General features: G+C 57.7%; 52 protein-coding genes (1 of these 52 running past the window's edge). 21 read left to right on the top strand and 31 right to left on the bottom strand.

Going from position 1 to position 57,671, the window contains the following annotated elements; genetic code table 11:
- The 3 genes from IEX10_RS15615 to IEX10_RS15625 all read right to left on the bottom strand — a co-directional run.
- Positions 1-315, bottom strand: a 315-nt coding sequence (locus IEX10_RS15615; protein WP_444543231.1) for an Ig-like domain-containing protein, incomplete at its 3' end; no start/stop codon positions are given.
- Complete coding sequence (locus IEX10_RS15620) at positions 215-1,867, bottom strand: Ig-like domain-containing protein (protein WP_444543232.1); 1,653 nt, start codon at positions 1,865-1,867, stop codon at positions 215-217. The genes IEX10_RS15615 and IEX10_RS15620, both read right to left, overlap by 101 nt.
- Positions 1,868-1,971: 104 nt before the next feature.
- On the bottom strand, positions 1,972-3,153 hold the full coding sequence (locus tag IEX10_RS15625; RefSeq protein WP_188677427.1) for an FAD-dependent monooxygenase: 1,182 nt from the start codon (positions 3,151-3,153) through the stop codon (positions 1,972-1,974).
- Between the two features lie 197 nt (positions 3,154-3,350).
- On the opposite strand from IEX10_RS15625, the gene IEX10_RS15630 reads away from it, so the two are divergent.
- A complete protein-coding gene (locus tag IEX10_RS15630) occupies positions 3,351-4,988 on the top strand; it encodes a sulfatase-like hydrolase/transferase (RefSeq protein ID WP_188677429.1) in 1,638 nt (545 codons plus the stop codon).
- A gap of 52 nt (positions 4,989-5,040) precedes the next feature.
- On the opposite strand, the gene IEX10_RS15635 is transcribed toward IEX10_RS15630, so the two are convergent.
- The gene (locus tag IEX10_RS15635; protein ID WP_188677433.1) at positions 5,041-5,790 is read right to left on the bottom strand and encodes a sulfite exporter TauE/SafE family protein; all 750 of its coding nucleotides are present in this window, start codon (positions 5,788-5,790) and stop codon (positions 5,041-5,043) included.
- Between the two features lie 132 nt (positions 5,791-5,922).
- On the opposite strand from IEX10_RS15635, the gene xylB reads away from it, so the two are divergent.
- The 4 genes from xylB to IEX10_RS15655 are packed head-to-tail and all read left to right on the top strand — an operon-like array spanning position 5,923 to position 10,973.
- Positions 5,923-7,377: a xylulokinase gene (xylB, locus tag IEX10_RS15640; RefSeq protein WP_188677437.1), complete on the top strand. Its 1,455-nt coding sequence runs from the start codon at positions 5,923-5,925 to the stop codon at positions 7,375-7,377.
- A 1-nt stretch (position 7,378) separates the two neighbouring features.
- Positions 7,379-8,686: a xylose isomerase gene (gene xylA / locus IEX10_RS15645; protein ID WP_188677440.1), complete on the top strand. Its 1,308-nt coding sequence runs from the start codon at positions 7,379-7,381 to the stop codon at positions 8,684-8,686.
- Positions 8,687-8,691: 5 nt separating this feature from the next.
- Positions 8,692-9,663 (top strand): aldose epimerase family protein, encoded by a 972-nt coding sequence (locus IEX10_RS15650; RefSeq protein WP_188677442.1) that lies wholly within the window; start codon positions 8,692-8,694, stop codon positions 9,661-9,663.
- Positions 9,664-9,698: 35 nt separating this feature from the next.
- Positions 9,699-10,973 carry a cytochrome-c peroxidase gene (locus IEX10_RS15655; protein WP_188677849.1) on the top strand — a complete coding sequence of 425 codons (1,275 nt, stop codon included), beginning with the start codon at positions 9,699-9,701 and terminating at the stop codon, positions 10,971-10,973.
- Positions 10,974-10,978: 5 nt separating this feature from the next.
- On the opposite strand, the gene IEX10_RS15660 is transcribed toward IEX10_RS15655, so the two are convergent.
- Together IEX10_RS15660 and IEX10_RS15665 are read right to left on the bottom strand one after the other, a co-directional pair.
- Entirely contained in the window at positions 10,979-12,529 is a 1,551-nt protein-coding gene (locus IEX10_RS15660) for a CRTAC1 family protein (protein WP_229678588.1), read from the bottom strand.
- Positions 12,513-13,721, bottom strand: coding sequence for an ROK family transcriptional regulator (locus tag IEX10_RS15665; RefSeq protein ID WP_188677446.1), 1,209 nt, complete (start codon positions 13,719-13,721; stop codon positions 12,513-12,515). The genes IEX10_RS15660 and IEX10_RS15665 overlap by 17 nt, the downstream gene beginning before the upstream one ends.
- 176 nt (positions 13,722-13,897) lie before the next feature.
- Between IEX10_RS15665 and IEX10_RS15670 the strand changes: the two genes are divergently transcribed.
- The 5 genes from IEX10_RS15670 to IEX10_RS15690 all read left to right on the top strand — a co-directional run bounded on the left by IEX10_RS15670 (position 13,898) and on the right by IEX10_RS15690 (position 19,081).
- Positions 13,898-14,923: a substrate-binding domain-containing protein gene (locus tag IEX10_RS15670; RefSeq protein WP_188677448.1), complete on the top strand. Its 1,026-nt coding sequence runs from the start codon at positions 13,898-13,900 to the stop codon at positions 14,921-14,923.
- 177 nt (positions 14,924-15,100) lie between these two features.
- Complete coding sequence (locus tag IEX10_RS15675; RefSeq protein WP_188677450.1) at positions 15,101-16,429, top strand: sugar ABC transporter permease; 1,329 nt, start codon at positions 15,101-15,103, stop codon at positions 16,427-16,429.
- Positions 16,430-16,441: 12 nt separating this feature from the next.
- Entirely contained in the window at positions 16,442-17,206 is a 765-nt protein-coding gene (locus IEX10_RS15680; RefSeq protein ID WP_188677454.1) for an ATP-binding cassette domain-containing protein, read from the top strand.
- A gap of 1 nt (position 17,207) precedes the next feature.
- Complete coding sequence (locus tag IEX10_RS15685) at positions 17,208-18,152, top strand: glucokinase (RefSeq protein ID WP_188677456.1); 945 nt, start codon at positions 17,208-17,210, stop codon at positions 18,150-18,152.
- A 32-nt stretch (positions 18,153-18,184) separates the two neighbouring features.
- Positions 18,185-19,081, top strand: a complete 897-nt coding sequence (locus tag IEX10_RS15690; RefSeq protein WP_229678589.1) for an alpha/beta fold hydrolase — start codon at positions 18,185-18,187, stop codon at positions 19,079-19,081.
- 101 nt (positions 19,082-19,182) lie between these two features.
- On the opposite strand, the gene IEX10_RS15695 is transcribed toward IEX10_RS15690, so the two are convergent.
- From IEX10_RS15695 to IEX10_RS15710, 4 genes are read right to left on the bottom strand one after another with little or no spacing between them, the layout of a single operon-like run.
- Complete coding sequence (locus IEX10_RS15695) at positions 19,183-19,428, bottom strand: MoaD/ThiS family protein (RefSeq protein ID WP_188677459.1); 246 nt, start codon at positions 19,426-19,428, stop codon at positions 19,183-19,185.
- Positions 19,421-21,673: a xanthine dehydrogenase family protein molybdopterin-binding subunit gene (locus tag IEX10_RS15700; RefSeq protein WP_188677461.1), complete on the bottom strand. Its 2,253-nt coding sequence runs from the start codon at positions 21,671-21,673 to the stop codon at positions 19,421-19,423. The genes IEX10_RS15695 and IEX10_RS15700 overlap by 8 nt, the downstream gene beginning before the upstream one ends.
- 1 nt (position 21,674) lies before the next feature.
- Positions 21,675-22,148: a (2Fe-2S)-binding protein gene (locus IEX10_RS15705; protein ID WP_188677463.1), complete on the bottom strand. Its 474-nt coding sequence runs from the start codon at positions 22,146-22,148 to the stop codon at positions 21,675-21,677.
- A complete protein-coding gene (locus IEX10_RS15710; RefSeq protein ID WP_188677465.1) occupies positions 22,145-23,005 on the bottom strand; it encodes an FAD binding domain-containing protein in 861 nt (286 codons plus the stop codon). The genes IEX10_RS15705 and IEX10_RS15710 overlap by 4 nt, the downstream gene beginning before the upstream one ends.
- A gap of 432 nt (positions 23,006-23,437) precedes the next feature.
- Between IEX10_RS15710 and IEX10_RS15715 the strand changes: the two genes are divergently transcribed.
- Genes IEX10_RS15715 through IEX10_RS15740 form a run of 6 tightly spaced genes read left to right on the top strand, consistent with a single transcriptional unit; the run spans position 23,438 to position 30,090 of the window.
- Positions 23,438-25,129, top strand: a complete 1,692-nt coding sequence (locus IEX10_RS15715; protein WP_188677467.1) for a class I adenylate-forming enzyme family protein — start codon at positions 23,438-23,440, stop codon at positions 25,127-25,129.
- 5 nt (positions 25,130-25,134) lie between these two features.
- Positions 25,135-26,433, top strand: coding sequence for a 3-hydroxyacyl-CoA dehydrogenase (locus IEX10_RS15720; protein WP_188677470.1), 1,299 nt, complete (start codon positions 25,135-25,137; stop codon positions 26,431-26,433).
- Between the two features lies 1 nt (position 26,434).
- Positions 26,435-27,211, top strand: coding sequence for an enoyl-CoA hydratase-related protein (locus tag IEX10_RS15725; RefSeq protein ID WP_188677473.1), 777 nt, complete (start codon positions 26,435-26,437; stop codon positions 27,209-27,211).
- Positions 27,212-27,231: 20 nt separating this feature from the next.
- Positions 27,232-28,533 carry an acyl-CoA dehydrogenase family protein gene (locus IEX10_RS15730; RefSeq protein WP_229678590.1) on the top strand — a complete coding sequence of 434 codons (1,302 nt, stop codon included), beginning with the start codon at positions 27,232-27,234 and terminating at the stop codon, positions 28,531-28,533.
- A 3-nt stretch (positions 28,534-28,536) separates the two neighbouring features.
- Complete coding sequence (locus IEX10_RS15735; protein WP_188677475.1) at positions 28,537-29,310, top strand: SDR family NAD(P)-dependent oxidoreductase; 774 nt, start codon at positions 28,537-28,539, stop codon at positions 29,308-29,310.
- 9 nt (positions 29,311-29,319) lie between these two features.
- Entirely contained in the window at positions 29,320-30,090 is a 771-nt protein-coding gene (locus IEX10_RS15740) for an SDR family oxidoreductase (protein WP_188677479.1), read from the top strand.
- A gap of 84 nt (positions 30,091-30,174) precedes the next feature.
- On the opposite strand, the gene IEX10_RS15745 is transcribed toward IEX10_RS15740, so the two are convergent.
- The 4 genes from IEX10_RS15745 to IEX10_RS15760 all read right to left on the bottom strand — a co-directional run bounded on the left by IEX10_RS15745 (position 30,175) and on the right by IEX10_RS15760 (position 36,095).
- Positions 30,175-31,047 carry an acyl-CoA thioesterase gene (locus IEX10_RS15745; RefSeq protein ID WP_188677482.1) on the bottom strand — a complete coding sequence of 291 codons (873 nt, stop codon included), beginning with the start codon at positions 31,045-31,047 and terminating at the stop codon, positions 30,175-30,177.
- Positions 31,044-33,014, bottom strand: a complete 1,971-nt coding sequence (locus IEX10_RS15750) for an acetoacetate--CoA ligase (RefSeq protein ID WP_188677486.1) — start codon at positions 33,012-33,014, stop codon at positions 31,044-31,046. Before IEX10_RS15750 ends, IEX10_RS15745 begins: the two co-directional genes overlap by 4 nt.
- Positions 33,011-34,252: a serine hydrolase domain-containing protein gene (locus IEX10_RS15755; protein ID WP_229678591.1), complete on the bottom strand. Its 1,242-nt coding sequence runs from the start codon at positions 34,250-34,252 to the stop codon at positions 33,011-33,013. Before IEX10_RS15755 ends, IEX10_RS15750 begins: the two co-directional genes overlap by 4 nt.
- A 214-nt stretch (positions 34,253-34,466) precedes the next feature.
- On the bottom strand, positions 34,467-36,095 hold the full coding sequence (locus IEX10_RS15760; RefSeq protein ID WP_188677488.1) for a long-chain fatty acid--CoA ligase: 1,629 nt from the start codon (positions 36,093-36,095) through the stop codon (positions 34,467-34,469).
- Positions 36,096-36,295: 200 nt separating this feature from the next.
- Between IEX10_RS15760 and IEX10_RS15765 the strand changes: the two genes are divergently transcribed.
- A complete protein-coding gene (locus IEX10_RS15765; protein WP_188677490.1) occupies positions 36,296-36,898 on the top strand; it encodes a 2-hydroxychromene-2-carboxylate isomerase in 603 nt (200 codons plus the stop codon).
- Positions 36,899-36,960: 62 nt separating this feature from the next.
- On the opposite strand, the gene IEX10_RS15770 is transcribed toward IEX10_RS15765, so the two are convergent.
- The 5 genes from IEX10_RS15770 to IEX10_RS15790 all read right to left on the bottom strand — a co-directional run bounded on the left by IEX10_RS15770 (position 36,961) and on the right by IEX10_RS15790 (position 42,004).
- Positions 36,961-37,662, bottom strand: coding sequence for an ABC transporter ATP-binding protein (locus IEX10_RS15770; RefSeq protein ID WP_188677492.1), 702 nt, complete (start codon positions 37,660-37,662; stop codon positions 36,961-36,963).
- A 1-nt stretch (position 37,663) separates the two neighbouring features.
- Complete coding sequence (locus IEX10_RS15775; RefSeq protein WP_188677494.1) at positions 37,664-38,422, bottom strand: ABC transporter ATP-binding protein; 759 nt, start codon at positions 38,420-38,422, stop codon at positions 37,664-37,666.
- The gene (locus IEX10_RS15780) at positions 38,419-39,723 is read right to left on the bottom strand and encodes a branched-chain amino acid ABC transporter permease (RefSeq protein WP_188677495.1); all 1,305 of its coding nucleotides are present in this window, start codon (positions 39,721-39,723) and stop codon (positions 38,419-38,421) included. The genes IEX10_RS15775 and IEX10_RS15780 overlap by 4 nt, the downstream gene beginning before the upstream one ends.
- Positions 39,720-40,676 carry a branched-chain amino acid ABC transporter permease gene (locus tag IEX10_RS15785; RefSeq protein WP_188677496.1) on the bottom strand — a complete coding sequence of 319 codons (957 nt, stop codon included), beginning with the start codon at positions 40,674-40,676 and terminating at the stop codon, positions 39,720-39,722. The genes IEX10_RS15780 and IEX10_RS15785 overlap by 4 nt, the downstream gene beginning before the upstream one ends.
- A gap of 83 nt (positions 40,677-40,759) precedes the next feature.
- Positions 40,760-42,004 (bottom strand): branched-chain amino acid ABC transporter substrate-binding protein, encoded by a 1,245-nt coding sequence (locus IEX10_RS15790; RefSeq protein WP_188677497.1) that lies wholly within the window; start codon positions 42,002-42,004, stop codon positions 40,760-40,762.
- 228 nt (positions 42,005-42,232) lie between these two features.
- Between IEX10_RS15790 and IEX10_RS15795 the strand changes: the two genes are divergently transcribed.
- Positions 42,233-43,738: a class I adenylate-forming enzyme family protein gene (locus IEX10_RS15795; protein WP_188677499.1), complete on the top strand. Its 1,506-nt coding sequence runs from the start codon at positions 42,233-42,235 to the stop codon at positions 43,736-43,738.
- Here the strand turns inward: IEX10_RS15795 and IEX10_RS15800 are convergent.
- The 9 genes from IEX10_RS15800 to IEX10_RS15840 form a co-directional block, all read right to left on the bottom strand.
- A complete protein-coding gene (locus IEX10_RS15800; protein ID WP_188677501.1) occupies positions 43,735-44,139 on the bottom strand; it encodes a PaaI family thioesterase in 405 nt (134 codons plus the stop codon). The genes IEX10_RS15795 and IEX10_RS15800 overlap by 4 nt on opposite strands.
- A complete protein-coding gene (locus IEX10_RS15805; protein ID WP_188677503.1) occupies positions 44,136-44,933 on the bottom strand; it encodes an IclR family transcriptional regulator in 798 nt (265 codons plus the stop codon). The genes IEX10_RS15800 and IEX10_RS15805 overlap by 4 nt, the downstream gene beginning before the upstream one ends.
- 4 nt (positions 44,934-44,937) lie before the next feature.
- The gene (locus tag IEX10_RS15810; RefSeq protein ID WP_188677506.1) at positions 44,938-45,966 is read right to left on the bottom strand and encodes a phosphotransferase family protein; all 1,029 of its coding nucleotides are present in this window, start codon (positions 45,964-45,966) and stop codon (positions 44,938-44,940) included.
- 8 nt (positions 45,967-45,974) lie between these two features.
- A complete protein-coding gene (locus IEX10_RS15815) occupies positions 45,975-46,622 on the bottom strand; it encodes a histidine phosphatase family protein (RefSeq protein ID WP_188677508.1) in 648 nt (215 codons plus the stop codon).
- Between the two features lie 5 nt (positions 46,623-46,627).
- Entirely contained in the window at positions 46,628-47,638 is a 1,011-nt protein-coding gene (locus IEX10_RS15820; RefSeq protein WP_188677510.1) for an NAD(P)H-dependent flavin oxidoreductase, read from the bottom strand.
- Positions 47,639-47,725: 87 nt separating this feature from the next.
- Complete coding sequence (locus IEX10_RS15825; RefSeq protein ID WP_188677511.1) at positions 47,726-48,922, bottom strand: acetyl-CoA C-acyltransferase; 1,197 nt, start codon at positions 48,920-48,922, stop codon at positions 47,726-47,728.
- A 12-nt stretch (positions 48,923-48,934) separates the two neighbouring features.
- Entirely contained in the window at positions 48,935-49,858 is a 924-nt protein-coding gene (locus IEX10_RS15830; RefSeq protein ID WP_188677522.1) for an SDR family NAD(P)-dependent oxidoreductase, read from the bottom strand.
- Positions 49,859-49,860: 2 nt separating this feature from the next.
- The gene (locus tag IEX10_RS15835) at positions 49,861-50,988 is read right to left on the bottom strand and encodes an acyl-CoA dehydrogenase family protein (RefSeq protein ID WP_229678592.1); all 1,128 of its coding nucleotides are present in this window, start codon (positions 50,986-50,988) and stop codon (positions 49,861-49,863) included.
- A gap of 6 nt (positions 50,989-50,994) precedes the next feature.
- Positions 50,995-52,167 carry an acyl-CoA dehydrogenase family protein gene (locus IEX10_RS15840; RefSeq protein WP_229678593.1) on the bottom strand — a complete coding sequence of 391 codons (1,173 nt, stop codon included), beginning with the start codon at positions 52,165-52,167 and terminating at the stop codon, positions 50,995-50,997.
- Positions 52,168-52,295: 128 nt separating this feature from the next.
- On the opposite strand from IEX10_RS15840, the gene IEX10_RS15845 reads away from it, so the two are divergent.
- Positions 52,296-53,291 (top strand): NADPH:quinone oxidoreductase family protein, encoded by a 996-nt coding sequence (locus tag IEX10_RS15845; protein ID WP_188677534.1) that lies wholly within the window; start codon positions 52,296-52,298, stop codon positions 53,289-53,291.
- Between the two features lie 234 nt (positions 53,292-53,525).
- On the opposite strand, the gene IEX10_RS15850 is transcribed toward IEX10_RS15845, so the two are convergent.
- Positions 53,526-54,185 carry a histidine phosphatase family protein gene (locus tag IEX10_RS15850; protein ID WP_188677537.1) on the bottom strand — a complete coding sequence of 220 codons (660 nt, stop codon included), beginning with the start codon at positions 54,183-54,185 and terminating at the stop codon, positions 53,526-53,528.
- A gap of 128 nt (positions 54,186-54,313) precedes the next feature.
- Between IEX10_RS15850 and IEX10_RS15855 the strand changes: the two genes are divergently transcribed.
- Complete coding sequence (locus IEX10_RS15855) at positions 54,314-55,210, top strand: haloalkane dehalogenase (protein ID WP_188677540.1); 897 nt, start codon at positions 54,314-54,316, stop codon at positions 55,208-55,210.
- 39 nt (positions 55,211-55,249) lie between these two features.
- Positions 55,250-56,251 (top strand): NADP-dependent oxidoreductase, encoded by a 1,002-nt coding sequence (locus IEX10_RS15860; RefSeq protein WP_188677543.1) that lies wholly within the window; start codon positions 55,250-55,252, stop codon positions 56,249-56,251.
- A 78-nt stretch (positions 56,252-56,329) separates the two neighbouring features.
- Here the strand turns inward: IEX10_RS15860 and curA are convergent, their stop codons facing one another.
- Both curA and IEX10_RS15870 read right to left on the bottom strand, forming a co-directional pair.
- Entirely contained in the window at positions 56,330-57,367 is a 1,038-nt protein-coding gene (gene curA / locus IEX10_RS15865; protein WP_188677546.1) for an NADPH-dependent curcumin/dihydrocurcumin reductase, read from the bottom strand.
- A gap of 94 nt (positions 57,368-57,461) precedes the next feature.
- Positions 57,462-57,671, bottom strand: partial view of an amidase family protein gene (locus IEX10_RS15870; RefSeq protein ID WP_188677549.1) — the final stretch only. Its footprint extends 1,185 nt past the window's final position; the window shows 210 of its 1,395 coding nt (coding positions 1,186-1,395); its start codon lies off the right edge, out of view; its stop codon occupies positions 57,462-57,464.

The following is a 57,671-nucleotide window of genomic DNA, read 5'->3' on the forward strand; positions in this document are numbered from 1 at the left end:
ATTAACCGTTTGTGTATCTGTGCCGCCGTTCCCGTCACTTACGGTGTAGGTGAAGCTGTCAGAGCCGTTGAAATCCGCATTGGGCGTGTAAGAATAGCTGCCATCCGTTGCCATAGCGACGGATCCATTGGCACCATCTGTTGCAAGCGCGAAGCTCAGCGTATCCTCGTCCACGTCCAAAGCTGCGACAGTGCCCGAGATGACTGTGTCTTCGTCACCCGAAGCTGTACCCGCCTGCGCAACNATTGAAATCCGCATTGGGCGTGTAAGAATAGCTGCCATCGCTTGCCATAGCGACCGATCCATTGGCACCATCCGTTGCAAGCGCGAAGCTTAGCGTATCCTCGTCCACGTCCAAAGCTGCGACGGTGCCTGAGATCATTGTGTCTTCGTCACCCGAAGCTGTGCCCGCTTGCGCAACCGGCGCGTCATTTTCGCCGGTGACTGTGACTGCTACAGTTTGATGGGTGTACCCGCCATTGTTGTCAAAGAAAGTAAAGACAAGCTGCTCTACCTCGATTTCCCCGAAGGCCAATGACTCAAAACCGCCATTTGTGAAGAACGTAATATCGGTGACAACTTCCGTGTGGTTGCCATTTGTCGTAAGCCTTGACCCTGTGGTGGCATAATCACCAGGACCGCTATAGCTCACGCTAAAGAGCGATACCGCATCCTTGTCGAAATCCACTCCGGTCAAAGAGAAATCAACAGTGCCATTTTCGCTGACTGTAACATCGCGCGCTGTCACCACTGGCGCATTGTTGGAACCGCCCAGAAGGATCTCACCGTCGTTAAAGCGCAGCGCCTCAACCCGTTGCAGTTCATCCGTGCCGGAGTCACCATTTCGCGTGCTGTTGTCGATGACGGTAGTTGTGCCGCCAGAGGTGGACCAGGAATAGTCATAGATCGAACCGCCATAGACCGCGATATCATCGCCGTTGCCGCCAAACAGGGTATCATCCCCACCGCCGCCCGCGATGATGTCGTCACCGTCACCGCCCTTTATCGTGTCGCGACCCCGTCCGCCGCGAATTAAATCCGCGCCTGCGCCGCCAAGGATTTCATCCCCGCCATAACCGCCAGCAATCTTGTCATCCCCGTCGCCGCCCTGAATGCGGTCTTTGCCGTATCCGCCATAAATGTCGTCATTACCATCGCCGCCAAGAATGCGATCCTTGCCAGTGCCGCCGTGAATTTCGTCATCCCCTTCACCACCGGAAAGTCGGTCATCCCCGCGCCCGCCGCGCAATTCGTCATCACCCGAACCGCCCCTCAGAACATCGTCGCCGTTGCCGCCATAAATGACGTCATCATCGTCATCCCCGTCCAGAATGTCGTCGCCGTTCTGCCCCTTCAGCATGTCCGATCCGGTCCCGCCAAACACCACGTCGTCACCATCGTTGCCACGCAGGAAGTCACGGCCTTCACCACCAAAGATTGTATCGGCATCCTGACGCCCGTAAACGCGGTCATTGCCGCCATCCCCTGCCAGAATGTCCTCACCAGAGCCCCCGTAAAGGTTGTCGCGCAAGTCACCGCCGCTGATCTGATCATCTCCGTCGTTGCCCAAGATCGTGTCATACCCGTCAGATCCGGACAGGCTGTCGTCAAAGTCGCTCCCGAGGATGCTGTCGTCACCGCCAAGCCCGTCTACTAAAACAGAGCCGAGGGCAGTGCGTTCATCAATCAAGTCATCATTATCAGTGGGGGTCATCTTGCTATTCCTAACGGGCTGTCCGGCCGTGTTATTGTTCGATTTATCTAAAATTGACGCCTGGGCAGAGTTCCCGGCGGGTTGTAAAAACCCTCCACCCTTATATCGCGCGCCCAGATTGCGGCAACTCGGTCCTAAATTCAACTTAAACATAAAATTTACGGCGGTTTTTGTGGCCTGTCCAATGCGCTTACACCAGACCCCTTAGATCGGAAACAGCATCAAAGGCATAGGTGGTTCAACCAATAGTATGCAAGTTACTCTGGCAGTTGAGTAGCGTCATATCCGTAGATGCTGTCAAACGGGCGCAGGCCGAGCCTGTCCGGCAAATGTCCGGCAATGGAAAGTTTCAATCTGGGCACTGCCCCTTGAAACGGCCCGTCCAGATGGAACAATACGGCATTCCTACGGGCGCGGGCCTGAAGCTGCGTTGCGCGCGGTTTCCGCAAGCGGGTGTATTGTTCCAGCGCCGCCGCCACATCGCTTACCGACCGTGAAGCGCAGCCCGCCAGAACGCAAGCATCTTCAATCGCCAGCGCCGCCCCTTGCGCCATAAGAGGCAGCGTCGGGTGACAGGCATCGCCAAGCAATCCCGTGGTGCCATCAGACCAGTTCGGCAATTGGGGCCGATCAAACAGTGCCCAAAGGTAGGTCGCATCGACAGCTTCAAACAGGGTTTGCAGATCGCCATGCCACCCCGCAAAGCGGGCCAGCAGATCGGCAGGGTCTCCCCGCTCTCTCCAGCTTGGGTTTTGCCAGTCGTCCCGTTCCTCAACGGCGACGAAATTCACCAGACTGCCACCGCGTAGGTAGTAGGTCACCACATGCGCCCCCCGCCCGACCCAGACGGTTGCATCGGGGGGGATCAACCCATCGGGCAAATTGGCTGTCGGCACTGTGCCACGCCACGCCAGTTGACCGGTAAACCGCGGCGCAAACTTCGGGTGCATTTGCGCGGTGATCGCAGAACGAATGCCATCCGCGCCGATGTTAAGATCGGCTTGCTCCTCGTTTCCATCCACCCGCAAACCCGAAGTGGTATATCCTGTGACAGTCGATCCGGTTTTGATCTGCACCCCTAGCTGGCGGGCTGCATTTTCCAGAATTTCGTGAAGATCAGCACGATGTACATGCAGATAAGGCGCGCCGTAAACCGCTTCGCACTGGTCTTTTAGGGGCAAACGAACCAGATCGCGTCCGGTAATCCCGTCCTTAATGCGCGCCAGTTCCGGCGCGAAAGCCACCTGCTGCAACGGCTCACCCAATCCGAGATGCGTCAGCACCTTCATCGCATTGGGGCTTAGCTGCAAACCGGCACCAACCTCCCCCAAGGCGGGGGCCTGTTCGAACACGCAGACCTTGATACCCTGTTGCGCGAGCGCCAGAGCCGCTGTCAGCCCGCCGATCCCCGCACCGGCGATATTTGCGCGGCGGATCACCTGCGGCGCTCCCGTGAGGGGGTAAGGATCAATTGGGATGTGCGCGGATGTGTCATGGGCTCTGACTAGCAACTACGCCCGCACAATCCAACACGGATTTCACTGAAAGGCTCGGCCCCGCAGGTGGTCCTTAACATATTAACGGGTTGCGAGGTTTCCACAGCTTCAGTAAACACAGCCAACACCAAGGAGGCCCCATGAATATTCTGTTCATCATGTATGACCAATTGCGTTTCGATTACCTCAGCTGCGCCGGACACCCCCATTTGCATACGCCGAACTTTGATCGTGTTGCGGCACAAGGCGTGCGGTTCAGCAATGCTTATGTCCAGTCGCCGGTCTGCGGGTCATCGCGCATGTCTTATTACACGGGGCGCTATCCTTCGTCCCACGGGGCGCAATGGAACGGCTTTCCTCTGCGGGTTGGCGAAGTCACCATCGGGGATCATTTGCGCAAGCTGGGGATGAACAGCTGGATCATCGGCAAGACCCACATGAAGGCCGATGCCGAAGGTATGGCGCGGCTGGGGCTGTCTGCGGACAGCGAGATCGGCGCGCGTCAGGCGGAATGCGGTTTTGACAACTGGTGCCGCGATGACGGGTTGTGGGGGCAAGGGCCGGACGGGTTTTATGACGAAAAAAGATCACCTTACAATGAATACCTGAAGTCAAAAGGCTATCTGAGCGAGAACCCCTGGGCGGATTTTGCCAATGCCGGCATCACCGACGAGCAGATCGCAAGCGGCTGGATGTTCCGCAACGCCGACCAACCCGCCAACATCCGCGAGGAAGACTCCGAAACACCGTGGCTAACCTCTGAAACCATCCGTTTTGTGGATCAGACGGACGGCCCGTGGCTGGCCCATGTGTCGTTTATCAAACCCCACTGGCCCTATATCGTGCCCGCGCCCTATAACGACATGTACGGGCCGAACCACGTTCCAGCAGCACTGCGTCATGATGTGGAACGGGAAAATCCGCACCCCGTTTACGGCGCCTATATGAACAATAAAATCGCCAACGCCTTTCAGCGCGACGAGGTACGCCAGAAGGTGATCCCAGCCTATATGGGGCTGATTAAACAGTGTGATGACCAGTTGGGCCGGTTGCTCGACCATCTTGAAGCCACCGGCAAAATGGATGACACAATGATCGTGTTGACCTCGGATCACGGGGATTATCTCGGGGATCACTGGCTGGGCGAAAAGGATATGTTCCACGAACAATCCGTTAAGGTTCCGATGATCGTGTTTGATCCGCGCAAGGAAGCCGACCGCACGCGGGGCACGGTCTGCGATGCCTTGATCGAAAGCATCGACCTTGCCGCCACATTCGTAGAAACCGCAGGGGGCAGCGTGCCGGATCACATCATCGAAGGCCGTTCCCTTCTGCCTTGGTTGCACGGGGAAACGCCGGAATGGCGGGAATATGCGATTTCCGAGTATGATTTCTCCGCGACCCCGCAGGCCGTTGCGCTGGGGCTGGAACCCCGCGATGCGCGGCTGTTTATGGTATTTGACGGACGTTACAAGCTGATCCACACAGCCGCAGATTTCCGCCCCATGCTGTTTGATCTAAAAACCGATCCCGAAGAATTTTACGATCTGGGCGACAGCGCAGAACACGCCGCAGTGCGCGACAAGCTTTACGCCCATCTGCACGAATGGGGCCTGCGGATGAGCCAGCGGGTCACGCGCTCTGAAGAGGATATTCGCAACAGCCGTGGCAGATCGGGGCGCAAAGGCATTCTGCCCTTCCTATATGACGGAACCGAAGTGCCCGAGGAGCTGATCCAGTTCTACCGCGGCCCTGCACCGGCAAAATATACGGACTGATATACCCTGCAATACCAACTGATTAACCGCACCTCCTAGGGGTGCGGTTCGCTCAGGCTCCGAAGTAGGCGCGCCGGATCAGGTTAAGACCAAGGATCAGAAACACCAGCAAAATCGTGTTGCGGAAGTAAGCGGGCGAGAGACGATTGCGGACTTTCTCTCCAATCGCGTAACCTGCCAGCGCAGGGATCAGCATCAAAGCAGACGTCAGCGCAAGCGGGCCACCCAGAAACCCCAATTGCGCGTAGGACACCGCCAGCGGGACACTGCCAACCGCCACCAGAAATCCGGTAGCGCGAATGAACTCGTCCTTTTCCACCTGCCGCACGGACAGATACATCCCAAGCGGCGCGGCCCAAGCCGCCGTCAAACCACCGATCCCCCCTGCCAATGTCGCAAAGCCAAGTTGCGCCAGCGTGTCATGCTCTGCCCTGATCGGGGGCAACCAGCCCCGCCAGCTGACCGCGACAAAGATCAGGATCGCCACGCCCAGCGCTCCCGCAAGCCAGCGGTCATCCACATCGCGGGCCAGAACGCTCGTCACGACAACACCGATGCACAAAACAATCGCAAACACCTTGTAACGGCGGATCGTGCGCAAAACGTGCCCGCCCCGCAGCCATTGCCAGCCGTTGATGCCCAGCATTGGAAACAGGATCAGCGAAATCGCGATGCGAGGCTCAATCGCAAGCGTCATCGCCGCAATCGCAGCCGTGGGCAGACCGATGCCGGCAATGCCTTTTACACAGCCCGCAAACAGAAAGGCAGCCGCCGCAACAAGGGTAACGCTTGAAATATCCATGAACCCTCTTAGCGGCCACTGCCCGCCGTGGCGAGAAGGAAACAGCCCCTTCCCGAACATTCCAAACCGCCGCGATTTTTTAATTTGACAGAAAAATTAAATACGTGAATAACTACCCCAAAGGGAGAGAGCATGAAGACCTATCTGGGAATCGACCTCGGGACATCGGGGCTGCGGGCTTTGCTTGTGGCGGAAAACGGAACAGTCATTGGCGCGGCGCAAGCGGCCTATCCGGTGGAAAATCCCCATTCGGGTTGGTCCGAACAAGACCCCGCCGATTGGATCGCGGCCTGCAAGACAGCAATAGCCGAGCTGCATCAAACCCACCCCGAACAGATGGCGCGTCTGGCGGCGATTGGCACGGCGGGTCAGATGCACGGCGCGACTTTGCTTGATGACGCGGGCGATGTGCTACGCCCCTGCATTCTGTGGAACGACACCCGTTCCAGCGCGGAGGCCGCAAAGCTGGATGCCCTACCCGATTTCCATGCTTTGTCCGGCAATATTGTGTTTCCCGGCTTTACCGCGCCAAAGCTTCTTTGGGTTAAGAACAACGAACCCGACATTTTCGCCCGTGTCGCCACTGTACTGTTGCCAAAGGATTATCTGTCATTCTGGCTGACCGGAGCGCGGGTTTCCGACATGTCCGACAGCGCGGGAACAAGCTGGCTTGATGTGGGTGCGCGGGACTGGTCCGCTGCCCTGCTGGAACAATCCGGCATGGCGCAAGACCAGATGCCCCGCCTTGTGGAAGGATCAGAAGTCGCCGCCCCTGTCAGCACAGCACGCTGCGCCGAATTGGGCCTGCCGGATGGCGTGGTCGTGGTAGGCGGTGCGGGCGACAATGCCGCCGCAGCCTGTGGCATTGGCGCGCTGGATGAGGGTCAGGGATTTGTGTCCCTTGGTACCTCTGGCGTGCTGTTGGCAGGTAAATCCGGCTATGCGCCCCTGCCCGCTTCGGCCGTTCACACGTTCTGTCATGCGGTCCCGAATAGATGGTATCAGATGGGGGTGATCCTGTCGGCGACAGACAGCCTCAACTGGTTGGCGCGCACGTTGAAAACCCGTGCGGGCGAGTTGGCAGGGTTGCTGGATGGTCCGCTGAACGCGCCGGGTTCGGTGACGTTCCTGCCTTACCTGTCGGGTGAACGGACCCCCCATAACGACAGCGCCATTCGCGGTGCATTGCTGGGGCTGGATCACGCGACAGGCGACCGTGAACTGGTGCAGGCGGTGTTTGAAGGTGTGGCCTTTGCCCTGCGGGAAAACCTCGACGCGCTACATTCTACGGGGACCGAACTGTCATCCATTATGGCGATTGGCGGCGGGTCACGGTCAAACTATTGGCTTGAACTGATCGCGACCGTGCTGGATCTGCCCCTCGACCTGCCGGAAGACGGTGAAAACGGTGCGGCGATGGGGGCGGCCCGTCTAGCGATTTGCGGTGCAACCGGCGCAGCACCGGAAACCGTGATGACACCGCCCCGCATAAACCGCAGGATCTCCCCCAACTCAGATTTAACGAAGGCGTATGCACAGGCCTATCAAGCCTACCGCGCCGTTTACCCAGCAATAAAGGCATTATGATATGACAACAGGTTTCTTTAACGGCATTGCCCCCGCAAAATATGTCGGTGACGGTGAAGGCACAGAATTTGACTACCGCCACTACAATCCCGACGAAATGGTGATGGGCAAACGCATGGAAGACCACCTGCGCTTTGCCGTGGCCTATTGGCACTCTTTTGCATGGGAAGGTGGCGACCCTTTCGGCGGCGCCACCTTTGAACGCCCTTGGCACCCGCAAGACAACCAGTCCCGCGCCAAGCTGAAAGCGGATGTGGCCTTTGAAATGTTCGATATTATCGGCCAGCCTTACTATTGCTGGCACGATGCGGACGTGCGCCCTGAAGGCGATACATTTGCACAAAGCCTGCGGAATTTTGAGGAAATCATCGACTATTTCGGTGAAAAGATGTCATCCCGCAATATCAAGCTGCTTTGGGGCACGGCCAATATGTTCAGCCATCGTCGCTGGATGTCCGGTGCATCGACCAACCCCGATCCCGATGTTTTTGCCTATTCAGCGGCAACTGTGAAGACCTGCATGGATGCGACGCAGAAACTGGGCGGGGAGAATTACGTGCTTTGGGGCGGGCGTGAAGGCTATGAAACTTTGCTCAACACCGACATGGGCCGTGAGTTGGATCACATGGGCCGTTTCCTTAATATGGTGGTGGAGTACAAGCATAAGATTGGTTTTAAAGGCGCAATTCTTGTGGAGCCCAAGCCGCAGGAACCGTCCAAGCACCAGTATGATTATGACGCGGCCACCTGCTATGGCTTTTTGCAAAAATACGGGCTGGAAAATGAGGTGAAGCTGAACCTTGAACAGGGTCACGCGATCCTTGCGGGCCACAGCTTTGAACATGAAATCGCCACGGCGGCGGCGCTTGGAGTGTTTGGCTCTATTGATATGAACCGGAACGATTACCAGTCGGGCTGGGACACGGACCAGTTCCCCAACAATGTGCCCGAGGTCGCGCTGGCCTATTATCACATCCTGAAAGCTGGCGGATTTACCACGGGCGGCACCAACTTTGATGCCAAACTGCGCCGCCAGTCCCTTGATGCGGCTGATTTGATCGCTTCCCACACCGGAGCGATGGATATTTGCGCCCGCGGCCTGAAAGCCGCCGCCGCCATGATCGAGGACGGTGGCTTGGAGAACGCCCTGCAAGAGCGTTACAGCGGATGGGATGATCCTGCGGCCAAAGCAATGCTTGAAAGCGATTTTGACAGCATCTTTGACAAAGTAAACGCAGGCGAGATCGCACCCGCGCCCCGTTCAGGTAAGCAGGAGCGACTGGAAAACATCGTCAATCGGTTCGTCTGATCCTGATGCCCGCCGCCGCAGATATTCGCGCCTTTACCTTAACGGGTGCTGACTCTGCGGTGACGGTGCTGAACCTTGGCGCGGTGACGCAAAGCTGGCAAACAGATTTATGCGGACCGTCCCGCAGCATCGTGCTCGGCTACCGCGATCCGGCGTCCTATCTGGACAATCCGCAGTTTCTGGGCGGTATTGTCGGGCGGGTGGCAAACCGGATCACTGGCGCGCGGTTTGAACTGGAGGGTCAGGTTTATCAGCTGCCTGCGAACGAGCCACCCCACCTGCTGCACAGCGGGGCCGATGGTCTGCAGAAACGCCTGTGGCAGGCCGACGCGGACGGTACCCGCGCGGTTCGGCTGACCCTGCGTTCACCTGACGGGGATCAGGGATTTCCCGGCACGGTAGACTTTGAGACCACAATCAGCCTTGATGCAAATACCCTGACCTATCGCATGAATGCCACGGTGGACCGCCCGACCCCGATCAATCTGGCGCAGCATTCCTATTACAATCTTTCGGGCAGAGGCACGATCTGGGACCATCACCTGCGGATCAACGCAAATGCGCTGCTGCCCGCAGACCCTGAAGGTATTCCCCGTGGTCCCAAACTGTCACTCGACGGGAATACGCTGGATTTTCAGGGGGGTAAACTCGTGCGCTCGGCTGATCCTGATAAAGCTGGCATTGATCTGAATTATTGCGTGGATACAAGCCCCCCCCAAGCGCAACTGTCCCAAGGCGGTCTGACCCTTAACCTGACAACAGACCAGCTCGGAGTGCAACTTTATACAGGACGACACCTCAGCCCGCTGGCGCCGCCGCTTGATGGGCAGACCCATGCCCCTTACGGCGGACTGTGTCTGGAGCCACAGGGCTATCCAAACGCGCTGAACCAGCCGGAGTACCCCTCTATTGTGGTCACGCCGGATCGCCCCTACGCTCAGACCCTAACCCTTAGCCTGGCACCGGAGTCCCCTTGAACCTGCGCCGCTTCTCCCTGCTGATCGGCACCTTGATGGCCGCGGGTCTGCCCGCCGGCTCTGGCCCGTTGCCCAAAGCGGATGCGCAGTTTGCCGCGCCTGATATGGCGCAGGTGCGTCTGGGGCAATTGCTGTTTTATGATCCGATTCTAAGCGGCAATAGAACTGTTTCCTGCGCCACCTGCCACCACCCGCGTTTTGCTACATCTGACGGTGTGTCGCTGGGGCTTGGGGATGGTGGCACCGGACTGGGGCCAGAGCGGCGCAGCGATCCGCACAATCCCCCCGAACAACGCATTCCGCGCAATGCCCCTGCGCTGTTCAATCTGGGCGCATCCCAATTCCGGACCCTGTTTCACGACGGGCGGCTGGAGGTAGATGACGCGGATCCGATGGGATTTCGCACTCCTCTTGGCGCGGATATGGAGCAGGGATTTGAGGGCGTTCTATCCGCACAAACCATGTTCCCGGTGCTTTCGCCGGATGAAATGGCGGGGCATTATTCCGAAAACGATGTAGCCCAAGCAGTGCGGCAGGGCTTTTACACCGGACCGAACGGCGCTTGGGCGATCCTGTCAGCAAGGGTGGCCACCATACCGGAATACCAGCGCGGTTTCGCAGCACTGGACGGCACGCAAATACCACTGCATTTCTCAGACATATCCAACGCCATAGCCGCCTTCATGGCCTTTGAATGGCGTGCCGATGACAGCCCGTTTGATCGCTATTTGCGCGACGAGACGCCCCTTCCTGCACAAGCCGCAAAAGGACTGGAGCTGTTCTACGGTGCGGCGGGGTGTGGCACCTGCCATTCCGGACAGTTCCAGACCGATCAAAATTTTCACGCCATCGGCCTGCCCCAGATCGGTCCGGGCAAAGCGGCCCGCTTTGAGCGGCACAAGCGGGATGAAGGCCGGATGCGTGTGACCGGCGCGCCGCAGGATGCCTACCGCTTTCGCACCCCGTCGTTGCGGAATGTGGCACACACCGCACCCTACGGACACAACGGCGCCTATGGCGATTTGCGCGCGATGGTCCGCCATCACCTGACGCCGGAAACAGCATTACGTGGGTACACACCAGATCAGGCGATGCTGCCAGCGCTGGACGGGGCCGAAGATTTTTCGAACCTCTATGACGATGCTGAAACCGACCGTATTGCCGCCGCGATTGAACTTCCGCCTGTTTCCCTAACAGAGCCGGAACTCGACGCGATCCTTGCTTTCCTTAACAGCCTAAGCGATCCGGTCAGCCTGAAAGGGAGGCTCGGCGTGCCGGAACAAGTCCCGAGTGGTTTGCCGGTGGAGTAACCTTTTTAGTCGGGCGCTACCGCTAAACGTGTGCCGTCGGCGCGGATCACATAGGCTGCATCACTGGACAGCGTCGTCCAGTCACTTGTGGTCCCATCCGGCCAGATCACCCGCAGGGAAAACGCTGCCTCTGTTCCCAGACCGAAATGCTCTGGCACGCGCTGCCCGCCTGCATGTCCTCCGCCAACAGTAATCTCACGGCTGTGTAGCGCGCGGCCTGCTTTGACCTCTATCCAAGCGCCCACCGCGTCTTTATTCGCGCCGGCCTGCGAGAGCCGCAAGCTGGTCCAACGCCCCGCCTTCGCTGTTTCGTTCCGGTAGATTTCCAGCGGCACGCGCCGGTTGACCACCACCAGATCCAGCAACCCATCCCGATCAAGATCAACCAGCGCCCCGCCCCGCCCGCGATGAAGGCTGGCTACACCCGCCGCCTCTGCCGTTTCGGTGAAGGTTCCGTTCTCATCCTGCACCAACAGATTATTCGGGTCTTGCATTGCCAGACCCGGCATCTGTTCGACGTTGCCCTTGGCGATGAAAATATCGTCGCGCCCGTCATTTTGCACGTCGCCGAACTGCACATGCCAACCGGTTGAGGGCCGCCCGTCCCCCCCGATAAAGGGCCGATGCGCCGTGGTGCCAAGGTCATAGCGCGCATCCACAAAACGGGGCTGCGTGCCATCGCCGTCCTGTATCTGCAATCGCTGATCGCCCATAGAGGTCATCATCACATCAGGCAGGCCATCCCCCGTCAGGTCGCGGCTGGCAATGCCCATGCCCCAAAGCTTATGCGCCTGCCAACCGTCAGCTCCCGTGTAAAACCGAGGAATTTCAGCCATTTGCAGCAGTTGCTCCTGACCGTCTTTCACATAGTAATGACGGTCATTGCTGAACCGCAGATCGGCCCGCCCGCTGCGCGACCAGTCGCTGAACAGCATCGACAAGGGGCAAAGCCCCGGTGTCAGCGGGATCGGTGCGCCATAGCTGCCCCCTTCGGGCCGATAGAGATAATTGGTGTCGCAAGCCTCAAACGGGCCGCTCGGGTCTTGGCGATCCACGTAGTTACCAAAGGCGAGTGTTGGCAATTCCGCCCCGCTTTCCCATGTTGCAGAAAACGCGGTGGTCCATGCGGGGACATCCTGAAACGACAGGTCTTCAAACGGGGTAAAGGCGCAATCGGGTCCGCCCTGCAACAAGTAATTTTCACCAACGCGCAGCACGACCAGATCGTCCCAACCGTCACTGTTAATATCCAACGGATAGGCTCCCGTTACATCCGTCATCTCCGCCGCAATCAACGGCAACGGGACAAAGCCCAGCGTCCCTTGCACAGCGGTGGTATTGCGCAGCAGTCGCGCGGGGTTTTGTCCACCTGCAACATAGAGATCAGGGTACCCGTCCTGATCACAGTCAAGCACTGCCACGCCGCCGCCGACGAAATGCTCCCATCCGCCTGCATAGATGTGCGCAGGCACGGTCACGGGACGAAACACAGGGTCTGACGCCACCGGTGCTGCGACGAGCGCCAACAGGATCAGCAGCTCAGGCCTCACCGGCACGCAAAGCTGCAACTGCCGCTTCCTCCACCCCTTCCAACGCATAGGCCGCAGCCCCCTTGGCCCACATCAGATCGCCCCAGCGGTGGATCACCACTTCGGGCGGCGGCTGATCGACCTGCACGATGGAGTTCTTAATTCCTGCAATCACCTCTTCGGCGTAGAGGTGGTTGGATTGCATCCTCTCCCCTGCCAGTACAATCAACTGGGGGTCAAAAATGTTGACGATATTGGCCAGCCCCATCGCAAACATCCGGCCCGCCCGCAGCACGATGTTAGACGCCACCGGATCGCCGTCATGGGCGCGCTGCAACAGGGCCTCGATCTTTTGCTCGTCCGTTGTACCCTGCGCCAGCGCTTCACGGGACGAGGTGACGCTTGCTTCCCGCAGCAAAGCGTAATCCGCTACGTACGCCTCTAGGCAGCCCCGCTGGCCACACCGGCACAGCGCCCCGTCCAGATGGACCTTTGTATGGCCGAACTCTGCACCGCACCCCCGCGTGCCGCGATAAATCTCGTTGTTGATCACGATCCCCATGCCAACGCCGCTTTCGATTGTGACAACGATGAAATCCGTCGCCTCGCGCCCTAGGCCAAAGCGTTTCTCTGCCATCGCAACCAGGTTTGCGTCATTGTCCACAAAAGCCGGCACACCAAGGGCCGTTTCTATGGCGCTGCGCAGGTTGATATTGCGATCCGAAAGCGAAGGCGACCAATGCACCAGCCCCTGCTGCACGTCCACAATCCCAGCAATCCCGATACCCGCGCCTGACAGATCGGATACCGTCTTGCCCAGCGGTGAAAGCATATCGCCAAGGGCCTTGGCCAGTTCCCCCACAAGCGCATCGGTGCCAAGCGTTGTCTTGGACAGGACGTGATTATGCTCTGCCAGTTGGTTGCCCTCGAAATCCATCAGCACCAGCGACAGCGAACTATTGGCAATCTTTATGCCCGCTACCAGATGGGCCGCACCACGGATTTTCAGATCGACACGGGGACGACCGCGAGCCATCTCAGTTCCCTGTGCGGCAACCTCTTCCACCAGTCCGGCACGGATCAGTTCTGCTGTCACGGTCGTCACAGTGGCGCGGCTGATGCCGGTCTGTTGGGACAAATCAATCCGCGCGATCGGGCTGTTCTGGCGAATCGCGGCCAGAAGAACCCGCCTGCCATAGCTGCGTTGTTGTCCGATCATTGTTGCCGCTCCTTAAATGCTGCGGGTCTAAATCTAGGGGATTATTACAAAAAAACCATTGAAACCCGTTTTACCTGATTTAATTTGATTTTCAAATTAAAACTGCTATCACTTTTCCACACCCGACTGTTCGAGCTTCGGACATTTGCGGGTCGCATTATCCTTGGGAGGGAACCATGAAAAAATTTACTGTCGCGCTCGCGGCTGTGGCCACTGCTGCCATGACGACCATGTCACTTGCCGCTGATCTGACTGTTGGTGTCAGCTGGTCCAATTTTCAGGAAGAACGCTGGAAAACCGACGAAGCGGCCATCAAAAAAGCACTGGAAGCTGCCGGTGCCAAGTATATTTCCGCTGACGCGCAGGCTTCGGCTGCGAAACAACTGACCGATGTGGAAGCATTGATCGCACAGGGCGCAGATGCGCTGATTATTTTGGCGATGGATAAGGACGCAATCGGTCCTGCGGTCAGCAAAGCGGATGATGAGGGCATCCCCGTCGTGGGCTATGACCGTCTGATCGAAGACGACCGCACGTTTTATCTGACCTTTGACAACAAGGGTGTGGGCCGGATCATCGCGCAAACCGTGACTGCCGTGCAACCCGAAGGCAATTTCGCTATCATCAAAGGGGATAAAGGCGATCCGAACGCGGCTTTTCTGTTGGAAGGCATGATGGAAGTGATCGGCGACGATGTAGAGGCCGGAAAGATTAAAATCGTCGGGGAAGCCTTCTCGGACGGCTGGAAGCCTGACAATGCGCAAAAGAACATGGAGCAAATCCTGACCGCCAATGACAACAACGTTGACGCGGTTCTGGCCGAAAATGACGGCATGGCCGGTGGTGTGATTGCTGCGCTGGCAGCACAAGGCATGGACGTGCCGGTGGGCGGACAGGACGGCGATCACGCCGCTTTGAACCGTGTCGCGCGCGGCACCCAGACCGTTTCAGTCTGGAAAGACTCCCGCCAGCTTGGCACGGCTGCCGCTGAAATCGCGGTGGCACTGGCCGGTGGCACAGCGCTTGACGCGGTAGAGGGTGCGGTCAAATGGTCCGGTGGTTCCAAAGGTATTGAAATGAATGCGATCTTTCTGGAACCCACCCCGATCACCAAAGACAATATCAGCGCTGTGATCGACGCGGGCCATATCGCCAAGGACAAAGTCTGCGAAGGCGCAATGGACGGCGTTTCGGGTTGCTGATCTAAACGATTTGGGCATTGCCGGACCTTTTCGGCGGTGCCCGCTCCTAATTCAAAACACCCCAATTTTTATGGCTTCTGGCAAGCCGGATCTGCAGGCTTCGCGATTAGAGTACGAGGCTATAGGATACGGTACGCTTTAGCTGACTCTAACAGACACTGGTTCAGGACACCGCTCATGACCGATAACACCGCAGACACTCCGGCACCTGCCGCCCGCAACCGGCCTGACGGCCTGTTCAACCGCTTCATAAAGGCGACTGAAATGGACACCCGATTGCTTGGCATGATTGGTGCGCTGGCGCTGATCTGGGTTGGATTTCACCTTTATGGTCAGCTTGTGAACGGGTTCGGTGCCTTTCTGACTCCGCGCAACCTGTGGAACCTTTCGGTACAAACGGCATCTATCGGCATTATGGCAACAGGCATGGTGCTGGTCATCGTGACCCGCCATATCGACCTGTCGATCGGGTCGGTTCTTGGCTTTTGTGCGATGATCATGGGGGTGACACAGGTCTATATCCTGCCCCAGCTTATCGGTCTGGGGCATCCGTTGTTATGGATACTGGCGATATGTTCCGGCCTTCTGGTCGGCACGATGGTCGGCGCATTGCACGGGTTTTTGATCGCTTACGGCAAAATTCCCGCCTTCATCGTAACGCTCGGCGGGCTTCTGGTCTGGCGCGGCGCAGCGTTTCTGGTGGCGCGGGGCGAAACCATTTCCCCTGTTGATCCCACCTTCGCCCTGCTGGGTGGCGGGCCTTACGGTGCCATCGGCGCAACCGGAAGCTGGATTATCGGCGCGATCGGCTGTGCAGCGGTATTGGGCATGATGTGGCTGGGCCGGAAACGGCGGCGGGGGTTCGGCTTTGCCATGCGCCCTGTCTGGGCGGAAACCTTCCTTGCCATCGCAGGCTGCGGTGCGGTGATCGGCGCGGTGCTGCTGGTCAACGCCTATTACTGGCCCAAAGGTATCGTGAAACGTCATGTGGCTGAAACCGGCATCACAGTGCCAGAGGGCGGATTGTTCATATCGCACGGTTTTGCCATTCCCGTGCTGATCCTTGTGGCAGTTGCCATTTTGATGACCATCCTGATGTCACGGACACGTTTCGGGCGCTATGTCTATGCCATCGGCGGCAACCCCGAAGCGGCCGAACTCGCCGGGATCAACACCCGTTGGATGACGGTGAAGATCTTCGCCCTGACGGGGTTCCTGACCGGCCTCTCTGCTGTCGTGGCCTCTGCACGGCTTGGCTCTGCCACCAATTCGCTTGGAACCCTGGATGAGCTCTACGTGATCGCAGCCGCTGTAATCGGCGGCACATCACTGGCCGGAGGCATCGGCACGATTTATGGCGCTGTGTTAGGCGCTTTCGTGATGCAATCGCTGCAAACCGGCATGGTTCTGATCGGTTTTGATGCGGCCATCCAGCAGGTGGTCGTCGGCTCTGTTCTGGTCTTTGCCGTATTCCTTGACATTCTTTACCGTCGCAACTCCAAGTAAGGGCACCGATTTATGACACAGACACAAACACCACTTGTCGAATTGCGTGACATTTCAATCTCTTTTGGCGGCATCCGCGCCGTGGATCACGTGAGCCTTGATCTTTACCCTGGCGAAGTGGTCGGGTTGCTTGGCCATAACGGGGCGGGGAAATCCACGCTGATCAAGATCCTTTCGGGTGCCTATCAGCGGGACGGTGGCGAAATCCTGATCGACGGGGAAAAAGCGGAAATCGCAAGCCCGCGGGATGCGCGGGACTATAACATTGAAACCATCTACCAGACTCTGGCGCTGGCGGATAATCTGGATGCCCCATCAAATCTGTTTCTGGGGCGTGAACTGACCAACAGCATCGGCTTTGTCGATGATGCACGGATGGAAGCCGAAACCCGCAAGATCATGGCGCGGTTGAACCCGAATTTCAAAAAACTTAAAGAGCCGGTCTCGGCCCTTTCCGGTGGCCAGCGCCAGTCCGTTGCCATTGCCCGAGCGGTCTATTTTAATGCCCGCATCCTGATCATGGACGAACCGACAGCCGCACTTGGGGTGCATGAAACCAAGATGGTGGCGGACCTGATACAAGAGCTTAAGAAACAGGGGCTTGGCATCTTTCTGATCAGCCATGACACCCGCGAGATGATGGAACTCTGCGACCGTGTTTCAGTGATGAAAAACGGCCAGCTTGTGGGGACGGAACGTGTGGAAGACGTAACCGAGGATGACATTCTGTCGATGATTATCATGGGCAAGAAACCCGAACCGGCGGCGGCCCATTAACGTGAGCAGCGCCTGTTACCTTCTGGCCGATATTGGCGGCACCAATGCGCGTTTTGCCTATGGCAGTGATGCAGGGCTTCTGGCGGGTACGCAGCGAAGTTATCCAAACAGGGATTTCGGTCAATTCGACGATGTGCTGGCGGCTTTCCTGCGTGATTGTCCCCCACCCAAGAACATAACCGGCGGCTGCATTGCGGTGGCCGGTCCTGTCGCTGGAACAGTGGCAGAGCTGACAAACCGAAACTGGGTGATTGATGCAACTTCAACCGCCAGTGCAGCGGGCGCGCCCAAGATGCGTTTGATCAATGATCTGTCCGCACTGGCCCGCTCAACGGCCAGCCTGAAGCCGGATCAGGTAACGCAAATTCGGCAGGGCGACACCAAGGGCAGCAACGGTCAGACGGTGGTTCTTGGACTTGGCACGGGCGTGAACTGCGCCACAAGAATTACAATGGCAGGGCGCGACGGTGTGGTTGCCGCCGAGATCGGCCACAGCGCCCTGCCCCGCGATATGGCAGAGCTGCTGGCACATAGGCTTGGCACGGCACCCGAGCCGCTCACCACAGTCGAAGACATTCTCTCGGGCCGCGGGTTTGAACACCTGTACCAGCAGCTCTCGGGTAAGTCCTGCACCGGCGTAGACATCGCCAGCCGCGCGGCAAGCGGGGATGATCCACAAGCCGAACACGCCCGCGATCTTTATCGCAAACTGGTAGCGCTCTACCTGCCAGCCCTTGCGCTGCATTTCATGCCCAAAGACGGGATTTTCCTCGCCGGCAGTGTGGCGCGTAGTTTGCTTGGCACCAGTTGCGTGAACGATCTGACAGCCCCGTTGGACCGGGCCGGACCGATGGAGCAGGTCTTACGTGATATTCCGCTCGGTCTCATTGTGGATGACGCTGCGGCACTGTCAGGATGTCTGGAAACGGCGAAAAACCCTGCCTAGACTTGTACTGGAAGCGGACAGCGGAGAGCACAGTGCAAAACATCCAATTCGATCTGAACGGCAAGCCATTTCACGCCCTCACAGCTGGCACGCCCGGCAAACCGCTGTTGTTGTTCCTGCACGGTTTCCCCGAATACTGCGGCGCATGGGCCGACGTTATCCCCGAGTTCGCCGAAGGTTATTACTGTGTTGCACCGGACCAGCGGGGCTATGGCGGGTCATGGCGCGCGGGGGATGTTTCAGACTATGCCGCGAAACATCTGGCCGCCGATGTGCTGGCCATGATCGAACGCTTTGGCAAGGGCCGCTGCGCGGCACTGATCGGCCACGACTGGGGCGCCTCTGTCGCTTATGCCTGCGCCATGCGGGCGCCCGACGGCATGATCGAGCGTCTGATTATTGCGAACGGCGTCCACCCTGCCCCGTTCCAAAAAGAACTGGCGGCGGGGGGCGACCAGTCAGCTGCAAGCCAGTACATCGAATGGCTGCGCGCACCCGGATCGGAAACGGCGCTGGCTGAAAACGATTTTGAACGCATGTTCGCGCTGTTTTCCGACAAGATGGATATGAGCTGGCTAACCGATGATCTGCGTGCCGAATATCACCGCGCGTGGCGGGACGAGGCTGGCGTTCGCGCGATGATCAACTGGTACCGCGCAACGCCGCTGCTGGTGGCTGAGCCGGGCAAGCCGATTGCCCCCGAGAAGCTGCCGGAGTGGAAGCCGTCCGACCTGCGCATCACCATGCCACACCTGTTGCTATGGGGGATGAACGATACCGCGTTGCGGCCTGAAACGCGGGACGGGCTGGCGCAATACTGCGATGATCTGACTGTGGTTGAACACGACACGGCGGACCACTGGATTTTGCACCAGCAACCGGATTGGGTGGCTGACCAGATCAACATCTTCCTACACCGGACGAGTTAATTCGGCGTCTTAAAATATTGATTCAACTGCGAAATTCATCTGTCGATGCAGCGGTGGAATTTGGATATTTGGACCAAAAAGAGCGATAGGTGGTGTGCCTGTCAGCCGCCCTTGAGCTGTTGCATCAGGTAGACTTCGCTGTCAGGTTTGACAGGTTCAGTCAGGCCGCTGGCGATGACTTTGCCATCCACCGCAACCGACACGCCCGCTTCGATCACATGTTCCAGTCCGGGGTATTTCTCGACGAGGCCCGAAAGGACCTCGCCGACGTTTTTTGCATCCACCTCTACGCAATCCTTGCCATGAGCAAAGGCGCGCAGGCCGGACCAGAGGTTCACCTCAACCATTTTTAGCCTGATTTTCCAGCGCCGCCAGAATGCGCGGTGGCGACATTGGCAGTTCTTTCAAACGCACACCCGCCGCGTTTGACACAGCATTGGCAATCGCAGCCAGTGGTGGACAGATCGAAGTCTCGCCCACACCGCGCACACCGTAGGGGTGGCCGGGGTTCGGGACTTCGACAATCACCGTGTCGATCATGGGCAGGTCGGAAGCCACAGGAATACGGTAATCGAGGAAGACAGAGTTCTGCAAACGCCCATCTTCACCGTAGATGTATTCCTCGTTCAGCGCCCAGCCGATGCCTTGGGCTGCACCGCCTTGGAACTGGCCTTCCACATAGGCCGGATTGATCGCCTTGCCCGCGTCCTGCACCACTGTATAGCGCACGACTTTGGTCTGGCCGGTTTCCTTGTCCACTTCCGCATCTACGATATGGGTGGCAAAGGACACGCCAGCGCCTTCGGGGGTGGCCTCAAAGTGGCCCACAATCGGACCACCTGTGCGCCCCATGCTGCGGGTCAGCTTGTCAATCGGCAGCGGATCGAATTCCCCTGCGTTCGGGCCGGAAGGTTTGGCACAGCCGTTTTCCCAGACCACAGCATCTTCGTCGATGCCCCATTTTGCGGCCGCACGGGCGCAAAGGATTTTCACCGCAGAACGGGCGGCCTTAATGGTGGCAAGGCCGGAGGCGTAGGTCACACGAGAGCCGTGGGACACCTCGTTATAGCCGAGCGTAGCCGTATCCGCGATTGTGGTGCGGATGTTTTCGTAAGGAATGCCCAGCTCTTCGGCAGCCATTTGCGCCATAGAGGCGCGGGAGCCGCCAATGTCCGGTGTTCCCACCGAAAGCTGCGCTGTCCCGTCTTCGGACAGGGCCAGCGTTACGGAGGTTTCGCCGCCGTGGTTGAACCAGAAACCGCAAGAAATGCCACGGCCCTGCCCCTCTTTCAGCGGTGCTGAATAGTGGGGATGGGATTGCGCGGCTTCCAGTGTTTCCACCAGACCGATCCGGTCCCATGTCGGGCCGAAGCTGGCTTTGGTGCCTTGCTTGGAAGCGTTCTTCAGGCGTACTTCGATCGGGTCGAGGCCGAGTTTCTTGCACAGTTCGTCAATCACCGATTCAACTGCAAAGGCCGCCATAGGCGAGCCAGGCGCACGGTAAGCCGCCTGTTTCGGGCGGTTGGCCATCACGTCATAGCCGACCTGTTTGACATTTTGCAGGTTATAGGGCGCGAAAGCACACATGGCGGTAAACTCCATCGGCGCACCGGGGAAGGCCCCGCCTTGCAGACGGAAAGTGCCCTGACCGGCAGTGATGGTGCCGTCTTTCTTCATGCCGATTTTAATGTCCATCGACGTAGATGCCGTTGGCCCTGTAGCGCGGAACACTTCAGAGCGGCTCATCACCAGTTTTACAGGACGGTTGGTCTTGCGCGACAGGGCCAGCGCAACAGGTTCGATAAAGACGGCAGTCTTACCACCGAAACCACCCCCGATTTCAGAGGCTGTCACCCGCAGTTGCGAAGTTTCCAGACCCAGCATCGCCGCGCAGAGTTTCTGCACGTTCCAGTGCCCTTGCGTACAGCACCAGAGTTCGCCTTTGTTGTCGCCGCCCAGTTGGGCCAGACAGGCGTGAGGTTCGATATAGCCCTGATGGGTCGCTTCGGTTTTAAAGCTGTCTTCCACCACCAGATCGGCCTCTGCGAAGCCGGCTTCGATGTCGCCGTGGCCGCTTTCGTGATAGCGTACCACATTGGCGTGCATGCCTTCAGGCACGGATTGATCCGCCGCCCCTTCGCGGATGACAGGCGCGTCCGATGCCATTGCCATATCCACATCGGTGACGTGGGGCAGGACTTCGTATTCTACTTCGATCAGCTTGGCCGCATCCCGTGCGATCAACTGCGATGTCGCAGCCACAGCAGCAACCGCATGGCCGTCATAGAGCGCTTTTTCGCCCGCCATGACGTTTTCCAGCACATCAAGATCGCCGCCGGTCAGGCCGGTTGCGAAATCTGCGCGGGTCACAACGCCTTTGACGCCGCCCAGCGCTTCGGCTTTGGACGTGTCGATCTTCACAATCCCTGCGTGGGCATGTGGCGAACGCACGACCGCTGCGAACAACATGCCCGGAGCCACGGCATCCGCGCCAAACTTGGCTTTGCCGGTCACTTTGTCCACACCGTCAGGGCGTTTCACCCGTTGGCCGACAACCTTGAAGTCTTCTGTTTTAGTCTCGTCAAACGCCATATCAGGAAGCCTTTCTCAGATCAGCAGCGGTTTCCATGACCGCGCGGATGATTTTGTCGTAACCGGTGCAGCGGCACAGGTTGCCTGCAAGCCAGTACCGGACTTGGGTCTCGGTCGGCTCTGGGTGTTTTTCCAGCAGATTTTTGGTTGCGACCAGAATGCCAGGGGTACAGATCCCGCATTGTAATGCTGCGTGTTCAATGAATTTTTCCTGCAAAATGTGCAGGTTTTCACCTTCGGCCATGCCTTCAACCGTGTCGATTTCCTTGCCGTCAGCTTCAGCGCCGAGCACCAGACAGGAACACACCAGTCGACCATCCATGGTGACAGAACACGCGCCGCAATCGCCGGTGCCACAGCCCTCTTTCGCGCCGGTCAGGCCCAGCTTGTCGCGCAGCGCGTCCAGCAGGGTTTCCCGCGGGTCGCAGAGAAATTCAACATCGTCGCCGTTAACTTTGGTATTTACGTGGATCATGATGCGGCCTCCGCCCGTTCGTATGCAATTTTTGCGGCGCGTTTTGCCAACACGCCGGCAACATGGGTGCGGAATTCGATGGTTCCGCGTTTGTCGTTGATTGGATTACAGGCGGCACTGGCCGCTGCTGCCAGCGCGTCAAGGGCTGCGTCATCCAGTTCGGTACCGATAATAGCATTGGCGGCGTCTTCCACCAGCAGCACCGTAGGCGCCACCGCGCCAAGCGATACGCGCGCTTCGACGATCTTTTTGCCATCAAGGCGCAGGTTGATCCCACAGCCCACAACCGCGATATCCATTTCGGTGCGGGGGATGAAGCGCAAGTAAGCGTCGCCACCCGATTTGCCCCGTGCCGGAACGTGAACAGCCGTCACCAGCTCTCCTGCTTCCAGACTGGTTTTACCCGGAGACACCGGAATATCTTCTGCTGCAACCTTCCGTTCACCGTTCGGGCCGGTAACCGACACCGTCACACCGGCTGCAACCATAGCCGGAACACTGTCCGCCGCCGGAGATCCGTTGCACAGATTGCCGGTCAATGTGGCGCGTCCCTGCACCTGCGTAGAGCCGATCAGATCCATCGCTTCGACCAGACCCGGCCATTCCTTGGCCAATGTGTCGTGCTCGCTCATTTCCGCGCCGGTAACAGCCACGCCGATGCGCCAGCCGTCGCCTTCGCGGGCGATATCCGACACACCGTCGATTTTCTTGATGTCGATCAATACATCTGGCGTGACAATGTCTGCGCGCAACTGCACCAGCACATCGGTGCCACCCGCAAGAAAGCGGGTGACGCCTTGTGCGTCTTTGGCAAGTGCCACTGCATCATCAAAACTGCTTGGCGTATGATACTGCATGTTTTCTCCTGGTATAAAGGTGGAAGCCACCCGTTTGTTCGTCTTTATCTCTGTCCGGACAGGGCCTTACAGTCGCCCCACTCCCGATTTGCCTTCAAGGTAGCGCCTTTGGACCGGCAGCACACCCAGAATCGACATATGGGCAGACCGTGCCTGTGCCAAACCACAGGCGCAAGTAAGAAAAAGCTAATCCGTAGCTTAGGTCATTAAAAATCTTCACGCCGGAGACATAAACGACCTAGGGTCAAATTTCTGTTACGCTAGGGAATTTTCGTAAGACACTTGCCAAGGCGGGGCCGATGTTATGACCTGTGGCAGTGCTGGTGTGTGGCCGCTTTGCGAGCTCACCACCCGTTTGGGAGGACGGATCAACATGAACTTACACGCGACGCGCGCCGATGGCCGATACGCGCCTGACAACAGGTCACTATCATGAGCGGAATGACACTGGAGCAGGCAGCCGCCCATATCACCGCAACCGACCCGCGTTTCGCGATCGAACACGCCACCGTTCGGGGCGTGGATTACCGCGTTTTCAAGAACGCCCCTCCCCATCTGCGCGCGCTGGTACAGGCCTGTGGTCCAGCACATGGCACTGGCGCGGACGAATACCTTGTCTACCGCGACGAACGCTGGACCTACGATGCGTTTTGCAGCGATATTTGCCGGATGGCGCAGGTGCTGCAGACTGAACTTGGCATCAAAAAAGGCGACCGCGTTGCACTGGCGATGCGCAACTATCCCGAACTGCCTATCTTGATGATGGCGATCACCAGCATTGGCGCGGTGGTGGTCTTTATGAACGCATGGTGGACCACGGACGAGCTGGACTATGCCCTGAAAGACAGCGGCGCGGTTCTGGTGTTTGCTGACGGGCCACGGTTCGAACGGATCACGGCACTTGGCGACGCAGCCCCGAAAATGGTTAGCCTACGGGACGCCCCAGCCGATGCACAACGATATGAAGACCTGCGGGCTTTGGTTGGGACAGCGGATTGGCCTTCGGTCGAGATCCACACCGACGATGATATGGCGGTGATGTATTCCTCTGGCACGACAGGGCGCCCTAAAGGCGTGGTGCAAACCCACCGTGGCGCGATGTCTGCGGTGTTTACGTGGCTGATGTCTCTGGTGTTGCCGCCCCTGATGGCACCCGCAGATGCGCCACCAGCCCCGCCCCCCGGTCCGCAGGCGATCTTGATCGTTACGCCATTGTTCCATGTCACTGCAACCCACCCGATGTTCCTGCTGTCCCTGCCAATGGGCGCGAAACTGGTGTTGCTGCACAAATGGGACGCTGAAGACGCCGTGCGGGTGATCGAAGCGGAAAACATCACCCGTTTCCTTGGTGTGCCGACCCAATCTGCCGATCTGATGGCAGCGGCCAAACGGATGGGCACCACCCTGCCCTGCCTGCAATATGTGGGTGCGGGCGGCGCAAAACGCCCCGCCGCGCAAGTTGCCCAACTGGGCGAGACCTTTCCGCAGGCCGCTGTTGCGTCTGGCTGGGGGATGACGGAAACCAACGCTGTCGGGCTGGGCATCACCGGCCCCGACTACGCCGAGAAACCCGGCTCTGCGGGCCGCTTGCTGCCCCCTGTTCAGGACCTTGTCATTCTGGGCGAGGACGGCCAGCCGGTACCGCTTGGCGAAGTGGGGGAGCTGACTGTGAAAAGCCCTGCCAACATGCGCTGCTATCTGAACAAACCCGAAGCCACCGCCGAAGTTTTTCAGGACGGCTGGCTGCGCACGGGGGATATGGCAACGCTGGATGCAGACGGCTATGTCACCATCGTGGACCGCAAGAAGGACATCATCATCCGTGGCGGCGAGAATATCGCCTGTCTGGATGTGGAAGGCGCGCTGCACAAACATCCCGCCGTCCATGAGGCCTGCGCCTTTTCCGTGCCAGACGATCGTCTGGGCGAAATCGTCGGCGCGGGGATCGCACTTCATGCGGGGCAAACCGTCACGCCGGAGGAGCTGAACGGTTTCCTTTCCGAACATATCGCCCATTTTAAGATACCGGACCGATACTGGTTCCAATCCAACCCGCTGCCCCGCGGCGCGACCGACAAACTCGACCGTCGCGCTCTGCGCAGCACCTGTTTATCAAAGGAGTAGATCTTATGGACACGCAAACAGACGTTGCCGACTACCTCGAAACTGCCGGAACCCTCGCTTGGGAAGTGCCGGGCCTGCCGCATCTGACCCCCCTGCGCCCGATCAAAACGGTCGGCGTAATTGGCGCTGGAACAATGGGCGGCGGTATTTCGATGAATTTCGTCAATGCCGGCCTGAACGTGAAAATCGTGGAAACCAAGCAGGAAGCGCTGGATCGCGGTCTTGGTGTGGTGCGTGCCAACTATGAACGCTCTGCCAAGCGGGGCCGGTTCCCGATGGAAGAAGTGGACGAACGCATGTCCCGCTTTGAGGGCTGCCTGTCCATCGACGATCTGGCCGATTGCGATCTGGTGATTGAAGCCGTGTTTGAAAACATGGACCTCAAGCGCGAGATTTTCACGAAACTCGACAGCGTGATGAAACAGGGCGCTATTCTGGCGACCAACACTTCAGCGCTGGACATCGACGAAATCGCCGCCTGCACCAAACGCCCCGAAGATGTGATCGGTCTGCATTTCTTCTCCCCTGCCAATGTAATGAAACTGCTTGAGATCGTGCGTGCGGATCACACTGCCAACGATGTTGTGGCGACCTGTATGGATCTGGCCAAAAAGATCGGCAAAGTGGCAACTCTGGTCGGCGTTTGTCCCGGTTTCGTGGGCAACCGCATCCTGTTTGCCCGTCAGGACCAAGCCAACCGGCTTGTCGCCAAAGGCGTTCTGCCTTGGGACGTTGATGCAGCCCTGAACGCATTCGGCTTCCGCATGGGGCCGTTCCAGATGTCGGACCTTGCCGGACTTGATATTGGCTGGTCCAAAGGCGCGAAAACCGCCAACCCGATCCGCGATGCCCTGTGCGAAATGGACCGTCGCGGCCAGAAAACCCAAGCCGGTTTTTACGACTACGACGAGAACCGCAATCCCACACCATCCGATGTGACCGCAAAGGTCATCAAAGACATCACCAAGGCCGAACCGATCACCATGCCGGAAAGTGAGATCATCGAGGCCTGCATCTACCCGATGATCAACGAAGCCGTTAAAATCCTTGAGGAAAACAAGGCGCAACGGCCTTCCGATATAGATGTGGTCTGGATCAACGGCTACGGCTGGCCCGCCGATAAGGGCGGCCCGATGTTCTATGGTGACACGGTTGGCGCAAAGGCGGTTCTGGCCAAGATGGAACAGCTCGCCAAGGAAGATCCGTCCTGCGAACCCGCCGCCCTACTGCGCGAACTGGCCGCAGAGGATGGCAAATTCACCGAGATCAACACCGGCGGTCTGAAAACAAAAGGAGGCGCCTGATATGGCTTACGAGTTTATCACCACCGAAAAACGCGGCAATGTGCTGCTGGTCACAATGAACCGGCCAGAGGTTTACAACGCCGTTCACGGCCCGATGCACGACGAAATGTCCCAATGCTGGGACGACTTCGCCGCCGATCCCGATCTCTGGGTGGCAGTGCTGACAGGGGCCGGTGACAAAGCCTTCACCGCCGGAAATGACCTGAAGCATACGGCCCAAGGCGGCAAAGGCCCGACCAGCACCAGCGGCTTTGCCGGTCTGTCGTCGCGCTTTGACTTGGAGAAACCGATCATCGCAGCGGTGAACGGTTTTGCAATGGGCGGCGGCTTTGAAACCGCGCTGTCCTGTGACATCATCATCGCCTCCGATCAGGCCACTTTCGCCCTGCCCGAAGTCAAGGTCGGCTTCTTTGCCGCCGCATCCGGCGTTCAACGCCTATCCCGCTATATCGGGCGGCTGGCCGCACAGGAACTGATGTTCACAGGCCGCAAGATTGACGCCGCCGAAGCGCTGGCACTTGGCTGTGTGAATGCAGTCGTGCCCCACGGCGAATTGCTTGACGCTGCAATGGAGAAGGCGCAGGAAATCGCTTCGGTTTCCCCGTCCTCCGTCAAAGCCACCAAACGTGTGCTGAACGCCATGAATGTTGCCGAGGGCCTGCCCGAAAGCAACGCGTACAGCCGCGAGGTCATTCAGGACCTTATGAAAACCGAAGACTTCAAGGAAGGCGTCAGCGCCTTCGTGGAAAAACGCAAACCGAATTGGGTAAACCGCTAAGCGGAAAGGACTACAAAACTATGTCATTGGGAACACATAACGCAGAGTTGAACCAGCTTGCCATGTCGGAAAAGGCACAGCCTCTACTGGACGCTGTAATCGCGCATATTCGCGACAACGTCGATCCGATCACCGAGGAATTTTACAAGCTGGGCGAAGGCCGCGCGGATCGTTGGTCCTATGCACCGGGCCAGCTGGAACTGCTGGAAACCGCCAAGGTAAAGGCACGCGAAAGCGGGCTTTGGAACTTCTTCCTGCCAAACGCGGAAACCGGTGAAGGCCTGTCCAACCTTGATTACGCCTATATCGCGGCGGAACTGGGCAAGAACCCTTTGGCACCTGAGACGCTGAACTGTTCCGCACCGGACACCGGCAATATGGAAGTGCTGGAACGCATCGGCACACCAGAGCAAAAAGAGAAGTGGCTCAAGCCCCTGCTCGCCGGTGAAATCCGCTCTGCTTACGCGATGACGGAACCGGATGTGGCCTCCTCGGATGCGAAGAACATTGCGACGTCTGCTGTTCTGGAAAACGGCGAGTGGGTGATCAACGGCGAAAAATTCTACATCTCCGGCGCCGGTGATCCACGCTGTAAGATCATGATTACAATGGTGAAAACATCGCCTGATGCAGAGCCTTTCAAACAACAAAGCCAGATCCTTGTGCCAATCGATGCGCCCGGTGTAGAAATCCTCGGCCCGATGCACGTTTTCGGCCACGATGACGCGCCCCACGGCCATATGCACATTCGCTTTAACAACGTGCGCGTGCCCGAAGAAAACATGCTTCTGGGCGAAGGTCGTGGCTTTGAAATCAGTCAGGTCCGGCTTGGCCCTGGCCGTATCCACCACTGCATGCGCTCTATCGGGCAAGGCGAACGGGCGTTGGAAATGATGCTGGATCGCGCGCTCAGCCGTGAAGCCTTTGGCAAGAAGATCATTGATCTGGGCAAAAACATGGAAACCATTTCCCGCGCGCGGATTGAACTGGAAGCCATGCGCCTGATGGTACTGAAAGCCGCCCGTGCGATGGACGTTCTGGGCAACAAGGAAGCCCGTATTTGGGTGTCTGCGGTCAAAGCGATGGTGCCAGAGAAAGTCTGTCAGATCATCGACCAATCCATGCAGGTTCACGGCGCTGCCGGTATTTCCCAGTGGTTCCCGCTGTCTGACATGTACGCCGGTCAACGCACACTGCGCTTTGCCGATGGTCCGGATGAGGTACACCACCACGTTGTCGCCCGGGCCGAAGTGCAGACCTTCAAAAACTCCAACGACCGCACACCGGTAATTGCTGCCGGTCGCAAGTTTGAAGGGCCATAAATCATGACACAACTGTTTGATATGACAGGAAAGGTCGCGCTGCTTACCGGCGCGTCCAAAGGCATGGGATTTGAGATGGCCAAAGCCATGGCGCTGCACGGCGCCAAGGTGGTCATCTCGGCCCGCACACAGGAGGATCTGGATAAGGCCGCCGCCGAAATCAACAAGGAATGCGGGGAAAAGCGTGCCTTTGGCGTGGCCTGTAACGCAGGTCACAAGGATCAGCTCGAAGCGCTGGTGGAGAAGACCCACGAGCTGGCTGGCACAATCGACATCCTGTTCGGCAACGCTGGGGTAAACCCCTACTACGGCCCAACCTCGGGGATTTCTGACAAAGCCTACGAAAAAACCATGCAGGTCAATGTGCAATCCAACCTGTGGCTGGCGCAACTGGTCGCACCGGACATGGAGAAAAACGGTGGTGGATCAATGGTCTTCACCTCCTCCATCGGCGCGTTCAAGCCTTCGGTGATGCTGGGCACCTATGCCATGTCAAAACTGGCGGTGATCGGCCTTGTGCGCAACCTTGCCGCTGAATTTGGCTCCAAGGGCATCCGCGTCAACGCGCTCTGCCCCGGTGTGGTGCGCACCGAATTCGCGCGCGAGCTGTGGGACAACCCCAAGGCGGCGGAAAAGGCCACCAAAGAAATCCCGCTGGGTCGCTTTGGCGAACCCGAAGATTTCGCCGGTATCGCGGTCTTCCTTGGCTCCAAAGCAAGCCAGTACATCACAGGTCAGGCCTTTACCGTCGATGGCGGTTCGGTCATGTGGACTTAAGGGAAGCCTATGGAACTGAAAGATAAAATCATCGTAGTGACCGGCGCCGCTGGCGGCATCGGCAAGGCTATGGCTATCCGTTTTGCCGCAGAAGGCGCAAAATGCGTGGTCTGTGCCGATCTTGACGGGGATGGCGCAGAAGCCACCGCCAAAGAAATCGGCGGCGTTTCCTTTAAGGTGAATGTGGGCAACGAGGACGAAATCAAAGCCCTCATCGACACCACCGAAGCCGAACAGGGCCCGATTGATCTGTTCTGCTCCAACGCCGGTATCCTCGTGGCTGGCGGTGTTGAAGCATCAAATGACGACTGGCAAAAGATTTGGGATATCAACGTGATGTCCCACGTCTGGGCCGCCCGTCACCTTGTCCCCTTGATGAGCAAACGGGGCGGCGGCTATCTGCTGAACACTGCCTCGGCAGCCGGTCTGCTGAACCAAGTGGGCGCGGCCCCTTACGGCGTCACCAAACACGCCGCTGTCGGCCTCGCGGAATGGTTGGCGCTGACCTATAACGATCAGGGCATCAAAGTCTCGGTTCTCTGCCCGCAGGCGGTGCGTTCGGCCATGACAGCAGGCCATGAAGACGGCGTTGCCTCGCTCAACGGGATGCTGGAACCGGAAGTCGTGGCCGATGCCTGTGTGAAGACCATCAACGATGAAACCTTCCTCGTGCTGCCCCACCCCGAAGTGCTCGACTATATGCGCAACAAATCCGACAATTATGACAAATGGATTGGCGGTATGCGCAAGTTGAACCGCATCTACGGCGGCGCAATCTAAACGGCAAACAGCTCTTTTTGGGCGAAATATCCCCGCCGGAGGCTATCCGGGACAGGCAACTGTCCCGGATTTTTCATGCCCGAACTATTCCGGCTTTTTCTTGACCTGCCGCATCAGACCTTCCTGCGCGACACTGGCGACCAATTTGCCGTCATGGGTAAAGATCGTACCACGGTTAAAGCCGCGTCCGCCGCCTGTGAAGGGGCTGTCCATAGTGTAAAGATGCCAGTCCGCGAAGTTCACCGGGGTGTGAAACCACATGGCGTGATCAAGGCTCGCCGTCATCAACTGCCCTGTGAACCAAGTCTGCCCGTGCGGGCGTAGGCTCGATCCCAGCAGGTTCATATCAGACGCATAGGCCATCAGGCAGTGTTGCATCTGCGGGTTGGCATCCCGCGCGCCGGGCATACGGAACCACAGGTGGTTTTTGTCGTCCACCACTTTGGGATTGAACCAGTCCTGCGGCGCCACTTCACGGATTTCGATGGGACGGGCCCGCAGAAATTCCTTGCGGAACTTCTCGGGGAGCTTGTCTTTGTTGTTCTCACGCCAGTTGGCACGGGACTCCAGCGTGTCCGGCTCTGGCACGGCTGGCATCTCATGCTGGTGGTGCAAGCCTTCTTCTTCCACATGAAAAGAGGCGGACATGTTCAGGATTTGCTTGCCGTGCTGGATCGCAATCACCCGCCGCGTTGTAAAGCTGCCCCCGTCCCTTGCACGGTCCACAGAATAGATCACCGGAATCGACGGATCGCCCGGACGGATGAAATAGGCGTGGAGCGAGTGGCACAGCCGCCCGTCCACGGTTTTATAAGCCGCCGCAAGCGCTTGTGCGATTACCTGACCGCCGAAAATCCGCATCGTGGTTTCGCCGCCCGAACCGATGCCGCGGAACAAGTCCACTTCCAACTGTTCGATTTCCAGCAGGTTCAGCAACTCCGCCACTATGTCGGTCATCCGGTCTCTCTTTCTGCCGCATAGGCAATAAATCGGTCAAAGCTGTCCGGATTTGCCATGCTGTCGCGATTCACCACAGTTTCCGGATTTCCGCCTAAAAGCAGCTTTTTGACAGGAACTTCCAGCTTTTTCCCCGAAATTGTGCGTGGAACCTCGGCAATCTGCAAGATTTCATTGGGTTGAAAGCGGGCCGAGACACCGTTTTTGATGGCTGTATTGATCTTGGCCTTCAGCCCGTCATCAAGGGTCAGCCCATCACGCAGGACGACGAACAGGGGCATGAAGCTCTCGCGGCCCAGAAACTCCAGATCCACCACAAGGCTGTCCATCACTTCGTCCAGTCCTTCGACCGCCTGATAAATCTCGGACGATCCCATCCGCAGACCTTTCCGATTGATCGTCGCATCAGAGCGTCCGTAGATCACCGAACCACCCTCCGGCGTGATCTCGATCCAGTCCCCGTGACGCCACACACCAGGATAAGTATCAAAGTAGCTTTCATGCAGGCGCGATCCATCCTCGTCGCCCCAGAAATACAGCGGCATAGAGGGCAGCGGCTCGGTGCAGACCAGCTCCCCCACTTCTCCGATCACCTCGTTTCCGGCACCGTCAAACGCACGCACCGCATTACCAAGGGCGCGGGCCTGCATTTCACCAGCGCGCACCACATCCATCGGATTGCCACAGACAAAAGCGCCCATCAGGTCGGTGCCACCGGAAATCGGCGCAAGCCAGATATCTTCTTTCACTTCCTTGTAAATCCACGCATAGGCATCTTCGGACAAAGGCGATCCGGTAGAGCCGAGCGCGTGGAGGTTGGACAGGTCGAAATCCTTTGCAGGGGTCACACCCGCCTTGGCGCAAGTGCCAAAATAGGCCGCCCCCGCACCGAAATAGTTCAGCTTTTCTTCGGCCACGAACTGCCACAGAACATTCAGATCGGGATAGTTCACTGCCCCGTCAAAGATGGACAATGTCATCCCCTGCGACAGGGACAGCATCTGGGAATTCCACATGATCCAGCCCGAAGACGTCAGCCAGCTAAACCGCTCCCCTGCTTTCATGTCCTGATGAAGCGACTGTTTCGCCCCTTCAATCAACGCCCCGCCGTGCCCGTGGACAATCGGCTTGGGATTGCCCGTAGTGCCTGACGAATACACCACCCAGAGCGGATGATCGAAGGGCACTTGTTCCGCTTCCAGATCGGCCTTTCGATCCAGCAGATCGGCCCAATTATGTGCACCTTCAGGCAAATCCCCGACAAATGGCAAAACGATGCGATGTTCGAGCGTAGGCAGGCTTTCGGCGACAGTGGCAAGAATGCCCTGACGGTCCACGGTCTTACCCGCATGAACATAACCGTCCTGCGCAATCAGCACCTTGGGTTTAATCTGGGCAAAGCGATCCACAATTGCCACATCTCCCATATCAGGCGAACATAGCGACCAGATCGCACCGAGGCTGGCAGTCGCCAGAAACGCCACAATAGACGCAGGCGAGTTGGGCAGGATCGCCACGACACGGTCTCCCTTTGCCACGCCCATGTCTTGAAGGTGGGCGGCCAGACTGGACACCTGTGCGTGCAAGTCGGCCCAGGTAAGCTGCTCTGTGCCAAAAGTCTCGGACCGTGCCGAAATCGCCAGATCATCGCTGCGGTCAGGCACATGACGCAGGATTTGCTCAACAAAATTCAGCCGCGTGCCTTCAAACCATTTCGCCCCCGGCATTACACGCCTGTCCAGCACGCTGGTATAAGGGGCCGAGGATTGGAGATCGAAGAATTGCCAGATGGTCTCCCAGAAATCCTCCAACTCTGTGACGCTCCACTCCCACAGGGCCGGATAATCCGCAAATGTCAGACCACGGTTCTGCTCCAGCCAACGCATATATTCTGCCAGACGGGAGTTTTCGGCCCGCTCTTTTGACGGGGTCCACAGGACGGGGCGTTCTTTTACAGGGGTATTCATTGCACAATCGCTCCATGCACCAGAGATTTAAGTTGCGGGCGTGCCGGATAGGAACTGCTGGGGGAAAGTTGGGTGAAAAAGACCACTGACAGGTCAAGCACCGGATCAACCCAGAAGAAGGTGGACGCCATGCCACCCCAACTGAAATCCCCCACACTGCCCTGCGCACGGGCGCGGGCCGGATCAAGCACCACCGCGCCGCCAAGGCCAAAGCCCATGCCTTCCATTGGCTGTTCAGCAAAACTGCTTGGCCCCATAGAGGCGATGTCACCGGGCAGATGGTTGCGGGTCATGAAGTCCACGGTTTTGGGGGACAGCAGACGGTTTCCATTGCCAGACCCCTTACAACGGATCATCTCGCAGAACTTCATGTAATCGTCGATTGTCCCTACCAGTCCGCCACCGCCCGAAAAGGTCTCGGCACTGCGATAGGCGCTGGTGTCTGTGTGATCGATCAGGCGAAGCGGATTGCCGCCCTCTTGCGCCGCGTTGAGCGCCATAGCATCCCCTGCAAGCGGTGTGTAAAGCGACGCAAAGCGGGATTCCGAACCGGTTGGCACGCTGAATGCGGTTTGCGTCATACCGAGCGGGGCAAATATCTGTTCGGCAAAGAACTGATCAAGGCTCTGCCCCGAGACGATCTCTACCACGCGGCCAAGCACATCAATGGACACGGAATATTCCCAGCGGCTTCCTGGCTGAAAGGCCAAAGGCAGTTCGGCCAGTTGATCTACAACGCTTTCCAGCGGCCCCTGATCAGCGCGGAAAATCAGCCCCTTCTCTTCCATCGCGGCAGGCAGAACACCCGGATTAAATGGATAGCTTAGCCCGCTGGTATGGGTCAGCAAATGGTGCAGCGTGGGCGTCTGGCAGCGTGTCACCTGATCAAGGCCAGTGGCACCGTCCACCAAAGCCGTGCAATCCGCAAAGGCCGGAATAAAGTCGGACAGGGGCGCGTCCAGATGAAACAGCCCTTGCTCGGCCAACATCATGATCGCCACGGATGTCACCGGTTTTGTCATGGAATAAATCCGTGCCAGTGTGTCCCGCTCAAAAGGTAGGTTTGCTTCCACATCCCGCGCGCCGGCTGCGTTGAAATAGACCTCTTTACCGCCCCGCGCGATCAGCAGGGAAGATCCCGCATATTTCCGCTCTGCAACGTAGCGGTCCATCCATGTGCCGATGCGGCACATCCGGTCGGGATCAAATCCTTCGGACTGAGGTGACGCGGTTTGCATGGGCATTCCTTCCAGACTTTGCATTTAATTCTGCGAAGTTTGCAACGGCGGAACATGCAGTTCAATGGCTATATAATGGGAGGGTGAGAAAGACGTGACGTGACGGCAGGTTTTCCCAAACTTTCACGCGGTGTCAGGCGTGGAGCGTCATGGATTTGAAGCCGGGGCGCAGCAGTTACGCGCCCCGGTTCGTTTTTATTATGGCGCTGCGGAATTACCCTGCCAGTGTGCCATTCGCATAGCGCTGGCGCAGGGTCAGTTTGGACACCTTCCCCGTGGCAGTCATTGGCAGATCTTCCACGAAAATCACTTCGTCCGGCACCTGCCATTTGGCGAGGTTCTCGGACAGGTGGTTTTGGATGCTTGCCACATCCTTGGAAGATTCCGGCGTTGGCACAACCACCAGCAAGGGGCGTTCGTCCCATTTCGGATGAGGTACCGCGATCACGGCGCAATTGGCCACTTCTGGGTGGGACATCGCCATGTTTTCTACGTCGATAGAGCTGATCCACTCACCGCCCGATTTGATCAAATCCTTGGCGCGGTCCGTAATCGTCAACATACCATCGCTGGTAATCTTGGCCACATCGCCGGTCCCGAACCAACCGTCCGCATCCAGCGCGGTTTTGCTGGCTTCTTCGTTCTTGAAATAGCCCGAAACGATGGCGTTGCCGCGCACGTACAGCTCCCCTTGTGCTTCGCCGTCATGGGGCAGACGCTTACCGTCCTCGTCCACGATTTTCAAATCCACACCAAAGACACGGCGGCCCTGTTTCGCTTTGAGATCAATGCGTTCGCCCTGCGGCAGCTTGTCTTGCGTTCTGTTCAGCAGACCAACGGTCCCGATCGGGCTCATCTCTGTCATGCCCCATGCGTGGCAGACGGACACGTCCATACCTTCAAAGGCTTCAATCATGGAACGCGGTGCCGCAGAACCACCGATGATCACTTCACCAAAGGCAGACGGCTTGCCGCCCTGCGCTTTGATCTCGGCCAGCAGGCCCAACCATACCGTTGGAACACCCCAAGCAGAGAAGACCTCTTCGTCCTGCATCAGTTTGTAAATGCTTGGCCCGTCGAGCGCGGCACCCGGAAATACCAGCGACGCGCCGGTCAGTGGTGCGGCGTAGGGCAGACCCCATGCGTTGACGTGGAACAGGGGCACCACCGGCAGGATGCGCTGGCCGGGGCTGAGACTGGTTTGCAGCGAAACGCCCGCCATCATTGCGTGCATCACGGTAGAGCGGTGGGTGTAAAGCGCGCCCTTGGGATTGCCCGTTGTGCCGGAGGTGTAGCACAGCGCACAGGCGGTATCTTCCGAGAAATCCGGCCAGTCGTAATCTGCGTCTTCTGCTTCAACCAGTTCTTCATAGCACAGGATGTTCGGAAGGTCGGTTTCCGGCATATGGGCGCGGTCGGTCATTGCCACATAGATCAGGTCTTTGGGCAGGTGTTCTTGCAACGCATTCAGGATCGGCACGAACGTCAGGTCCACGAAGATCACCTTGTCTTCCGCGTGATTGACGATGTAGATCATCTGCTCTGCGGACAGGCGCGGGTTGATGGTGTGACACACTGCACCGATGCCAGCGATACCGTAGTACAGTTCGAAGTGGCGATAACCGTTCCACGCCAGCGTTGCCACACGATCGCCTTCAGCCACGCCCAGCTTCAACAGCGCTTTGGCCAGTTGGCGCGTGCGCCCGTCGATCGCACGGTAGGTGGTGCGGTGGATGCCTCCCTCAACGGTGACAGAGACAACCTCACTGTCGCCGTGGACCTCTGCCGCGAATGTCAAAATATCATTAACCCGCATGGGGCGGTTCATCATCAAACCTTGCATGGTCGTCCTCTCCTCAGTTTGGGCCACTTTACAAATTCTGGCGGGAATGTCCGATTTTTTTTGGTCTGAACCGGTTGGAAAACATATGACGTTGCGACCGTTTTTGTCTCGGGGAACCCGTTGGACGGCAGGTAGCGAACAGCTTGTTCATGAATGCAGTCTCTGTCAGTATCCATTGCAAAGAACTGTGGAGGAACCCGATGAAAACTTTCGACTTTTTGTATGATTTTGGCAGCCCGAATGTCTATCTCGTTCATAAGATTATGGACCAGATCGAAGCCCGTACAGGGGCCAAGGCGAATTACATTCCGATCCTGCTGGGTGGCTTGTTCAAGCTGACGAAAAACACGCCCCCCATTCAGGCCTTTGGCGGCGTGACCAACAAGCTGGAGTACGAACGCCGCGAGATGCACCGTTTTATCGAACGCTACGATATTCCGTTCCAGTTCAACCCGCATTTTCCGGTGATGACCACCGCCGTGATGCGCGGGGCGATTTATGCCCAGTCACAGGATTTCGGCCCCCGCTATATCGACGTGGTGTTTGATGCAGTCTGGAAAGACGGGTTGAAGATGGATGATCCCGAAGTAATCGCCAAAACGCTAGACGCGAACGGGCTGCCCGCGTCGCAGATTATGGAAGGCGCCCAAAGCCAGCCGGTCAAGGATCGCCTGTTTGAACTCACCTCCCAAGCGATGGAGCGAGGTGCCTTCGGGGCGCCGATGATGTTCGTCGGGGAAGAGCCCTTCTTTGGCAAGGACAGCCTGCCCGATATGGAACACTGGCTGTCCAAACAGGACTGAATGCATAGACCGGCGGAGTGTGATCCGCCGGTCTTTGTGTTTCGGGTAAGGCAGCTTGGGGGTTAAACCTCCAGCCATTCCTTACGCACGTCATCGCGGGATTTCAGCTCCGCCGGTGTGCCTTCAAACACCACCTGACCGTGGCCCATCACGTAAACCCGATGAGCAATATCCATCGCGATAGACAGCTTTTGTTCCACCAACAGCGTCGCCACGCCGCGCGCGGCGATCTGGTTCAGCAGTTCGGCCACCCGTTGTGTCATCTGGGGGGAAAGGCCCTCGGTCGGTTCGTCGATCATGACAAAGTCGGGATCGCCCATCAACGTGCGGCACATGGTCAGCATCTGCTGCTCCCCGCCTGACATCACCGAAGCCTCTACATCGGCCCGTTCCCGCAGGTTTGAAAACATCTCAAACATGTTTTCCATCGACCAGCGCCCGTCTTCATCCTTTTGGCCGGGCTTCAGGCCAAGGATCAGGTTCTGGCGGGTGGTAAGCCCCGGAAAGATATCGCGGTTTTCCGGCACGTAACCGATGCCAAGATTGGCAATCTCAAAGGCTTTCTTCCCTGCGATTTCCTGACCTTTGAAGGTCACGGACCCGTGGGGTTCCACCTCTCCCATGATGGCTTTGCAGGTGGTTGATCGCCCCACCCCGTTGCGTCCCAGAAGGGCGACAATCTCGCCTTCCTGAACGTTCAGGTTCACCCCTTGCAGGATGTGGGATTTGCCGTAGTAGGCGTGTAGATCTCTTACGTCCAACATATCAGTGCTCCGCCTCCAGTGCTGCGCCAAGATAGGCTTCCTGCACCGCTTGATCCGCACGCACCGCTTCGGGTTCGCCGGTTGCCACGATTTCTCCGTAAACCAGCACGCTGATCCGGTCACACAGGCCGAACACAACGCCCATGTCATGTTCCACCATGATCAGGGTTTTGCCTTCGGTGACTTTCTCGATCAGTCCCACGATGTAATCGGTTTCCGTGTTGGACATCCCTGCTGTGGGTTCGTCCAGCATGATCACATCCGCACCACCCGCAATGGTGATGCCAATCTCAAGCGCGCGTTGTTCAGCGTAGCTGAGCACTCCGGCAGGTAGGTCGCGGCGGCTGGTCAGGTTGATCTGTTCAAGGATTTCCTCTGCGCCTTCATTCAGCGCGCGAGATTTGCTGACCATGTTCCAAAAGCTGTATTTATAGCCCATCGACCACAGCAGCGAACAACGCACGTTTTCAAACACCGTCATCTTTGGAAAGATGTTGGTGATCTGGAAACTGCGCGACAGTCCCATCCGGTTGATTTCAAACGGAGCCTTGCCCGCCAGATCATGCCCGTGCAACCGCACATGCCCCGAGGTTTGGGGAAACCGTCCGGTGATCAGGTTGAACAGGGTGGATTTTCCCGCCCCGTTCGGCCCGATGATGGCATGGCGTTCGCCCTTGCCGATGGACAGATCCACCCCGCGGATGATCTCGGTCTTGCCAAAGGACTTGCGCAAGCCTTCAAGTTCAAGTGCAGCCGTCATTGCGCGCCTCCTTCTTTGGGTGAGGACAACACATTTGCGTTGCCCCAAGTCTCGCGCAATTCCGCAGAATTGCGCTTGGCAATCCAGAAGCACACCAGCGTTACACCGACAATCACGATCCACGGCAACGGGCTGTGGGTCGAAAATTCGATGCCAAACAGGCTCATGTCATTCTCTCCGACAGCAGCATGTTTGAAGTGGAACATGATCTCACAAAAGCTCGCCAGTCCAAGGATGCCGATGGCCGCTGGCAGAACCGTTTTGAAGTAGGGAACAACCAGAGTGCCCAATTTGCCAAGCTTGTAAGGTGCAACGTGCATCATGATGACACCCGCCAAACCACCGGGGAAATACATCACTGTCAGCACGAACAAGGCCCCCACATATAGCTGCCAGAGTTCGGTTTGAAGTGAGAGAACCGATTGCAGCAGGGTAAACACGATTGCGCCGATGATTGGACCAAAGAAGAAACCGACGCCCCCCAGAAAGGTGATTAGCAGGATCGAACCGGAGGTCACAAGGTTAAGGTTTTCCTCGGTCAGGATTTCAAAGTTGATCGCGAACAAACCACCTGCAACACCGGCAAAGAAACCGGAGGCGCAGAAGGAATAGAACCGCACCCAACGGGCTGAATAGCCAAGAAATTGCGCCCGTTCGGGATTGTCACGCACCGCATTCGCCATCCGCCCGACAGGGGTTCTGGAAAACAGGTACATCAGCAAGGCCGACAGGACGAGCCAACCGGCGGTCAGGTAGTACACCTCGATCTTGGTCAGGAATTCATAGCCGAATACTGGCAGACCATAGGTCCGGTCGCCGCTCACGCCTTCCTCGCCGCCAAAGAAGGCAACGACGATAACAGAACTCGCCGCGATCAGTTCACCGATCCCCAGAGAGATCATGGCGAACACCGTGCCAGCCGTGCGTGTGGAAAACGACCCGATGATCGTGGCCATCCCCATGCCGAACAATCCGCCGACAACAGGCAGCAGTGGCAGGGGCAGCGGGATGTTCTGGTATTCCACCCAGTTCATCACGTGCATACACATGAAACCGCCCATACCCATATAAACTGCATGGCCAAAGGACAACATGCCCCCCTGCCCCAGCAGCATATTATAGGCCAGCGCAAAGACGATCGTGATCGCCATCTGGTTCATAATGGTCAGCGCCGAGTTAGACTGGAACACATAAGGCAACACCAGCAGGATTGCGGTGCAGATCACCCAAGGCGCAACCGTCCCTGTGCTCAGCCCGCCGTAGGAGCGTTTCTTGGTCATAATGGAAGTTGTATCTGTCATGCGTCACGCTTTCCGAACAGGCCGTAAGGGCGGAAGACAAGGATCACCACCATCAGCAGATAAGGCAGGATCGGCCCGATTTGCGGCAGGGTCAGCGACCAGATATCGCGCAAGGCGTGCTCTGACATATCCTCGGGCATTTCAAAGCCGACAGCCATCAGGATATCTGCCATCGCGATGTTATAGGACGCCGCGAATGTGGTCATCCAACCGATCAACAAGGACGCAACCAGCGCCCCCCAAAGCGAGCCGAGACCGCCGATCACGATTGTCACAAACACGATAGAGCCAAGCAGAAACGCCATCCCCGGGAAAGTCCCAAGCTGCGGACCCGCGATCACACCGGCAAGACCGGCCAGCGCCGTACCAACGCCAAACACACCCATGAAGATGAACGGTACGTTGTGGCCAAGCGCCTCAACCGTGCGCGGATAGCTTAGGGCGGCCTGAATAATCATACCGACCCGCGTTTTGGTTAGCACGTAAAGCAAGCACAGGAAGATCAGCACCGAAATGGCGATCATAAAGACCTTATAGGCCTGAATTTCGTTTGTTCCGATGGAGAACAACGCGAATTGCAGAACCTCAGGGGCGTCATAGGGAACCTGGTTCTTGCCCCAGAAGAACTGGACGATCTCTTCGATCAACAGCGCCAGACCAAATGTGAAGATCAGCTCTGGAACGTGTCCATACTGATGCACCTTGCGCAGACCGAACCGTTCAATCGCGGCACCCGCCAGCCCGACGATAATCGGCGCAAGGATCAGCCCCGGCCAGAAGCCCATATATCGGCTGATTTGATAAGCGAAGTAAGCGCCCAGCATGTAAAAACTGGCATGGGCGAAGTTCAGCACGCCCATCATAGAAAAGATCAACGTCAACCCGCTGGACAGCATAAACAGCAGCAATCCATACACGAGACCGTCAATCAGGATAACGAGAACAAGTTCCATCGTGTCCCAACCCTAACGATTTTTGAATTTTAGACAAAAAAGGCCCGCTTCGAGAAACCGAAGCGGGCCGCAAAGCACAGCCTTTACGGGCGCTTCATTTTGCAGGTCGTCGGGCTGTCCATGCCAGCCATCTCGACTTCGCTTACCAGTTTCATACCCCACTCGGACGCGTCCATGTAGAACTGCAGACCTTCGCTGGTATGTTCCTGAATATCGACGTTCTGGATGATCTGGTGATCGTCCGGACGCATGAACAGTTTACCACCCCAGATGCTGTCATGCTCCATGCCTTCAAGGGCTTGGGCCACTTTCACAACATCCGTCGCAGTGCCCGCTTCGTTGATCGCTTTTGCCAGCATTTCAATGGTGTTAGCGATACGCGGCTGGGTGATGTCATGATCAGGATATTTGGCTTCAAACCCTTCAACATAGGCCGCAGTCCGATCAGATGCTGGCGGGTTCACAGCGCCTTCGCTGACCAGATAAATGTGGCCTGTACCCTGTTCGCCAAAGGTGCGGGTGATGCCATTAGATGCTGCGTAGTAAGTGTAAATCGGGCCGTCAAATCCGGCGTCGATGATCGCCTTACCCAGACCAACCATATCCGCGCCCCAGTTGCCTGTGATCACGGCGTCAGCGCCGGAGGAGACAATTTTACGAGCGTAGGGTGTGAAGTCCTTCACCTTGCCAATCGGGTGCAATTCGTTGCCGACGATCTCTACGTCAGCACGCTTTTCACCAAGGTTGCGCACGGCAGCCGCAGCCACGGATTTACCGAAAGAATAGTCCTGACCGATCACGTAAACCTTCTTCAGGTCCTCGTCTTTGGCCATAACATCTGTCAGCGCGTCCATTTTGATGTCCGCATTGGCATCAAAGCGGAAGTGCCAGAAGTTACAGGCATCATTTGTCAGTGCCGGATCAACCGCAGCATAGTTCAAAAACAGCACCCGATCATCAGGATTGCGGCGGTTGTGCTTGTTCACTGCATCAGTGATCGCGTGGGCGATACCAGAAGAGTTGCCTTGCGCGATGTAACGGATGCCTTGGTCAATCGCGACCTGCACCTGAATAAGAGATTCTTTCGGGCTCATCTTGTTGTCAAAGCCGACAATCTCAAACATGTCGCCTTCCAGAACACCGCCCTGGTCGTTTACCAGTTTTTCAGCAGCATATTGAAATTCGGCATAGCCGTTTGTCCCTGTTGGCGAGAACGGGCCCGACAGCGGATCGACGAATGCAATTTTCACGGTATCCGCGAAAGCAACAGACGCACCCAAGCTGACGGCCAATGCAGTGGCCACACCAAATTTGGTTTTCTTGATCATTATTATTCCTCCCAGAATGACTATCACCCTGCGCACAAGGCGCGGTTGATATAGGTGAAAGACTTACACACTTTGATGATAAGTCAAGCATTTCGCCTGCTCGTAACGTTGGGTCACATTGCGGTGGCGGCTTAACCTCAACGTCATTGCATTTAATACTTTTTCGCAGAGCGGAATTCTGTTTCACTCCCCCAAGCGCGTGGAAGCGCGGCATCTGGGAGGAATGCAATGGATCGGCTACATCAGGTTCTGGAGGGGAAACCCGCCAGCGCACGGGCACTTGTGGATTTTGACGGCACGGCGTTTACCTACGGTGAATTGCAAATGGAATCCGCCGCTCTGGCGCAGATTTTGCAAAACCACGGGGTGCGTGGCGGGGACCGCGTGGTGCTGGTCGCTGAAAATTCAGTCCTTTACGCCGCGATGGTCTTTGCTGCCAGCCGTTTGAACGCATGGTTGGTGTTGGTGAACGCCAGACAATCCGCCGAAGAAATTGCCGCGATAGAGGCCCACGCCACCCCGCGCTGTGTGATCTTTACCCACAGCGCATCAGAACCGGCCCGCGCCCATGCAAAGCGGCTGGAGGCCCAAAAAATCGGTGCGCTGGCCTGTGGGCCGATCTATGCGACAAAAGTTAAAGAAACCGAAACGGAGCCGGTTTCCGCAGGCAGCGACCAAGTGGCGGTGCTTTTGTACACCACCGGAACCACCAGTGCGCCGAAAGGCGTGATGCTGACCCATAAGAACCTGCTATTTAGCGCCAAGAACTCTGCCCGTTTCCACGGACTAACCCCTGATGACCGCGTTGTCGGCGTATTGCCCGGCACCCACATCTACGCGCTGGCCTCGGTTTTTCTGCCTGCCATGATCGCAGGTGCAACGCTGCATCTGTTTGCACGGTTTGATACGCGCGCCGTGCTGTCCCTGCTGCGGGGTGGGGCCACGCGCTTTCCTGCCGTGCCCCAGATGATGGCCGCGATCATGCAGCACCTGCATGAAGCTGGCGAAAACCTGAACGCTCCTGCCCTGATCAGTATGATGACCGGCGGTGCGCCCCTTGATCCGGGGTTGAAAGCGCGGGCGGAAAAGGTCTTTGGCATCCCGCTGAACAACGGTTACGGCATGACGGAAACGTCCCCTTCTATTGCGGCGACCCATAACGACAACCCACGCGATGATGTGGGGGTCGGTGCGCCTTATGAGTGGATCGAAGTGCGTCTGTGGGACAAAAACGAGCACGGCATCGGGGAAATTCAGGTGCGGGGCGAGAATGTTATGAAGGGATACTACCGCGCTCCCGAACGCACGGCCGAGGCAATGACAGACGACGGATTTTTTCGCACCGGCGATCTGGGGCGGTTCGATGATGGCGGCGGGCTGCATATCGTGGGGCGTCTGAAGGAGCTGATCATCCGCTCCGGCTTTAACGTCCATCCGCCCGAGATCGAGGCGATGCTGTCCAAACACCCCGATGTGTTTCAGGTGGCGGTGGTCGGGCGTATGGTGCCGGGCGACGAGGAGATTCTTGCCTTCGTGAAAGGCACGGATGCATTGCAGGAAGAGGCGTTAAAACTGTGGCTGCGGGACCGGCTGGTGGGCTACAAAATACCGAGCCATATCTTCATTGTCGACACCTATCCGGCGGCGGCCACTGGCAAGATATTCAAGCACAAACTGCTGGATCACTTCGCAGACAGAATTTCACAGAAGGACACCGAAAGCGCAGCGCCCTAGCGGCTGCGATAGCGGAAGGTGCCGGTGGCTTTGGCGATCAGTTCACCGGTTTCATCGCACAGTTCAGCATCAGCGAAATAGGTCTTGCGCCCACCGCCCGTGCGCCAGCCTTTGGCGATCAGCAGCTTGCCTTTGGGGCGCGAAAGATATTGCACCGTCATGGACAGGGTCATCACCAGTTGCGGCGCGTTCGGATCCCCTGTGTAGCTACCCGCAAACCCCATCGCCGTATCCAGCAGACTGGCATGAACCCCGCCGTGGGGCAGCCCGTAGCGGTTGCCGTGCTTGGCTTCTAGCGGCATCTCTAGCGTGGCCTTACCTTCGGCCCAAGCGGTTACGTTGTAGCCCAGAAGCTTTTGATATTCATAAGGTTCTTCAAACGAACCGGTCACGTCATTCATCGCGGGTTCATCCCCAAAAGCTCTGCTGATTTGACCAGCAATGGTCCGTAGACCGTCTCTAGTTCATCCGGTTTGACGTGGAAAGACGGCCCGCCCACGTTCAACCCGAACACACGACCGTCAAGGCCGCGCACCGGAACCGCAACGCCGTTTACATCAGGGCGCCAATCGCCAAAACCGGAACAGAAACCGACCTTTTCGTATTGCCGTTTCGCCTCCGCATAGCTGGTTTTTTGTTGTTCAACCAGATCGGGCAAAAACTCGGCACCGCAGGCAAAGGCCGCTTCCAACCCGGGCTCGTCCAGACCGACAAGGATCGCACGCCCGATGGCCGAAAAGAACAGCGGCAGGCGTGATCCGATGGACAGTCGCAGGGACACGTCCTCACAGGAGCGTTCCACCGCGATATAGATCGCATCGGTCAGGTGACGTTCAGCCAATGCACAGGTGATATAGCTGTTAGGCCCGTCCCGCAGGCGCAGCATCTCTTCCTTGGCACGCTCGGCAATTTCCATCCCCGACAGCACCCCGAAACCAAGCGACAGAACCCCTGCCCCAAGGCGATATCCCCCCGATTTTTCGTCCAAAGACAGGTAATCAAGGCGGCACAGCGTATAGATCAGTCGGGACACCGTGGGTTTGGGCAATCCCGTGCGTTTGGCAATGTCCGTATTGGTCAGGACGGATTCATTTGGCCGGAAACAGCGCAGCACATCCAGCCCACGCGCCAGCGCGGTGATGAAATTGCGGTCCTTATCCTCGTCGAGGTCCGGAATAACGTGAATCTCGGCCATTGTTTTACCCCTGCTCCAGCGCCTTCAGACCGGCATTGGCAAAGACCGGCACATATTGCCCCATCTGTTTACCCCGTTCCGGATTGGACGCATTCCCGTCAAGCGCACGTTTCAGGACGCCCTGAATGATCGCCGCCATACGGAAAAAGTTGAATGCCAGATAAAAGCCGAAATTGTCAATCGGACCAATGCCGCGCCGTTCGCAGTAACGGGCGATGAACTCGGCGTCTGTTGGCAGGCCAAGAGCGGCGCGGTCCACACCGGCGAGTCCGCGTCCTTCCTGTGTTGCTGGCATCTGCCACTGCATGATCACCGCCGCCAGATCCGCGAATGGATGCCCGATGGTGGACAGTTCCCAATCCAGAACCGCCAGACACAGCGGGCCGTCTTTCTGGAACATCATGTTGTCGATACGGTAATCCCCGTGAACCAATGTGCGCTGGCCATCGTCTGCGGGCATTTGCGCAACCAGCAACTCCATCAGCCGGTCCATATCTGCGACAGTTTCCGTTTCAGAGGCACGGTACTGCTTGGACCAGCGGCCCACCTGACGTTCATAGTAGTTACCGGGAGGGCCAAAATCCGACAGGCCTACCGCGTCAACATCCACGTCGTGCAGGGCTGCCAGCACGCGGTTCATATCGTCGATAACTCCGGCCCGCATGGTATTGTCGAGATCCGGCATGGTCGGCAGCGTATGATTGCGCCCGTCCACATGGTCCATCACGTAAAACATCGACCCGATAACGCTGTCATCTTCGCACAGGTGGTGCATCTTGGCGACCGGCACATCCGTGTCAGCAAGGGCCGATTGCACGCGAAATTCGCGGTCTACCGCATGGGCCGATTTCAGCAGAACCCCCGGTGGTTTGCGGCGCAGCACAAAATTGCGGGTCGGGGTCTTTAGAAGGAAGGTCGGGTTGGACTGGCCGACCTGAAATTTCTCTACCTCTAGCGGGCCTTCAAAACCGTCAATCTTATCCGAAAGATACTCCGCAACAACGGCGGTATCCAGTGTTTGTGTATCGCTCATGGCGTCCCCTAACTGTAGGTCAGCATCTCTGCGAATTCCGGAGAATCCAGATGCGGTGTGGCGTTAAATTCGTGCAAGAACCGCTTCTTGCCGGAAAAGATGATCTTGCTCATCGAGGTGTTTTTTACCTGCAAATTCAAGGTCATCATCATTTTGGGGGGCGCGCCGACGACAGAAGCAACGGTTTGCCCGATCACCCCGCCCGAACTGACCACCAGCACACGTTCAGCCCCGTCACGGGTCGCGGTGGTAAGGGCATCTTCAATGCGTGTGGTGAAATCGATCCAGCTTTCCGACGCCCCCGCCAGACCGCCGTCCTGCCATTCAAATATGGTCTCGCGCAGGGTGCGGAAATGGGTCTTGCGATCCCCCATCACAAGGTTGGGTACCTCACCTTCATAGCGCGTGTGCAGCAGGTTGTGAAAATCGTACTCGTTAAAACCCGCATGAATTTCAGGGTTGTCATATCCCATTGAGCGCAGCGTCTCCATCTGGCGCACCAGAGAGCCGACAACGATCCGGTCCGGCACCCATCCGCGCGCGCGCAGCATGGCACCGGCGAGGCGGGACTGTTCGTGGCCCGCAGGGGACAAGCGGTCATAATTGTCAGCGCCAAAAGACGCCTGCCCGTGCCGAATGACGATCAGTTCCGCCATATTCGTTAACCAGCCTCGCCTGCAAGACGCGCCACGGCCGCGTGATATTCGCTGGCGATCCTGTCTACCAGCTTGCCTGCCGGTTGCACGGCATCCACAGCACCAATGCCCTGCCCTGCACCCCAGATTTCTTTCCATGCCTTTGGCTTGGCCGAACCTTCACCGAAATTCATAGATGTGGAATCCGCCGACGGAAGATTGTCGGGGTCCATGCCGGCAGCCTCAATCGAGGGGCGCAGATAGTTGCCGGATACGCCGGTGAACAGGCTGGATGTCACGATGTCGGCAGCCGAACCGCCGACGATAGCTTCTTTGTACCCCTGCACCGCATTGGCTTCTTCGGTCGCGATGAACGGCGAACCGATATAGCCCAGATCGGCGCCCATAGCGCGCGCTGCCAGAACGGCGTCGCCCGTCGCGATGGAGCCTGACAGCAGCAGCGGGCCATCAAACCAGTTGCGGATTTCCTGAACAAGCGCGAATGGGGATTGCGGCCCTGCATGGCCACCAGCACCGGCGGCCACAGCGATCAGACCGTCAGCCCCTTTTTCAATCGCCTTTTTTGCGAATTTGTTGTTGATGATGTCGTGCAGCGTAATGCCGCCGCACGAATGGGCCGCGTCATTCACTTCGACCCGCGCACCCAGCGAAGTGATCCAGACAGGAACCTCGTGTTTGACGCAAATTTCAATGTCCCGCTCCAGACGCCCGTTGGAACGGTGTACAATCTGGTTCACCGCATAGGGCGCCGCTGGGGTGTCGGGGTTGGCCTGATTGTGGCGGTCCAGTTCTTCCTTGATCTGGGTCAGCCAAGTATCAAGCAGCGGATGCTCCCCCTCCCCTTCCCGCGCATTCAGGGCCGGAAACGAACCGATAACGCCAGCCTTACATTGCGCGATCACCAGTGCTGGCACCGAGATGATGAACAACGGAGAGGCAACAGCAGGGATGCGCAAACCTTGGAGGGCTTTGGGCAGGTGAGACTCGGCGTGGGTTGCGTTCCAGGGACGGGACATAAAAGGGGATCCTTAACAAGTTAGAGAGCTGTACAGGAATGCGCCAGCTCACTGGCACATTCCGTTTTAGTGTAGAAACGCAGTATCTTAGAGGACTTCAAACAGACCCGCTGCACCCATACCACCGCCAACACACATGGTGCAGACAACGTATTTCGCACCGCGACGTTTGCCTTCGATCAGCGCGTGCCCAACCATCCGCGCACCGGACATGCCGTAAGGGTGACCGATGGAAATCGCGCCGCCGTTTACGTTCAACAGCTCGTCCGGAATGCCCAGAACATCGCGGGAGTGGATGACCTGCACCGCAAACGCCTCGTTCAGTTCCCACAGACCGATATCGTCCATCTTCAGGCCATGGGCCTTCAGCAGCTTTGGAACCGCATAGATCGGACCGATACCCATTTCATCGGGTGCCAGACCGGCCGCCATAACACCAACGTAACGGCCAAGCGGTTGCAGGCCTTTTTGTTCGGCAACCTTGGCTTCCATCACAACCGCAGCAGACGCACCGTCAGACAGTTGGGACGCGTTACCGGCAGTGATGAACTTGCCTTCCTTGATAACCAGCCCGTCCTTGAACACTGGCTGCAAACCAGCAAGCGATTCTTCAGTCGTGCTTGGGCGGTTGCCTTCGTCCTTGTCCAGCGTCACTTCGTGTTCGGTGACTTCTTTCGTTTCCTTGTTCATCACCTTCATGGTGGAGGTCAGGGGCACGATTTCGTCGTCGAACTTGCCAGCCTGCTGCGCTGCATGGGTGCGGGCTTGGGACTGTGCTGCATAGGCGTCTTGGGCTTCGCGGGACACGTTGTAGCGGGCTGCAACGGTTTCAGCGGTTTCCAGCATGGACATATACATGTCAGGCTGGTGTTCTTTGAACCACGGGTCAGGTGTTAGAAACATGTTGGGCAACTGAACAGTGGAAACGGATTCAACACCGCCACCAACAACAACGTCCATGCCATCGGTGATGACCTGTTTCGCCGCTGTCGCAATCGCCATCATGCCAGACGCACACTGACGGTCGAGCGACATGCCCGGTGCGCTGGTGCCCAGACCTGCGCGGACTGCGGCCTGACGGGCAATGTTGGTGCTGGTGGAGCCTTGTTGCAGGGCAGCGCCCATCACAACATCATCCACATCGACCCCTTCAACACCGGCACGTTGCACCGCGTGTTTAATCGCGTGGCCGGCCAGTTCCTGACCAAGCGTTGCATTGAAAGCCCCGCGATAGGCTTTGCCGATCGGGGTACGGGCGGTAGATACAATAACTGCGTCACGCATAATAATGGTTCCTTATTTTTCCAGTTTGATGCCAGCCAGATCGGCGGCGTTCTTGGCGTATTTTCCGGTTTGTTCAAAGGCTTGGGTCAGGATTTCCTGATCCGTGGGATCTGTGACCTTATCCCATTGGGCGGCCACATTTTCCGGCGTGATGTCATCGCCGGCAAGGGTGATGCCCTTGGTTTCATACACACGGGTCTGCGCAAAAGAGCCGCCACCTGCACCCATGATCACGCGGGAGGGCGCGTCCTCGGACACAAGGTAAAGCACACCCGGCGTAATGGTTTCAGGGCGCAGCAATTCGCCCACTTCAGGTGAGAACAGCTCTTCCGTCATGCGGGTTGTCGCGGTCGGGGCCAGCGTATTAACGCGGATATCATCCCGCGCACCTTCCATGTGCAGTACATTCATCAACCCCATCATAGCAGCCTTGGCCGCGCCATAGTTGGACTGACCGAAGTTGCCATAAAGCCCTGACGAAGAAGCCGTCAAAACGATCCGGCCATAGCCTTGCTCGCGCATGATCGGCCAGACGGTGTGGGTCACGGTCGCGGTACCAATCAGATGCACGTCGACAACTTTTTTGAAGTCGTCCAGCGTCATCTTGGAAAAGGTTTTGTCGCGCAGAATACCGGCATTGTTGATCAGAATGTCGATGCGGCCCCATTTGTCCATGGCTTGTTGCACCATGTCCTTGACCTCTGCCTCGTTGGAGACATCGGCACCGTGGGCCATCGCCTCACCGCCCGCTTCGATAATTTCTGCGACAACGGCGTCTGCCTCGGCAGAGGAACGCCCCTGCCCGTCCGCCGCAACCCCGAGATCGTTCACAACGACCTTGGCGCCCCGCGCGGCCAGACCCAGCGCATGGCTACGCCCCAGTCCGATGCCTGCTCCTGTTACGATGGCAACTTTCCCATCAAAACGGATTGTCATATCTAGTATCCTTTTATCTTTGCGATCTGTTCGGCGTGATAGCCGTAATCGCCCAACCACTCCTGCGCCACGCGGGCGCGTTTCATGAAGAAGCCCATGTCGAATGCGTCGGTCATGCCAATGCCGCCATGCATCTGAACACCTTCCATCACCGCCAGTTTTGCCGTTTGACAGGCCTTCGCCTTGGCCAGCGACACAGCCAGCGTGGCGTTCTCGGGATCTTCGTCCATCATCCGGCCTGCATTTGCAATCGTGGATGTGGCCACTTCGATGTCGGACCACAGATGCGCCGCACGATGTTGCAGGGCCTGAAACTGGCCAATCAATACGCCGAACTGCTTGCGTTCCTGCAAATAGCTGACTGTCATCCCGAACGCACCGGAGCTAAGACCCGTCATTTCCGCAGCAAGCGCTGCCTGACCAGCCCGCAATGCAGGGCTGAGAACACTCATCGCCTGATCGACCGTCCCAACCACGTCTTCGCCAGTGGCTTCCACCCCCTCAAAACTGATCTGCGCGCTGTCACGGGCATCAATCATATTCTGCGCCGTGCGGGTGATACCGTCGCGATCTGCCGGAATATCAAACAGGGTCAAAGCCCCGTCATCATCACCTGTACGGGCCAGGACCAGCAGACGGTCGGCTGAACCGCCATCCACCACGAAGGTCTTTTCCCCGCTCAGCGAAAAGCCGTTGCCGACCCGTTCCGCCTGCATCTGCGTGTTATTCGGGGCGTGTTTGACGCCTTCGTCCAGCGCCAGCGCATAAGTCAGATCACCGCTGGCGATCTTGCCCAGCGCCTCGGCTGCGCGGGGATTATCCGCCACCTGCCGCAACGCCGTTGCCGCCATGACTGCTGTGGAAATAAATGGCGAAGACACCAGCGTCTTGCCCATTTCCTGCGCCAGCAGATTGGCCGCTGCATGGCCCATATCAATGCCACCCTGATCTTCAGGCACCAGAACACCGGTCCAGCCGAGATCGGCCATCTGCTTCCAGAGCTCGGGATTATAGGCTTTGCCAGCATCCCGCAATTCGCGGAATTTCTCTACGGGCGAGGCTTCGTCCAGAAAGCCACGCGCGCTGTCCACCAGCATTGTTTCATCTTCGTTCAATGTAAGATTTGTCATAGTATTTTACCCCGGAAGTCCCAAAACGCGCTTTGAAATGATGGAAAGCATCACTTCTGACGTCCCCCCCTCAATCGAATTCGCTTTGGTCCGCAGCCAGTCGGCCGGCAGGCTGCCGGTTGCGCCGTCCCATTGCAGGGCTTCTGAACCACCCGCTGACATGAACAGTTCATGCTTGCGCTTGTTCAATTCGGTTCCGGCGTATTTCAACATGGCAGAGGCATCGCCCACACCTTTGCCGCCCGCAGCCTGATCTTTGTAACGCTCGATTGTCAAGGCAACTGACATTTCTTCAATGTCACAGGCAATCGCTTCGCTGCGAAGGGACGCCTCGGACAAATCATGCCCCGCATCCGCAAGAACCTTGGCCAGCGAGCGTCCCGCGCCGCGACCCGATCCACCACCGGAAATCATCTCCCGCTCGTGGGTGAGCAGATATTTCGCCACATCCCAACCGCGGTTTTCTGTTCCAACGATCTGGTCTTTCGGGACCTTCACATCGTCAAAGAATGTCTCGCAGAACGGGGAGGCACCGGAGATCAGTTTGATCGGACGGGTGGAAACCCCCTCAGATTGCATATCAAACAACAGGAAGGAAATCCCTTTATGTTTCGGTGCGTCCTTATCAGTGCGGATGAGGGCAAAAATCCAGTCCGCTTTATCCGCGTAGGATGTCCAGACCTTCTGTCCGTTTACCACCCAGTGATCGCCCTGATCTTCGCCCTTAGATTGAACGCTTGCAAGGTCGGAACCGGCACCCGGTTCGGAATACCCCTGACACCAACGGATTTCACCGCGGGTGATTGGCGGAAGATAGTGCAGCTTTTGTTCATGGCTGCCAAAGTGCAGCAGCGCGGGGCCAAGCATCCAGATCCCAAAGGATTGCAGCGGCAGACGCGCGTTGATCCGGCCAAGTTCGGACAGCCAGATTTTTTCCTGATCGCGGTCAAACCCTGCACCGCCGTATTCTTGCGGCCAAGTCGGACAAGTCAGACCGTTCTCGGCGCAGACGTTCAGCCACTGTTTTTGCGCATCGGACTGGAAGGTCCAGTTGCGACCGCCCCAGCAAATCGAATCTGCTGTGCTGTCCCCGTCCTGCATTTCGGTAGGGCAGTTTTCTGCCAGCCAAGCGCGTATGTCCGCGCGGAATTTCTCTGGATTTGTGGTGTCAAACGGCACGGCTTTCCTCCCAAACGCTGCGTCATGTTCCGCTAGGCAGAATTGCATTTCACTTGTTCGTTGACAAGATTGTTCCAGCCCCTGAACGTGGGCGTGATGTAACGTCATTTTGATCTGGGAGACACGCAATGCGCGCGATGATGAGTAAAGAAGCCGGTGGTCCGGAGACGCTGGAGCTGACCGAAACAGAAACCCCGAAGCCAGGCAAAGGAGAGGTCGTTATCCGTGTTCGGGCTGCGGGTGTGAACTTCCCTGATACGTTGATTATCAAAGACTTGTACCAGTTGAAACCCCAGCGCCCGTTTGCTCCTGGCGGTGAAGTTTCCGGCGAAATCGAGAGCCTTGGAGAAGGTGTAAGCAACGTGTCTGTCGGGGATCGCGTGTTGGCCGTGCCCGGTTACAACGGATTCTCCACACATGTTGTCGCCCATAAGTCGACGCTGGTTCCGATCCCTGATGACATGCCATTTGATCAAGCTGCCTGCTTTATCCTGACCTATGGGACCTCCCATTATGCGTTGAAACAGCGGGCCAATCTGAAGGAAGGGGAAACCCTGCTAATCCTTGGTGCCGCCGGTGGTGTCGGGGCTGCAGCGATCGAGCTTGGCAAGGCGATGGGCGCGCGCGTGATCGCGGCTGTGTCCTCTGAAGAAAAGGCCGCGTTCTGCAAGGAACTTGGTGCAGATGAGACGCTGATTTACCCCCGCGAAATGGACCGCGACGCGCAAAAGGCGTTTTCCGGTGCGATCAAGGAACTGGCGGGGCCGAAAGGCGTGCAGGTGGTTTATGATGCGGTGGGGGGCAATTATGCCGAACCGGCGGTGCGTGCGCTCGGCTGGGAAGGCCGTTTTCTGGTCGTGGGCTTCCCTGCAGGCATCCCAAAGCTGCCGCTGAACCTGACGCTGTTGAAGAACTGTCAGGTGGTTGGCGTGTTCTGGGGGGCCTTCACCCAAATGGAACCCGATGTGCATCAAGCCAATCTGAAAGAACTGTTCGGCATGTGGTCCAAAGGCCAGATCAAACCGCAGATTTCGGCGTCTTTCCCGCTGGAAAAAGCGGCTGATGCGCTGCGCATGTTGGAAGATCGCAAAGTTCTGGGGAAAGTTGTGCTGAACGTCGATTAACCACCGCGTTCCGAATAAGTGCAAAGGGCGAAGCTACGGCTTTGCCCTTTTTTGTTCGTGCTATGGATTTCTATGGCGGCATAGGGTCGGTCAACCTGATGACCCTGCAATTTCGACGCGTCTTATATGAAGCGTCTTGCATCACGTGTCTTATATGAAGCTTCATAGATGACGCTTCATATTTGCAGGGTCATCGTTTTCCATCAACCAAATCAAACCCTTACAAAATCCACCCTATTCCCCAAGGTGATTGCAGTCGTTGAAACTGCGCACAAAGAACCGGTCTTTCGTCAGCACGACACGGCTGATTGAACCATTGGAGGCCCCGATCATCGCAAACGGTTTACACCCTGTTGCAATCGACATAATCGCGCCAACCACCCCACCATGCACACAAAAGGCAATTCGTTCTCCGGCATGATTGTCCAGCAGCCGCCACAGCCCGCGTTCGACCCGTTCGTGAAGTTCCGCAGTCGTTTCCGCCCCTGGAATATGGCCCCATTCATGTTCCGCTTTGGCACGCAGAAACTCTGGTGCTCCTTCAGCCGATTTGATCCGGTACAACCCGCCATCCCACTCTCCAAGGCGGATTTCGCGCAGGTCCGGTTCCTCAACTGGCGTCATGCCGAGATATTTCGCAAGCGGTGCCATCGTTTGGTGCGTCCGCTGGAGCGACGTAACATAGAGCGCATCAAAACGCTCCTCCCGCAGACGCTCACCAACTGCTTCGGCCTGCGCCTCGCCACGGGGATGCAGCGGCGGATTGCCGTGGCCGTCTTTCATCGGAAAAGACACACCGGGGCGGGCAGGAATGGTTTCGCCGTGCCGGATAAACAGCACATCCACCGCGTCTTTTGGCACAACAAACCGGTGTTGGGGGTATTCTTTTGTCATCTGCGTCTTTCCTTTATTAAAGGTATTTCAGGTTTGCCGCCACGTCGCAGCGCCCGTTGATTGACAGGTTTTGGAACTTGGCCATAGGCTTTTCACAAACCTGATCCCCCGTCAAACTGGAGCTCGCCTTGGACAGCCTTCGCACACCGGACTCTCGCTTTTCCGACCTACCGGATTGGCCTTATGCCCCCAACTACATAGACACGCTCGACGGTTATGACGGTCTGCGGGTCCATTATGTGGACGAAGGCCCGAAGGATGCGGAACGGGTGTTTCTGTGCCTGCACGGCCAACCCACATGGTCCTATCTTTATCGAAAAATGATCCCCGTGTTCGCTGACAGTGACGCACGCGTGATCGCACCGGACTGGCTCGGGTTCGGGCGGTCCGACAAACCGGCAGAGGACTCCGCCTACAGTTTCAACTTCCACCGCGACATGATCCTCGCCTTCATTAGGGCGCTGGATTTAAGAAATATTACGCTGGTGGTGCAGGATTGGGGCGGCCTTCTTGGATTAACACTCCCCCATGCTATGCCGGACCGGATCACCCGCCTTCTGGTGATGAACACGTCGATTGCTGTGGGACAGTCGCCCGGCAAAGGGTTTGAGGACTGGCGCGCCTATAACGCTGCCAATCCGGACCTTGATATTGCCGCCCTGATGAAACGCGCCACCCCGATCCTCAGCGACGCTGAAGCACAAGCCTACGCCGCTCCTTACCCCGACGTGACCTACAAGGGCGGCGTGCGGCGCTTTCCTGATATGGTGATGACCAGCCCGGATATGGAAGGGGTCGATCACGCAAGGGCCGCGCTGGATTTCCTGTCAAATCACTGGCAGGGCCAAAGCTTCATGGCGGTCGGGCATCAGGATCCGGTGCTTGGCCCGCCTGCGATGAAGTGGCTGCACAGCGTAATCCGCAACTGCCCGCCCGCGCTCGATGTGCTAGAGGGCGGCCACTTCCTTCAGGAATGGGGCGCGCCAATCGCCACAGCCGCGCTGGCCCATTGGGGCGACAGTTGAAACCCGAACTCATCCAAATAAAAAACTGAGGAACACGCCATGAAAACCCGTCAGGTTATCGTTAGGGAGCTGCCCAAGGGCGCTCTGACACAGGACCATTTCGAACTGCAAGACACCGAACTGCCCGCGCCCAAGGACGGCGAACTCCAAGTACGCACTATCCTTATGTCGATTGACGCCGCCAACCGCGCATGGATGCAAGGCGCCACCTACCGCGAGCCGATCCTAGCGGGCGATGCAATGCACACCTACGCGCTGGCTGAAGTCACCGACAGCCGCTCCGACAGGTTCGCGGCGGGCGATATCGTTGCCGTGGAAACGGTCTGGGCCGATCATGCGGTTGTGCCAGCGCGCGGAGCAGTGAAACTGCCCAAGGTCGACACCCTGTCACACCTGATGTCTGTCTTTGGAATCGCAGGCAAAACCGCCTTCCACGGATTGATGTCCGTAGGCCGCCCGCTGCCCGGTGAAACCGTTGTGGTGTCCGCCGCCGCTGGCTCGGTCGGCGTCTATGTGGGACAGATTGCCAAGGCCATCGGCTGCCGCGTTGTTGGCATTGCCGGTGGCACCGAAAAGGGCAAATGGGTGGTCGATGAACTCGGCTTTGATGCATGCGTCGATTACCGCGATCCGGCGTGGCACAAAGCGCTGAAGGCCGCCTGCCCTGACGGGATCGACGTATATTTCGACAACGTAGGCGGCGCGACCCTTGAAACCGTTCTGTTCCGCATGAACGAGCGGGGCCGCGTGGTCTGCTGTGGCGCAGTCAGCCAATATGACGCCTCCAGCCCCAGCGGCCCACGCAATTTACCCGGCATGGTGGTGGTGAAACGTCTGCGCATGGAAGGCTTCATCGTCATGGACTACGCCCATGAAGACGCTACTGCCCTGCGCGCCCTGCAGAACTGGGTGAAGTCCGGCGCGATCAAAGTGCCCGAGGACATCGTTGACGGCCTCGAAAACGCCCCAGCAGCCCTTATCGGCCTGCTCGCAGGTGAAAACCGCGGCAAACGCATGGTCCGCGTCGGCCCCGACAACTGACGGCTTCAATGTTCCAGAAATACTCATAAAAAAGGGGGGCCGCCAAGCCCCCCTTTCCGATCAAGTCAGGCTATGGCTTCAGCCCTTTGGATCTTCGCCAACCCGCACAAGCTGCTTGCCGAAGTTGTCGCCGTTCAGCAGTTCCAGAAAGGCTTCCGGCGCGTTTTCAAGCCCTTCTGCAACGCTTTCACGGAACTTGATTTTGCCAGCGGCCATCATCGGCGCGACCTCTTTAAAGAAGGCAGCGGCGCTGTCTTGATGGTCGGGAAACAGGAACCCTTGCACGGTCAGACGGTTTGTCAGGATCGTAGACCAAACCGCTGGCAGAGGAGCCGCTTCCGCTACGTTATCACCATTATACCACGCAATCATGCCACAAATTGCGATACGGCCGAACATATTCATGTTTGGCAGAACCGCTTCCAAGGTTTTACCGCCCACGTTCTCAAAGTAGACGTCAACACCTTGCGGCGCGGCTTCTTTGATCTGCGCCCCCAGTTCGCGCCCGTCTTTGGCGGCTTTGTGATCCAGACAGGCATCAAAGCCCAACTCGTCTACTGCGAAGGAACATTTTTCAGCACCACCAGCAACGCCGATCACTTTACAGCCTTTGGCTTTCGCCAGCTGACCTGCAAGACCACCAACAGCGCCTGTGGCGGCTGAAATCAGAACCGTTTCGCCCTCTTTCATCTTGCCGATCTCGTTCAACCCGATCCAAGCGGTCATGCCCGGCATCCCAAGCACCCCGAGATAGGTCGAAAGCGGTGCGGCGTTGGGGTCGACTTTGCGAATATCAGCACCATCGGCAATGCCATGCGTGGCCCAGCCGGTGCGCCCGACAACAATATCGCCAACCGCGAATTTATCATTGTTAGAGGCAATCACTTCACAAATCGCGCCGCCTTCCATTGTGCCACCGATTGGCACCGGATCAGCATAGGATTTCGCATCATTCATCCGGCCCCGCATATAGGGGTCAAGGGACAGCCAGATCGTACGCAAAGTGACCTGTCCTGCGCCCATTTCCGGCAGTTCTTTATCTTCGTAGCGAAAGTTTTCGAGTGTTGGCCAGCCTTTTGGGCGGGATGCCAAAGCGACGTGTTGATAGATTGTCATGATGTACTCCTGAATTCTGGTATGGGGGGAGAGTAATCCTCTCCCCCCACAACCGCCAAGGGTATGAAACAATGCCGTTACGTCTTATCACAAATTACTGGGGGTCCACGGGGCGGATTGCGGCGTGTGCGGCTTCGATATCCCGTCCTGCGGCAATCAGGATGTCCTCGCGGTAGCGCCGCGCCAGCAATTGCACGCCCATCGGCTTACCCGCCGCTTGTCCCGTCGCCACAGCCAACCCCGGAAGGCCAAGTGCGGGAACCGCAAGCTGGGTCAGTTGCGATTGCATGATTGCTTTGAAACC

This window comes from Neptunicoccus cionae, from assembly GCF_014643735.1.
In the GTDB taxonomy this organism is placed as follows: Bacteria; Pseudomonadota; Alphaproteobacteria; order Rhodobacterales; family Rhodobacteraceae; genus Amylibacter; species Amylibacter cionae.

What these genes read in the sequence shown, in the direction of transcription:
- IEX10_RS15630 (WP_188677429.1), top strand. Translation starts at nt 3,351, where the DNA reads ATGAATATTCTGTTCATCATGTATGACCAATTGCGTTTCGATTACCTC.
- IEX10_RS15635 (WP_188677433.1), bottom strand. Translation starts at nt 5,790, where the DNA reads ATGGATATTTCAAGCGTTACCCTTGTTGCGGCGGCTGCCTTTCTGTTT.
- xylB (WP_188677437.1), top strand. Translation starts at nt 5,923, where the DNA reads ATGAAGACCTATCTGGGAATCGACCTCGGGACATCGGGGCTGCGGGCT.
- xylA (WP_188677440.1), top strand. Translation starts at nt 7,379, where the DNA reads ATGACAACAGGTTTCTTTAACGGCATTGCCCCCGCAAAATATGTCGGT.
- IEX10_RS15650 (WP_188677442.1), top strand. Translation starts at nt 8,692, where the DNA reads ATGCCCGCCGCCGCAGATATTCGCGCCTTTACCTTAACGGGTGCTGAC.
- IEX10_RS15655 (WP_188677849.1), top strand. Translation starts at nt 9,699, where the DNA reads ATGGCCGCGGGTCTGCCCGCCGGCTCTGGCCCGTTGCCCAAAGCGGAT.
- IEX10_RS15665 (WP_188677446.1), bottom strand. Translation starts at nt 13,721, where the DNA reads ATGATCGGACAACAACGCAGCTATGGCAGGCGGGTTCTTCTGGCCGCG.
- IEX10_RS15670 (WP_188677448.1), top strand. Translation starts at nt 13,898, where the DNA reads ATGAAAAAATTTACTGTCGCGCTCGCGGCTGTGGCCACTGCTGCCATG.
- IEX10_RS15675 (WP_188677450.1), top strand. Translation starts at nt 15,101, where the DNA reads ATGACCGATAACACCGCAGACACTCCGGCACCTGCCGCCCGCAACCGG.
- IEX10_RS15680 (WP_188677454.1), top strand. Translation starts at nt 16,442, where the DNA reads ATGACACAGACACAAACACCACTTGTCGAATTGCGTGACATTTCAATC.
- IEX10_RS15695 (WP_188677459.1), bottom strand. Translation starts at nt 19,428, where the DNA reads ATGGTTGAGGTGAACCTCTGGTCCGGCCTGCGCGCCTTTGCTCATGGC.
- IEX10_RS15700 (WP_188677461.1), bottom strand. Translation starts at nt 21,673, where the DNA reads ATGGCGTTTGACGAGACTAAAACAGAAGACTTCAAGGTTGTCGGCCAA.
- IEX10_RS15705 (WP_188677463.1), bottom strand. Translation starts at nt 22,148, where the DNA reads ATGATCCACGTAAATACCAAAGTTAACGGCGACGATGTTGAATTTCTC.
- IEX10_RS15710 (WP_188677465.1), bottom strand. Translation starts at nt 23,005, where the DNA reads ATGCAGTATCATACGCCAAGCAGTTTTGATGATGCAGTGGCACTTGCC.
- IEX10_RS15715 (WP_188677467.1), top strand. Translation starts at nt 23,438, where the DNA reads ATGAGCGGAATGACACTGGAGCAGGCAGCCGCCCATATCACCGCAACC.
- IEX10_RS15720 (WP_188677470.1), top strand. Translation starts at nt 25,135, where the DNA reads ATGGACACGCAAACAGACGTTGCCGACTACCTCGAAACTGCCGGAACC.
- IEX10_RS15725 (WP_188677473.1), top strand. Translation starts at nt 26,435, where the DNA reads ATGGCTTACGAGTTTATCACCACCGAAAAACGCGGCAATGTGCTGCTG.
- IEX10_RS15730 (WP_229678590.1), top strand. Translation starts at nt 27,232, where the DNA reads ATGTCATTGGGAACACATAACGCAGAGTTGAACCAGCTTGCCATGTCG.
- IEX10_RS15735 (WP_188677475.1), top strand. Translation starts at nt 28,537, where the DNA reads ATGACACAACTGTTTGATATGACAGGAAAGGTCGCGCTGCTTACCGGC.
- IEX10_RS15740 (WP_188677479.1), top strand. Translation starts at nt 29,320, where the DNA reads ATGGAACTGAAAGATAAAATCATCGTAGTGACCGGCGCCGCTGGCGGC.
- IEX10_RS15745 (WP_188677482.1), bottom strand. Translation starts at nt 31,047, where the DNA reads ATGACCGACATAGTGGCGGAGTTGCTGAACCTGCTGGAAATCGAACAG.
- IEX10_RS15750 (WP_188677486.1), bottom strand. Translation starts at nt 33,014, where the DNA reads ATGAATACCCCTGTAAAAGAACGCCCCGTCCTGTGGACCCCGTCAAAA.
- IEX10_RS15755 (WP_229678591.1), bottom strand. Translation starts at nt 34,252, where the DNA reads ATGCAAACCGCGTCACCTCAGTCCGAAGGATTTGATCCCGACCGGATG.
- IEX10_RS15760 (WP_188677488.1), bottom strand. Translation starts at nt 36,095, where the DNA reads ATGCAAGGTTTGATGATGAACCGCCCCATGCGGGTTAATGATATTTTG.
- IEX10_RS15765 (WP_188677490.1), top strand. Translation starts at nt 36,296, where the DNA reads ATGAAAACTTTCGACTTTTTGTATGATTTTGGCAGCCCGAATGTCTAT.
- IEX10_RS15770 (WP_188677492.1), bottom strand. Translation starts at nt 37,662, where the DNA reads ATGTTGGACGTAAGAGATCTACACGCCTACTACGGCAAATCCCACATC.
- IEX10_RS15775 (WP_188677494.1), bottom strand. Translation starts at nt 38,422, where the DNA reads ATGACGGCTGCACTTGAACTTGAAGGCTTGCGCAAGTCCTTTGGCAAG.
- IEX10_RS15780 (WP_188677495.1), bottom strand. Translation starts at nt 39,723, where the DNA reads ATGACAGATACAACTTCCATTATGACCAAGAAACGCTCCTACGGCGGG.
- IEX10_RS15785 (WP_188677496.1), bottom strand. Translation starts at nt 40,676, where the DNA reads ATGGAACTTGTTCTCGTTATCCTGATTGACGGTCTCGTGTATGGATTG.
- IEX10_RS15790 (WP_188677497.1), bottom strand. Translation starts at nt 42,004, where the DNA reads ATGATCAAGAAAACCAAATTTGGTGTGGCCACTGCATTGGCCGTCAGC.
- IEX10_RS15795 (WP_188677499.1), top strand. Translation starts at nt 42,233, where the DNA reads ATGGATCGGCTACATCAGGTTCTGGAGGGGAAACCCGCCAGCGCACGG.
- IEX10_RS15800 (WP_188677501.1), bottom strand. Translation starts at nt 44,139, where the DNA reads ATGAATGACGTGACCGGTTCGTTTGAAGAACCTTATGAATATCAAAAG.
- IEX10_RS15805 (WP_188677503.1), bottom strand. Translation starts at nt 44,933, where the DNA reads ATGGCCGAGATTCACGTTATTCCGGACCTCGACGAGGATAAGGACCGC.
- IEX10_RS15810 (WP_188677506.1), bottom strand. Translation starts at nt 45,966, where the DNA reads ATGAGCGATACACAAACACTGGATACCGCCGTTGTTGCGGAGTATCTT.
- IEX10_RS15815 (WP_188677508.1), bottom strand. Translation starts at nt 46,622, where the DNA reads ATGGCGGAACTGATCGTCATTCGGCACGGGCAGGCGTCTTTTGGCGCT.
- IEX10_RS15820 (WP_188677510.1), bottom strand. Translation starts at nt 47,638, where the DNA reads ATGTCCCGTCCCTGGAACGCAACCCACGCCGAGTCTCACCTGCCCAAA.
- IEX10_RS15825 (WP_188677511.1), bottom strand. Translation starts at nt 48,922, where the DNA reads ATGCGTGACGCAGTTATTGTATCTACCGCCCGTACCCCGATCGGCAAA.
- IEX10_RS15830 (WP_188677522.1), bottom strand. Translation starts at nt 49,858, where the DNA reads ATGACAATCCGTTTTGATGGGAAAGTTGCCATCGTAACAGGAGCAGGC.
- IEX10_RS15835 (WP_229678592.1), bottom strand. Translation starts at nt 50,988, where the DNA reads ATGACAAATCTTACATTGAACGAAGATGAAACAATGCTGGTGGACAGC.
- IEX10_RS15845 (WP_188677534.1), top strand. Translation starts at nt 52,296, where the DNA reads ATGCGCGCGATGATGAGTAAAGAAGCCGGTGGTCCGGAGACGCTGGAG.
- IEX10_RS15850 (WP_188677537.1), bottom strand. Translation starts at nt 54,185, where the DNA reads ATGACAAAAGAATACCCCCAACACCGGTTTGTTGTGCCAAAAGACGCG.
- IEX10_RS15860 (WP_188677543.1), top strand. Translation starts at nt 55,250, where the DNA reads ATGAAAACCCGTCAGGTTATCGTTAGGGAGCTGCCCAAGGGCGCTCTG.
- curA (WP_188677546.1), bottom strand. Translation starts at nt 57,367, where the DNA reads ATGACAATCTATCAACACGTCGCTTTGGCATCCCGCCCAAAAGGCTGG.